The following is a 57,671-nucleotide window of genomic DNA, read 5'->3' on the forward strand; positions in this document are numbered from 1 at the left end:
CTGCGGCACCGCCCCGTACGAGCTCGAAGGCTATCCGCAGATCAGGCTGCTGGACCGCGAACGGATGCCGGTGGAGGCGGAGGTGAAGTACGGCTCGGCGGACATCACCGCCTCCAAGGTGCCGCGCACGGACGCACCGCCCCCGCGGGTGACGCTCCGGCCCGGGCAGGAGGCGTCCTTCAGGATGCTGTGGCCGGACCTCGGGCCCGACTCCGCCGCGCCCGCCGCCGAGGGCCGGGCGGTGGAGGTGGTGCCCAGGCCCGGCGCGCCCCGGGTGACCGTGGAGCTCACCGCCGCGGTGGCCCTCGGGGACCCGGGCAGGCTGGTCGTCAGCACCTGGAGGGTGGCGGCCCCGTGATCGTCTGGCTGAACGGGCCCTTCGGGGTCGGCAAGACGCAGACCGCGTACGAGCTGCACCGGCGGCTGCCCGGCAGCGCCGTGTGCGACCCCGAGCACGTCGGCTTCGGCCTGCACCGGATGCTCCCGGCGGGGCTGCGCGGGGACTTCCAGGACCTGCCGGCCTGGCGCCAGGGGGTGTTCGAGGTGCTGGACCTGGCTGCGCGGCGGCATCCGGGGCCGCTGCTCGTGCCGATGACGGTCACCGAGCCGCGGTACTTCGACGAGACGGTGGGCCGGCTGCGCGGAGCGGGCCACGACGTACGACACTTCGCGCTGCTGGCCGGGCGCGGCACCGTACTGCGGCGGCTGCACGGGCGCGGCCTGCTGCCCGGGCTGAAGCGGGACAGCTTCGCGGTGGCCCGGCTCGACGGGTGCCTGGCGGCGCTGCGCGCGCCGGAGTTCGCGGACCACCTGGCCACCGACCACCTGGACGTGGCGCAGGCCGCCGCCCGGGTCGCGGCCCTGTGCGGGCTGCGGATGGTGCCGGACAGCGGCGGGGCGCTGCGTGGGCGGCTGCGGCGCGCGCTGGTGGGCGTGCGGCACATCCGGTTCGACTGACGACGCCCCTGGCCGACGGCCCACACCGGGCGAGGGCCGGTCGTGAAACCGCGGGCCGGTGGGGGCTGGTCGCGCAGTTCCCCGCGCCCTTGAGGGGCGCGGCGGCGCGTCAGGCGGCGGCCCCCGTGTACGCCGGGGCGGTCAGCGTGGTCATGCGGGCGGCGATGGTGGCGGCGGAGCTGCGCGGCAGCCGGTCGGCGATGAGCCCGTCGGCGAGGAAGAGCACCTGGTCGGCGTGGGCGGCGGCGGCCGGGTCGTGGGTGACCATGACGACGGTGGCGCGCAGGGAGTCGACGGCCGCCCGGAGCAGTCCGAGGATCTCGGCGGCGGTGGTGGTGTCGAGGGCGCCGGTGGGCTCGTCGGCGAAGACCACGTCGGGGCGGGTGACCAGGGCCCGGGCGATGGCGACGCGCTGCTGCTGGCCGCCGGAGAGCTCGGCGGGGCGGCGGCGTCCCTTGCCTTCGAGGCCGACGCGGGCGAGCAGGTCGGCCGCGCGGGCGCGGTCCTGGCGGACGCCGGCGAGCCGCATCGGGAGCAGCACGTTCTGCTCGACGGTGAGGGAGGGCAGCAGGTTGAAGGCCTGGAAGACGAAGCCGAGGCGGCTGCGGCGGAGTTCGGTGAGCTCGTTCTCGTCCATGCCGGTGATCTCGGTGCCGCCGAGGCGGATGGATCCGGCGGTGGGCAGGTCGAGTCCGGCCGCGCACTGCAGGAAGGTGGACTTGCCGGAGCCGGACGGACCCATCACGGCGGTGAAGCTGCCGCGCGGCAGGCTGAGGTCGATGCCGCGCAGGGCGTGAACGGTGGCGGGTCCGCGCCCGTACTCCCGGCGTACGCCGCGCAGTTCGACGGCGGCCGCGACGGCCGTGCTGTCGTACGCGGTCTGCTCGTACGCGGTCTGCTCGTCCTCGCGCTGCCGCCTGCTGCGCCGGAACCCCATGGTGTCCCCCTCCGCTGTGGCCGGTGCTCCGGCCGTTTCTGTTGCCGTGGCCGTGGCCATTGCCGTTGCCGTTGCCGTGGTCGATGGTGTGCTCGACGCTACGGACGGCCGGGGGCGGCGGCCATGGCGCAGCCCGGCGGATCGCCGGTGGGGACAGCCCCACCACTGGCATGCGGTGGGGCGCCGGTACGCGGCGTACGGCGGTTCAGGGCGAGCGGCGGATGATCAGCAGGGCGCGGTCGTCGTTGACGTCCTTGGCGACCTTCTCGATCAGGTGCCAGGCGGCGCCCTCCCAGCCGGCCGCGACGTAGCGGTCGGCCTCGCCGGTGAGCCGGTCGATGCCCTCGCTGATGTCGCGGTCGGCGGTCTCCACCAGCCCGTCGGTGAACAGCATCAGGACGTCGCCGCGGCGGAGGTTGCCGCGGGCGGGCTCGAACTCGGCGCCGTCGTAGACGCCGAGCAGCGGGCCCTCGCCGGACTTCTCGTGCCAGCGGCCGGATCCCGCGGAGAGCTGGAGGGCGGGCAGGTGGCCGGCGGAGAGGAGTTCGTAGTCGCCGGTCTGGAGGTCGAGGACGAGGTGGACGGAGGTGGCGAAGCCCTCGTCCCAGTCCTGCCGGAGGAGGTAGCCGTTGGCGGCGGGCAGGAAGCCGTGCGGGGGCAGTGCGCCGAGCAGGCCGCCGAAGGCGCCGGAGAGCAGCAGGGCGCGGGATCCGGCCTCCATGCCCTTGCCGGAGACGTCGGTGAGGACGATCTCCAGGGTCCGGCCGCCGTGGGTCCGGGCGGCGACGACGAAGTCGCCGGAGAAGGACTGGCCGCCGGCGGGCCGCAGGGCCATCTCGCGGTGCCAGCCGCGGGGCAGGGCGGGCAGCTTGCTCTGGACCCGGATGCGTTCGCGCAGGTCGAAGAGCATGGTGCCGCCGCGCCGCCAGGGCACGCCGACGCGGCTGCGGAACTGGGCGATGACGAGTCCGAAGAATCCGCAGGCGGCGACGACCAGGACCGTGCCGGGGGTGACCCGGGCCGGTCCCTCGGTGTAGGGGCCGAGGACCAGGGCTTCGACGATCAGTGCGGCCGCGGAGGCCGCGTACAGGGCGAGGAGGCTGGCGGGGCGCAGCAGCAGGCCGCCCGCGACGATGGGCAGGACGAGGGCTGCGGGCGAGAACCACACCGGCAGCATGAGGGTGCCCCAGGCGAAGGCGGGGACGGTGGCGAGGAGTCCGGCGAAGGCGAGCCAGTCGGAGGCGTCTCCGCGGAAGTAGTCGACGGCGGATTTGCGCAGGGCGGTGCGGGCCCGGTGCCAGGTCAGGCGTGCCCGGGCCATGAGCGTCTCCACGCGTGCTCCGGCCATGTCTTTCGGGACCTTATCCATCCTGGCTGTGCGCGCGCAGGGGGACCCCCGGACCGGCGGGGTTCCGCCAGGCCCGAGGTCGTCCGAAATCCCGTCGACCGGGGTGGATTGCCCTGGTAAGGATTACCTTATGGCTCTTGAGATGCGTGTATTGCAGGCTGATGAGTGGGATGCCCTGTACGACCACCTGGAACTGGCGTTCGGTGGTGTGCCCGATTCCTCCGAGACGCGGGAGCTCTTCAGGTCGCTGACGGAGGTCGAGCGGTCGCTGGCCGTCTGGGACGGGCAGACGTGCGTCGGCTCTGCCTCGGCGTTCAGCTTCCGGCTGTCGGTGCCGGGGGGCGCGCCGGTGCCGGCCGCGGGGGTCACGATGGTGGGCGTCGCGCCGACCCACCGCCGCGGGGGGATCCTCTCCTCGCTGATGCGCCGCCAGCTGGACGACGTCCGCGCCGGGGGCGAGCCGCTGGCCGTGCTGACGGCGTCGGAGCCGGCGATCTACGGGCGCTTCGGCTACGGCATCGCGGCGCACGAGCTGTCGCTGGACATCGACACCGACCGGGCGGGCCTGTCCGTGCCGCCGGGCACGGACGCGCTGCGGCTGCGCATCGTGGATCCGGCCAAGGCGCTGGGAGACTGCGAGCGGGTGTACGCGGAGCTGGTCGCCCGGCGGCCCGGCATGCCGGCGCGGCAGCCCGGCTGGGAGCGGCTGCCGCTGCTGGACCCCGAGTCGGACCGCGAGGGCGCGTCCCGGCTGATGTGCGTGGTCGCGGAGCGGCCGGACGGGGAGGTGGCGGGGTACGCGCGCTACCGGGTCAAGCCGGACTGGGACGCTGCCGGAGCGCCGCGGGGCACGGTCATGGTGCGCAACCTCGACGCGCTGGATCCGGCGGCGGCGGCCGCGCTGTGGCGCTACCTGTTCGGCATCGACCTGACCTCGACGCTGCGGGTCGGCCGGCGGCCGGTGGACGATCCGGTGCTGCACCTGCTCGGTGACGCGCGCAGGGCGCGGCCGAGTACGGCCGACGCGCTGCACGTCCGCCTGGTGGACCTGCCGGCGGCGCTGCGGGCCCGCGGGTACGGGGCCGCGCTGGACGTGGTGCTGGAGGTCGAGGACGCGTTCTGCCCGTGGAACGCGGGGCGGTGGCGGCTGGTCTCCGCCGGCCCGGGCGGTGCCGTGTCCTGCGTGCGGACCGAGGATCCGGCGGACCTGGCGCTGTCGGCCCGGGAGCTGGGCGCGGCCTACCTGGGCGGGGTCGCGCTGACCTCGCTGGCGGGGGCCGGCCTGGTGCGCGAGCTGCGCCCGGGCGCGCTGGCGGCGGCGTCGCGGGCGTTCGCCGGCGATGTGGCCCCCTGGCTGCCGCACGGCTTCTGACGGGAGCCGGGGGCCGACGGCGGACTCGGCCGGCCCCGCGGTTCAGCGGGTCTGGCAGGCCGGGCACCAGAAGAGGTTGCGGGAGGCGAGGTCGGCGGTGCGGATCCCGCCCCCGCAGATGTGGCAGGGGAGGTGGGCGCGCCGGTAGACGTAGACCTCGCCGCCGTGGTCGTCCACGCGCGGCGGGCGTCCCATGGCCTCGGGCAGGTGCTCGTCGCGGACGGTGTCGATCCGGTTCTTCCGCACGCCCTCGCGCATCAGCACGGCCAGGTCCGCCCACATCGCGTCCCACTCGGCGCGGGTGATGTCCTTGCCCAGGCGGTAGGGGTCGATGCCGTGCCGGAAGAGGACCTCGGCGCGGTAGACGTTGCCGATGCCGGCGACGATCTTCTGGTCCATGAGCAGGGCGGCGATGGTGGTGCGGGAGCGGGAGATCCGCTTCCACGCGAGGTCGGGGTCGTCGTCCGGGCGCAGCGGGTCGGGGCCGAGCCGGTCGTGTATCGCCTTCTTGCCGCCCTCGTCGATCAGGGCGCAGGCGGTCGGGCCGCGCAGGTCGGCGTGGTGCTCGTCGTTCAGCAGCCGCAGGCGGACGGTGTCGGCGGCGGGCGGGGCCGGGGCGGGGCCGAAGCCGAGCTTGCCGAAGAGTCCGAGGTGGATGTGGATCCAGGCGTCGCCGAGCTCCAGGAAGAGGTGCTTGCCGTGGGCCTCGGCGCTCTCCAGATCGCGCCCGTCGAGCAGTGCGGCGCTTTCGGCGAACCGGCCCTGCGGGCTGCTCACCCGGACCGGGCGGGCGGCGAACCGCTCGGTGTGGTCCTGGGCGAGGCGGTGGATCGTATGCCCCTCGGGCACGGCTGCTCTCCTCCTGGTGTCGCCGGGCGGCTCCCGGTGCCGCCGGGCCGCCGGGCGCGGGAACTGCCGTGCCGCCGGACCCCGCGGGTCCGGCGGCACGGGGCGTCCTACTGGTCCTGCGGGTGGTGGGCCGGGATCGGGGGCAGCTCGCCGGTCTGCTCGTACGCGGAGAGCATGTCGATGCGGCGGGTGTGGCGCTCCTCGCCGGAGTACGGGGTCGCCAGGAAGGCCTTGATGAAGGAGGTGGCCTCGTCCTGGGTGTGCATGCGGCCGCCGACGGAGATCACGTTGGCGTTGTTGTGCTCGCGGCCGAGCTTCGCGGTCTCGACGCTCCAGGCCAGGATGGCGCGGACGCCCTTGACCTTGTTGGCGGCGATCTGCTCGCCGTTGCCGGAGCCGCCGATGACGATGCCCAGGCTGTCCTCGTCGGCGGCGGTCTTCTCCGCGGCGCGCAGGCAGAACGGCGGGTAGTCGTCGACGGCGTCGTAGATGTGGGGCCCGCAGTCGACGGGCTCGTGGCCGTTGTTCTTGAGCCAGTCCACGAGGTGGTTCTTGAGCTCAAAGCCGGCGTGGTCGGATCCGAGGTAGACGCGCATGGGACGAGTGTGTCACGGGAGACCCCGACAACCTGCCCCGGGGTGTCGCGTAAGTCACGTCTAAAGCTCAAGTAAACCCAAAGAACGCAGATGAGACACGGTGGGACCAAGGTCCGGGACCTTCGTCCTTCGTCACGATCCGGATGCGGGTCTTCCACCTGCGTTCATCTCGGGTTTGAATGCCGGGACTCGCAACCCGGGAACCTAAGGATTCGTCCATGAGCACCACGACGGCCCTTCAGAAGGCAGGCGACCCCACCGGTAACCCCGGTGGCGCCGAGCCCAACGACGGTCTCAAGGCCGGTCTCAAGAACCGCCACCTGTCCATGATCGCCATCGGCGGCGTCATCGGCGCCGGACTCTTCGTCGGCTCCGGCGGCGGCATCGCCAAGGCCGGTCCCGCCATCCTCCTCTCCTACATGCTCGTCGGCGCCATGGTCGTCTTCGTCATGCGGATGCTCGGCGAGATGGCCGCCGCCAGCCCGAACTCGGGCTCCTTCTCCGCCTACGCCGACCGCGCGCTGGGCCGCTGGGCCGGCTTCTCCATCGGCTGGCTGTACTGGTTCTTCTGGGTCGTCGTCCTGGCCGTCGAGGCCACCGCCGGCGCCGTGATCCTGGAGGGCTGGGTCCCGGCCGTCCCGCAGTGGGCCTGGGCCCTGATCGTGATGGCCGTCCTGACCGTCACCAACCTCGGCTCGGTCGCCTCCTACGGCGAGTTCGAGTTCTGGTTCGCCGGCATCAAGGTCGTCGCCATCGGCGCCTTCGTCGTGATCGGCCTGCTCGCCGTGTTCGGCGTCCTGCCGGGCTCCGACAACCCGGGTGCGGGCTTCGCACACCTCACCGACGCCGGCGGCTTCATGCCGAACGGCTGGGGCTCCGTCCTCACCGGTGTGCTGATGGTCGTCTTCTCCTTCATGGGCAGCGAGATCGTCACGCTGGCCGCCGGCGAGTCCGAGGACCCGCGCCGCGCCGTCACCAAGGCCACCAACTCGGTCATCTGGCGCATCGCCGTCTTCTACCTGGGCTCGATCTTCGTCGTCCTGACCCTGCTGAAGTGGAACGACCCGTCGATCGTCGAGAAGGGCTCGTACGTCGCCGCCCTCGACTCCATCGGCATCCCGGCCGCCGGCCAGATCATGAACGTGATCGTCCTGACCGCCGTGCTGTCCTGCCTGAACTCGGGCCTGTACACCGCCTCCCGCATGGCGTTCTCGCTGGGCGAGCGCGGCGACGCCCCCAAGTCCTTCGCCAAGGTCAACAAGCGGGGCGTGCCGATGGCGGCCATCCTCGGCTCCACGGTCTTCGGCTTCGTCGCCGTCGTCTTCAACTACACCAACCCGGAGACCGTCTTCAGCTTCCTGCTGAACTCGTCCGGCGCGATCGCGCTCTTCGTCTGGCTGGTCATCTGCCTGACCCAGCTGCGCATGCGCAAGATCCTGGTCGCCGAGGCCCCGGAGAAGCTGACGGTGAAGATGTGGCTCTTCCCGTATCTCACCTGGGCCACCGCCGCGATGATCGTCTTCGTCCTGGGCTACATGCTCTATGACGAGGGCAACCGCGAGACCGTGGTGCTGTCCGTGCTCGTCGCCGCGATCGTGATCGCGATCGGCGTGGTGCGCGACGTCCGCCGCCGCAAGGCCTCCCTCCAGGCCTGACCCGCAAGGGCCCCAGACGGCAGCAGCCCCGGACCGCGCATCGCGGTCCGGGGCTGCTCGTTTCGGGGCTGCTCGTTTCGGGGCTGCTCGTTTCGGGGAGCCGTTCTCCGCTACGCGCGGCCGGCCAGCTTCCAGGCGGCCGGCAGCAGGCCCATGGCCAGCAGCGCCTTGAGCGCGTCACCGATCAGGAACGGGGTCATGCCCGCCGCGACGGCCGCGCCGAAGGACATCCCGGTGGACAGCACCAGGTACGGCACGCCCACCGCGTAGATCAGGGCGGAGCCGAGCGCCATCGCGCCGGCCGTGTGCAGCACCGAGCGGTCGGCGCCGCGGCGGGCCAGGGCGCCGACGACGGTGGCGGCCAGCAGCATGCCGAGGACGTAGCCGAAGGAGGCGCCGCCCGCACCGGAGGTGCCGTTCGCGAACCACGGCAGGCCGGCCGCGCCGAGGAGCGCGTACAGGCCGAGCGAGAGGAAGCCGCGGCGGGCGCCGAGGGCGGTGCCGACGAGCAGCGCCGCGAAGGTCTGGCCGGTGACCGGGACCGGGGAGCCGGGGACGGGCACGGCGATCTGTGCGGCCAGGCCGGTCAGGGCGGCTCCGCCGACGACGAGCGCGATGTCGCGGGCGCGGCTCGCGGGCAGCAGGTCGGCCAGGACGGCGCCGGGGCGGAAGGAGACGGAAGCAGAGGCGGTGCTCATCGGGACTCCGCGGTATGAGGGGTGACGGGACGATCACCGACGCTAGTGCGCGGTCCCGCACCGCCCCACCGCCGCCCGGGACAAAGCACTGCTCCCCCCTTTGGTCGGAAGTGCACAAAGTCCTCGGTTCACACCTGGGGCGCCGTGATGCTCATCACGAGTCAGATCAGTCAATCAATCCTTTTTGCGCGGAAGGGCGCCCTCCGGTGAGACTGTAGGGTCCCGCCAACTACTGCGGAGCCCCACCGCCGCTGCCGAGCACGAGAGTACGAGCCTCCACTCATGCGCGACCCTCAGACCGACATTCCCCCGGGCGGCACCGAGCTGCCCGCCGAACCCCTGAGCCACAGCCTCAAGCAGCGCCACCTGACCATGCTGGGCCTCGGCGGCGTGATCGGCGCCGGCCTGTTCGTCGGCTCCGGCGCCGGCATCGGCATCGCCGGCCCCGCGATCATCTGCTCCTACCTGCTGGCCGGCACCCTGGCCATGCTGGTCATGCGGGCGCTGGGCGAGATGTCCGCCGCCCTGCCCGCCTCCGGTTCCTTCTCCGTGTACGCGGAGCGGGCGCTGGGCCGCTGGGCGGGCTTCTCGGCGGGCTGGCTGTACTGGTTCCTGCTGGTCGTGGTGCTGGCCGTGGAGGCCACCGGCGCGGCGAAGATCGCGCACGGCTGGGTGCCGGCCGTCGACCAGTGGCTCTGGGTGCTGCTGTTCATGGTGGTCTTCACCGTCAGCAACCTGGCCGCCGTGAAGAACTTCGGCGAGTTCGAGTTCTGGTTCGCCGCCCTCAAGGTCGGCGCGATCGTCCTGTTCCTGATCCTGGGCACCCTGGCGGTCTTCGGCGTCCTGCCCGACACCGAGCCCGTCGGCATGGCCAACCTGACCGGGAACGGCGGCTTCTTCCCCGCCGGCGCGGGCGGCGTGATCGCCGGCATGCTGGCCGTCATCTTCGCCTTCGGCGGCCTGGAGGTCGTCACCATCGCCGCCGCCGAGTCGGACGACCCGGCGCGCTCGGTGGCCCGCGCCGTGCGCAGCGCGGTGTGGCGCATCCTCTTCTTCTACGTCGGCTCCATGCTGGTCATCGTCACGCTGCTGCCGTGGGACTCGCTGAAGCCGGGCCAGAGCCCGTACGTGGCCGTCCTGGACTCCATCGGCATCCCGGCGGCCGGGCAGATCATGAACATCGTGGTGTTCGTGGCGCTGCTGTCGGCGCTCAACGCCAACCTGTACGGGTCCTCGCGCATGGTCTTCTCGCTGGCCGAGCGCGGCGAGGCGCCGGCGTCGCTGCTGAAGGTGTCGCAGGGCGGGGTGCCGCGCCGGGCCGTGTTCGCCTCGGTGGCCTTCGGGTTCGTGTCGGTGGTGCTGAACCTGCTGTGGCCGGACACGGTCTTCCTCTACATGCTCAACGCGGTCGGCGCGGTGCTGCTGTTCGTGTGGGCGCTGATCGCGGTGTCGCAGCTGCGGCTGCGCCGGGAGCTGGAGCGGGACATGCCGGAGCGGCTGACGCTGCGGATGTGGTGCTTCCCGTACCTGACGTGGGTGGCGCTGCTGGCGATGGCGGCGGTGCTGGTGCTGATGCTGTTCGACGACGGGGCGCGGCCGCAGCTGCTGTGGTCCTCGGGCGCGGCGGCCGCGGTGCTGCTGGTGGCGTGGATCCGGGAGGTGCGGGCGCGCCGCCCGGAGGGGGCGGCTTCCGCCTGATCGCCCGACGGTGGTGAGGGGAACGGGCCCGGGACGTCACGTCCCGGCCCGTTGTCCGTTTTCCGCGGGTGTGTGATCACGTGGAGTGAGGCGGGGGTCCGGATACCGGACGAAAAACGTCCGATAAACGGACGCTCGGCAGACTGGCGCGCATGAGCCAGAGCACCTTCACGTCCCCCGCGCGGCAGCAGCCGGCGGACCTCGGCCCCGGCGCGGGAGCGCCCCTCGGCGGCGGCCTCAAGCAGCGCCACCTCTCGATGATCGCCCTCGGCGGGGTCATCGGCGCCGGGCTCTTCGTGGGCTCCGGCGCCGGCGTCGCCGCCGCGGGCCCCTCGATCGTGCTCGCGTACGCCGTGTCCGGGCTGCTCGTGATGTGCGTGATGCGGATGCTCGGCGAGATGTCCGCCGCGAACCCCGCCTCCGGCTCCTTCTCGGTGCACGCGGAGCGGGCGATCGGGCCCTGGGCCGGGTTCACCGCCGGCTGGATGTTCTGGACGCTGCTGTGCGTGGGCGTGGCCATCGAGGCGATCGGCGCGGCGCACATCATGACCGGCTGGTTCCCGGGCACCCCGTCGTGGGTGTGGGTGCTCGCCTTCATGGCGCTGTTCTGCGGCACGAACCTGGCCGCGGTGAAGAACTTCGGCGAGTTCGAGTTCTGGTTCGCCGCCCTCAAGATCGGCGCGATCGCGCTCTTCCTCGGCCTCGGCGTGCTCGCGATCGCGGGGCTGCTGCCCGGCACCTCCTCCCCCGGCACCGCGAACCTGCTGCCCGACGGCGGTTTCCTGCCGAACGGCCTGGACGGCCTGCTCGTCGGCGTGCTGGCCTCGGTCGTCGCCTACGGCGGCCTGGAGACGGTGACCATCGCGGCCGCCGAGTCCGAGGACCCGGCCCGGGGCGTGGCCCGGGCCGTGCGGACCACCATGTGGCGGATCGCGGTCGTCTACGTCGGCTCGATGCTGGTCGTGGTCACGCTGCTGCCGTGGAACGACCCGGCGGTGACCGAGCAGGGCCCGTACGCGGCGGCCCTGGACCGGCTGGGCATCCCGGCCGCGGGCGAGGTCATGAACGCGGTCGTCCTGATCGCCCTGCTGTCCGCGATGAACGCCAACATCTACGGCTCCTCCCGCATGGCGTACTCGCTCGTCTCCCGCGGCCAGGGCCCGAAGGCCCTCGGCAAGGTCAGCGGCCGGGTGCCGCGCCGGGCGGTGCTCGCCTCCTGCGGCTTCGGCTTCGTCACCGTGCTGCTGTCGTACTGGTACCCGGACACCCTGTTCGCCTGGCTGCTGAACATGGTCGGCGGGGTCATCCTCGTCGTCTGGGGCTTCATCGCCGTCTCGCAGTTCGTGCTGCGCCGGCGGCTGGAGCGGGAGGCGCCCGGGGAGCTGGTCGTGCGGATGTGGGGCTTCCCGTACCTGACCTGGGCGGCGCTCGCCGGGGTGGCCGGGGTGCTGGCGCTGATGGCCTGGAACCCCGACACGCGGGTGCAGGTGGTCTTCACCGGCGGGCTGACCGCCTTCCTCGCCGCCACCGGGTTCCTGATGCAGCGTCGGGCCGCGGCCCGGGGCTGACGGCCGCAGCACACCGCCGGGGGCGGGTTCCGCGCGAGCGCGCGGGGCCCGCCCTCGCGCGTACCCGGGGGCACACCCGAGGACGCACCCGGGGGCGTACCCGAGGCGTACCCGAGGCGTACCAAGGTGAGCCTTACATGTAACGCGGAATAGATACTGCTAGCGTGCAGTTGCGCATTGATTGCAATAGCAGTTGGCACGCTGAGGGGACCGGATTACACGCATGGCCATCTACACGCTTCCCGAGCTTCCGTACGAGTACTCGGCTCTGGAGCCGGTGATCAACCCGCAGATCATCGAGCTGCACCACGACAAGCACCACGCTGCCTACGTCAAGGGCGCCAACGACACCCTGGAGCAGCTGGAAGAGGCACGGGACAAGGAGAACTGGGCCGCCCTGAACGGCCTGGAGAAGAACCTCGCCTTCCACCTCTCGGGCCACATCCTGCACAGCATCTACTGGCACAACATGGCCAGCCCGAAGACCGGCGAGGGCGGCGGCGAGCCGACCGCGGCGGACGGCCTGGGCGAGCTCGCCGACGCGATCACCGAGTCCTTCGGCTCCTTCGCGAAGTTCAAGAAGCAGCTGACCTTCGCCTCCTCCGCGACGCAGGGCTCCGGCTGGGGCGTCCTCGCGTACGAGCCGATCAGCGGCCGCCTGATCGTGGAGCAGATCTACGACCACCAGGGCAACGTCGGCCAGGCCTCGGTGCCGGTCCTGGTCTTCGACGCCTGGGAGCACGCCTTCTACCTGCAGTACAAGAACCAGAAGGTGGACTTCATCGAGGCGATGTGGAACGTCGTCAACTGGCAGGACGTGGCCAGGCGCTACGCCGACGCCAAGGCCAACACCCCGCTGCTGATCCCCGCCAAGGGCTGATCGCGGCCGGGGGGAGCGCCCCCGCCGGCCCGTCCGCCTCGTGATCGTCTTCTCAACCTTCACGTGCGGGCGTGTTCAGCAGAAGACCCCCGTGAGGACGTGACTCACGGGGGTCTTCTGTCGCCGGGACGGCATCAGTCGAAACGGGGTCCTTCGTTGCGCGTGCGCTTGATCTCGTAGAAGCCCGGGGTGGAGGCGACGAGCAGGGTGCCGTCCCACAGGCGGGCCGCGGCCTCGCCGCGCGGGGTCGGGGTGACGACCGGGCCGAAGAAGGCCACCTCGCCGCCGTCGGCGCCGGGCACGGAGATCACCGGCGTGCCCACCTCCTCGCCGACGCGCGAGATGCCGTTGCCGTGCGAGGCCCGCAGCACCTCGTCGTACTCGTCGGAGTCGGCGTAGGCGATCAGCTCGGCCGGCAGGCCGACCTCCTCCAGGGCGGCGGCGATGACCTCGCGGGTCGCGCCGAGGTCCTGGTTGTGGATCCGGGTGCCAAGGGCGGTGTAGAGCTTGCCGGTGACCTCGTCACCGTGCTTCTGCTGGGCGGCTATCACGACGCGCACCGGGGCGAAGCCCTTCGGGCCGAGGATCTCGCGGTAGCGCTCGGGCAGGTCTTCCAGCCTGTTCTCGTTCAGCACGGCGAGGCTCATCACGTGCCAGCGCACCTCGACGTCGCGGACCTTCTCGACCTCCAGCATCCACCGGGAGGTCATCCAGGCCCAGGGGCACAGCGGGTCGAACCAGAAGTCGACCTGGGTCTTCTCGCGCACCTGGGTGTCGGTCATGTCTCTCCTTGATCGGACTGTGCATCCGTGGTCATGTCCTTCCGACCAACCGGGCCGGGGCGGGCCGCATTCCCCGTGGGAGGATTCCGACACGCATCGCGATCTCGCACGAAGGAGTGCACGTGCCCGGAGAGAACCTGTCCCGTGACGAGGCCCGTGTCCGGGCGGAACTGCTGTCCGTCGACGGATACGAGGTCTCGCTCGACCTGCGGTCCGCCGTGGACGAGGCCGAACCCGCCGAGGGCCCGCGGACCTTCCGCTCGGTGACGACGATCCGCTTCCGGGCGGCCGCACCCGGCTCGTCCACCTTCGCGGACCTGATCGCGCCCTCCGTGAACTCCGTCACCCTCAACGGGCAGGAGCTCGACCCGGCCGCCGTCTTCGACGGGGCGCGCATCGCCCTGGACGGCCTGGCTTCCGAGAACGTCCTCGTGGTCGACGCGAACTGCGCCTACAGCCGCACGGGTGAGGGCATGCACCGCTTCGTCGACCCGGAGGACGGCGAGGTCTACCTCTACACCCAGTACGAGCCGGCCGACGCCCGCCGGGTGTTCGCGAACTTCGAGCAGCCCGACCTGAAGGCGCCGTACCGCTTCGAGGTGGCCGCCCCCGAGGGCTGGCAGGTGTGGAGCAACGGCGCGGAGGAGTCCCGCGAGGGCCTGACCCGCCGGTTCGCCGAGACCGCGCCGATCTCGACGTACATCACCTGCGTGGTGGCGGGCCCGTACCACTACGTCACGGACACCTACACGCGCGGGGACCTGACGATCCCGCTGGGCGCGATGTGCCGCAAGGGGCTGGCCAAGCACTTCGACGCGGACGACGTCTTCCTCGTCACCAAGCAGGGCTTCGACTTCTTCCACGAGCACTTCGACTACCCGTACCCGTTCGGGAAGTACGACCAGGCGTTCGTGCCCGAGTACAACCTCGGCGCGATGGAGAACCCGGGCATGGTGACCTTCCGCGAGGAGTACATCTTCCGCGGGAAGGTGACGCAGGCGGCGTACGAGCGGCGCTGCAACACGATCCTGCACGAGATGGCCCACATGTGGTTCGGCGACCTCGTCACCATGAAGTGGTGGGACGACCTGTGGCTGAAGGAGTCCTTCGCGGACTTCATGGGCTCCTTCTCCCAGGTGGAGGCGACCCGCTTCGACACGGCGTGGGTGACCTTCGCCAACAGCCGCAAGGCGTGGGCCTACCGGGCCGACCAGCTGCCCTCCACACACCCGATCACGGCGGACATCCGCGACCTGGAGGCCGCCAAGCTCAACTTCGACGGCATCACCTACTCCAAGGGCGCGGCCGTGCTCAAGCAGCTGGTCGCGTACGTGGGGCGGGACGCCTTCCTGGAGGGCGCGCGGCGCTACTTCAAGGCCAACGCGTACGGGAACACCACCCTGGACAACCTGCTGTCGGTGCTCGGCGAGGTCTCCGGGCGGGACATGGCCGAGTGGTCTCGGGCCTGGCTGCAGACGGCCGGCGTGAACGTGCTCACGCCGGTGGTGACGTACGACGCGGGCGACCGGGTGACCGAGCTGGCCGTCCTCCAGGAGGGCGACGAGCTCCGTCCCCACCGGGTCGCGGTCGGCCTGTACCGGCTTGAGGAGGGGCGGCTGGTCCGCTTCGCGCAGGCCGAGGCGGACGTGGCGGGGGCCCGGACGGTCGTGGCCGAGCTGGCCGGGCACCAGCGGCCCGACCTGGTACTCGTCAACGACGACGACCTCACCTACTGCAAGGTCCGCTTCGACGAGGGCTCGCTGGAGACGCTGCGGACCCGGCTGGGCGACATCACCGACCCGCTGGCGCGGGCACTGTGCTGGTCGGCGCTGTGGAACCTGACCCGCGACGGGCTGATGCCGGCGCGGGACTTCGTCTCCCTGGTCCTGACCCACGCGGGCCGTGAGAGCGATGTCGGCGTGCTGCAGATGGTGCACTCGCAGGCGCTGACCGCGCACGCCCACTACGCCGCCCCCGCATGGCGCGAGCAGGGCGGGCGGGTGCTGGCGGCAGGCGCCCTGCAGGAGCTGCGGCGTGCGGAGCCCGGCTCCGAGCACCAGCTGACCTGGGCCCGGTTCTTCGCGGCGAGCGCGGCGACGGAGGGTGACTTCCAGCTGCTGCTGGGCCTGCTGGACGGTTCGGCGCGGATCGACGGGCTGGAGGTGGACCAGGAACTGCGCTGGGACTTCCTGCTGCCGCTGGCCGCCCACGGCGCCGTGGACGAGGCCGCGCTGGCCGCGGAGCTGGCCCGGGACGACACGGCGTCGGGCAAGCGGCACCAGGTGCGCTGCCTGGCGGCGCGGCCGTCGGCGGCGGTCAAGGACCAGGCGTGGGCGGCGGTCGTCGAGTCGGACGCGCTGTCGAACGCGCTGGTGGAGGCGACGATCGCCGGCATGCAGCAGCCTTCGCAGCGGGCCCTGCTGGCCCCGTACACGGACCGCTACTTCGAGGTGATCGAGCGGATCTGGGCGGAGCGGTCGATCCAGATCGGCATGCACGTGGTGCGGGGCATGTTCCCCGCGCTCCAGGACAGCCGGGCGACGCTCGACGCGACGGACGCGTGGCTGGCCGCCCACGAGGACGCGGCGCCGGCGCTGCGGCGGCTGGTGCTGGAGGGTCGGGACGACCTGGCCCGGGCCCTGCGCGCGCAGGTCTGCGACGCCGCCGCCGCCGAGTAGCGGCCGCCGCCCGGCTTTCAGGGGGCTCCGCCCCCGAACCCCCGCGCCTCAAACGCCGGCGGGGCTGATTTTGCCCCCGCCGGCGCATCCCAGCCCGCCGGCGTTTGAGGCGTCTTCAGCCCGCCGGCGTTTGAGGCGTCTTCAGCCCGCCGGCGTTTGAGGCGCATCTCCAGCCCCGCCGGCGTTTGAGGCGGAAGCGGGGAAAGGGCGGGGCGGGGAGAGGCTGCGCGCCCCGCCCCACCCCGCCCCGCCCGCGGCGCGGCCCGGCAGGCTATCGGCAATCGAACGGCAGTACTTTAGTGCTGTCTTGTCCGGATTTGTCGACGAGACGGTAACAGCGGTTAGGGGGCGTCCCCCGGGCGGGAATCTCCGCGGCATGAACCACAACGCACCCCTCCCCCTCGCCCACCTCACCGACAGCCGCCCCCGCGTGCTGACCCTCGCCCAGCTCCGCGAGCACGGCGTCACCGCCTCCGACGCCGCCGACCGCTCCTGGCAGGAGATCCTGCCGGGCGTCTTCCTCCTGCACCCCGGGGCCGCCACGAGCGAGGAGCGGCTGCACGCCGCCCTGCTGTACGCGGGCCGGCGCGGCGGCGAGGCCATGGTCACCGGGCTGGCGGCACTGGCCCTGTACCGGTTCGCCTCCGCTCCCGCCCTGCTCTCCCTCCCCCGGATCGACGTGCTCGTCCCGCACACCCGCCGGCTCCGCTCCGTCGGCACCGTCCGCATCGTCCGGACGCACACGCCGCCCCGCCCGGCGGAGGTGACCGGGCTGCCCGTGGCCCCGGTGGCCCGGGCCGTGGCCGACGCCGTCGCCGGGCTCTCCGACGCCGGGACCGTACGCCGCCTGCTGAGCGAGGCCGTCCGCGCCGGGCACTGCGAACCGGCGGCCGTCGTACGGGAGCTGACGGTGGCGCGGCTGCTGAACCGGCCGCACGTGGTGGACGCCGTCGAGTCCCTCCTCGTGGAGGGCCGGGCCATTGCGGAGGACCGGCTGTACCGGCTGGTGCGCGGCTTCGAGCTCCCCGAGCCGGTCTGGAACGTGGATCTGCGCCTGCCCGGCGGCCCGTACCTGGGCGGGGTCGACGCGTACTGGCCCGAGCAGGCCGTGGCCGTGGAGATCGACACCCGTGTGCCCCGGCAGGGCGAGGGCGAGGACGAGGAGTGGTCGGAGACCGTGCGCAAGCGCGACGCCCTGGAGCGGCTCGGGGTGACCGTGGTCCATTTCACCCCGCGCAAGCTGCGGGACTGGCCCGAGCAGCAGGCCGCGGTCCTGCGGACCGCCCTGACGGCGGCCGAGGACCGCGAGCCCGCCGCCTACCTGGTGGTGCTCCCGCGGTGAGGGGGCAGCGCCGGGTTCGCCGGCGAGTACTCCGGGGTGCTCCACAGCAGTCGCCCGGGGTGCAGGCCCTCCACGGCCTCCTCGATGCGGAAGACCACGCTGCGGCCGCCGTCCGGCCCGAACTCCGTCCGTGCCCGGCCGCTGAGCTGGAGCACCGCCCCGGTCTCCCAGTCGGGGAACAGCAGCCCGGCCCGCGGGTCGGCGGCCAGGTTCCCCAGGGTGAGGAACATGGCGTTGCCCGGGTAGTCGGGCCAGGACAGCTCGGTCGGCGACAGCACCTCCACGAAGCCGGGCAGGCCGCCGCGGTGGCTGGCCTCCGTCCGGCCGCCGCCGGTGGTCGCGACGAAGAAGGTGTCCGCGGCGCGGACGGCCCGCTCCTGGCCCGGGGTGAGCGCTCCCCCGCGGTGCACGATCCCGGGCCCGTCGGCGATCCGCTCCAGCGGCTGCCGTTTCTGCAGGTACTTGGGGCAGTTGGCGAAGACCTGCTCGGCCTCGACGGCGAACCCGCCCGGGGCCGCCTCCAGGATTCCGTTGAGCCGCATCCGGCGGCGGGTGCGCGGGTCGAGGGCGATGGTCCCGACCCTGGTGCCGTCGGCGGCGAGCGCCCCGGTGAGCGGGTCGCCGGCCGGCAGTCCGCCGGCGACCGCCATGCGGCGTGCGCCCACGGCCCGGACGAAGCCGGGCGGGCCGGTGAGCAGCGAGGCCCACAGCCGTCCGGTGGTGTCGGCGGCGCCGACGACGAGGTGCGGCTGCCGCTCCAGGAAGGCCGCGGCGACGTCCTTGATGTCCGTGCCGATCGAGCGGCCGACGTGCTCGGCGAGCTCGCGTACGCCGACCCGTTCCTGCACGGCCAGCGAGCCCTGGTGGTACCGGTCCATGACGACCTCCTGCGAAGGTCCGCGGGCTTCTAGAAGAAGCCGCAGGTCGGGGCCCCTGTGGTGGGGGCGGGCGCGTCCTCGGCGCCCTTCGGGGCGGAGATCTCCAGGCGGGTGCCGTCCGGGTCGTGGAAGAAGATCCCGCCGGAGGCGGCGCCCTCGCCGTGGGCGACGACCCCGTCGTAGGCGAACGGGACGCCCAGGTCGCGCAGGCGCGCCTCGTACGCGCGGACCTCGTCGATGCCGTCGGTGCTGAACGCCAGGTGGTGCAGTCCGGCCGCCGCGGGGGCGTAGGCGCTGTCGGCCTGCTGCCAGAGGGTGAGGACGAGCTCGCCGTCGCGGCCGAGGAAGGCGAAGCGGCGGTCCTCCTCCGTGCCCTCGCCGAGGAGGTCGAAGCCGAGGGTGTCCCGGTAGAAGGCGAGCGAGCGGGTGAGGTCGGTGACGTTCAGGCCGATGTGTCCGGTGCGGAGCGTGCTGATGACAGCCGTCATGGCTGTCCCCCTTTCGACGGGCCCCGGCGGTGTCCCGGCCGAGGCGGTCTAACCATCTAAATTCAATTTAAGGGTTAGGCCGGAGGGTGTCAACCGGTCACGTACTCTTGAGGGGTTAGCAGGCGTGCGCGAAGGAGCGGCGAGATGGCCACGGAGGCGACGGCGGACCCCCGCCCCCTGACGGGTGAGCCGGTCGCCCTGGACCTGCTGAACACGCGGTGGGTACAGGACGGCGCGCCGGTCGACCTCTTCGCCGGCGCCTTCGGACTGACCCGCATGGAGGGGCTCGCCCTCTGGCTGCGCAGCGCCGGGCTGGCCGACCGCTTCCGCGCCGACCCCTCGACCCTCGTCCACCTGCTGACCGCCCGCGAGGCACTGGCCCGTGCCGTCGCCGACCCGGCCGACGAGAGCGCCCGGGCCCTGGTCGACGCCGTCCTGGAGCACGGCCGCATCCGCGCCACGCTGACCGCCGAAGGCCCCGGCGAGCGGGCCGAGTTCGACGACCGCTCGTGGGGTCCGGCCTGGACGGCCGCCCGCGACTACCTGGAGCTGCTGCGCTCGGCGCCCGACCGGATCCGCAAGTGCGCCTCGGAGACCTGCGTACTCCACTTCCACGACACCTCGCGCAACGGGACCCGGCGCTGGTGCTCGATGTCCGCCTGCGGAAACCGGGCGAAGGCCTCGCGCCACTACGCGCGCACGCGCGAGCGCTGAATCACCGGAAGTTGTCACACCCGGCCCGCGGCTGACCGCGCCCGCATCCCTGCCGCGAGGTCGGGAAGTCGATAAATCAACCTACCGACCCCGCTGGTTCGCCGGGGTATGCCCCGGTACGGCCCCGATGGCACACACGGCGCACTGGCGGGAGTCCGCCATGTCAGGTCTCGGTCAATGACAGACCTCCCCAAAGCCCTGTCGCGTGAGGAAAGCTGACCGGTCATCCGGCACCGAATTCCGGAGCGTTTCTTTCACTTAGCCAGGGATGCTGATGACCTTCGAATCCCCCAGTTCGATATCCGGGGCCCGGCGCGTCGCACGCGTCGCGGCCGCGGCCGGCCTGGTGGCCGCGCTCGCCGCGACGGGCGCCGTGCCCGTGTTCGCGGCGACCGGCACCGGCGCGGGCACCGGCACGCCGGGAACCGGTCCGGCCGTCAAGTCCGCCGATCAGAAGCTCGGTTCGGCCGACGCCGAACTCCTGCAGGAGGCCAAGGCCAAGGGTGACGCGACCGTCACCGTCATGGTGGCCACCGCCCCCGGGCAGACCAAGCAGGTCGCCGACCAGCTGGCGTCCGTCCAGGGCGCGTCGGTCGGCCAGGCCAACGACAAGCTCGGCTACGTGCGCGCCACCCTGCCGACCGGCAAGGCCGAGGCCGCGCTGAAGGCAGCCGCCAAGCTGTCCTCCGTGCACGCCATGGACCTCAAGCACGAGATCCAGCTCTCGGACCCGCGCCCCGACGCGGGCAAGGAGTCGGGCAAGGCGCAGAAGACCGCTTCCGAGAACTACGCGGCGCCGGACAAGAACACCCCGGCGAAGAACCCGTACAACCCGTCCTTCGAGACCGGTTCGGTGGACTTCGTCGCGAAGAACCCGCAGGCCGACGGCCGCGGCGTGACCATCGGCATCCTGGACTCCGGCGTCGACATCGCCCACCCGGCGCTGCAGCAGACCACCACCGGCGAGCGCAAGATCGTCGACTGGGTCACCGCGACCGACCCGATCGTCGACAACGACGGCACCTGGCGTCCGCAGGTCACCCCGGTCGCCCCCGCCGGCGGCAGCTTCACCGCGGGCGGCCAGAGCTGGAAGGCTCCGGAGGGCTCGTACCAGTGGAGCCGCTTCACCGAGTCGATCACCGCCAACGGTGACATGAAGGGCGACGTCAACCGCGACGGCGACACCAGCGACCGGTTCGGCATGCTGTACGACCCGGCCGCCGGCACCGTCCGCGTCGACACCGACCAGGACAACGACTTCACGAACAACGAGCCGATGAAGCCGTACAGGGACGGCTTCCAGATCGGCTACTTCGGAACGGACAACCCGGCGACCGAGGTCTCCGAGCGCATCCCGTTCACGATCCAGATCCGCAAGGACGTCCCGATGGACCCGCTGGGCGGGGACTGGGTCGGCAAGAAGGCCGACTTCGTCAACATCGGCATCATCGAGTCCGAGCACGGCACGCACGTCGCCGGCATCACCGCCGCCAACAGCCTCTTCGGCGGCAAGATGAACGGCCAGGCGCCCGGCGCGAAGCTCGTCTCGTCCCGCGCCTGCTCCTGGTCCGGCGGCTGCACCAACGTCGCGCTGACCGAGGGCATGATCGACCTCGTCGTCAACCGCGGCGTGGACATCGTCAACATGTCGATCGGCGGCCTGCCGGCGCTGAACGACGGCAACAACGCGCGCGCCGAGCTCTACAAGAACCTCATCGACACCTACGGCGTCCAGCTCGTCATCTCGGCGGGCAACGAGGGCCCGGGCGTCAACACCATCGGCGACCCCGGCCTGGCCGACAAGGTCATCTCCGTGGGTGCCGCGGTCTCCAAGGAGACCTGGGCCGCCAACTACGGCTCCGGCGTGGCCAAGAAGTACAGCATGTTCCCGTTCTCCTCGCGCGGTCCGCGTGAGGACGGCGGCTTCACGCCGACCATCACCGCCCCCGGCGCGTCCATCAACACCATCCAGACCTGGCTGCCCGGCGCGCCGGTGAAGGAGGCGGGCTACAACCTGCCGGCCGGCTACGGCATGCTCCAGGGCACCTCGATGTCCTCGCCGCAGGCGGCGGGCGCCGGCGCCCTGCTGCTCTCGGCCGCGAAGCAGCACAACATCAAGCTGACCCCGGCCGCGATGCGGGTGGCGCTCACCAGCACCGCCAAGAAGATCGAGGACGTGCCGGCGCACGCCCAGGGCTCGGGCCTGCTCGACGTCAACAAGGCCTGGGAGTCCGTCCAGCGCGACGCCAAGGCCAACGAGTTCACCGTCAAGGCGCCGGTCGACACCGCGATCGACCAGTTCCTGAAGACCCCGGGCTTCGGCACCGGCCTGTACGACCGCGAGGGCGGCCTGAAGGTCGGCCAGAAGAAGGTCTACGACGTCGTCGTGACCCGCATCACCGGCGTCAAGTACGGCACCCGCCACAACCTGAGCTGGCGGAACAACGACGGCACGTTCAAGGTCATCGGCGGCTACGACTACGTCACGCTGCCGCTGAACAAGCCCGTCACCATCAAGGTCGAGGCCAACGCCAAGACGGCCGGCGTGCACAGCGGCATCCTGCAGCTGGACGACGAGACCACCGAGGGCATCGACAAGCAGATCCTGACCACGGTCGTCGCCGCCGCCCCGCTGGCGAAGCCGTCGTTCACGCTGTCGGACACCTCCTCCGTGCAGCGCAACAGCCACAAGTCGTACTTCGTCACCGTGCCGCAGGGCGCGAAGACCCTTGAGGTCGCCCTCGGCGGTCTCGCGGCGGGCAGCCAGACGCGCTTCATCTCGATCCACCCGTACGGCGTGGGCGTCGAGGACAGCGCGACCACCCAGTGCTACCCGAACTACGACAACCCGGCCAACAAGTGCCGACCCGACCTGCGCTCCTACGAGAACCCGGTCCCGGGTGTCTGGGAGATCGAGGTCGAGTCCCGCCGTACGTCGCCGCTGCTGGACAACCCGTTCAAGCTGGACGTCAGCGTCCTCGGCGCGGGCTTCGACCCGGCGGTCAAGGTCCTGCCCGAGGTGAAGCAGGGCACCCCGGCCCCGGTCCAGTGGACCGTCAAGAACGAGGCCGCGGCCATCTCCGGCGGCAAGCTCCAGGGCGGCCCGCTCGGCTCCGCCAAGGTCGCCAAGCCGACCATCGCGGGCGGCGAGCAGCAGACCACCACGGTCACCGTCGGTGAGGGCGTCTCCCGCCTGGACGTGGCGATCGGCAAGACCTCCGACACCGGTGCCGACCTGGACCTCGACGTCCTCAAGGACGGCGTGAAGGTCGGCTCCTCCGCCGACGGCGACTCCGAGGAGTCGGTGACCCTGGTCAACCCGGCCGCCGGCACCTACACCATCGTGGTCACCGGCTACGCGGTTCCGTCCGGCTCCACCACGTACGACTACCGCGACGTGTACTTCTCCTCCGGCCTGGGCTCCGTCCAGGTGGACGAGGGCGCCGCGCTGAACCTCGCCAACGGTGCCTCGGCGGCCGTCTCGGCGAACGTCGTCGCGAACGCCCCGGCCCCCGAGGGCCGGCAGTTCTTCGGCGAGGTCAAGCTGCTGAACGCGCGCGGCACCGCCGCCGGCATCGGCAGCGTGCAGATCGAGAAGGTCCTCCCGTAACGACGGGGCCTTCCGGCCGCACGACCGCTTGACCCCTTGACCGCATGACCGCACGAAGGAGGGGCGGGCGCCCGTGGCGCCCGCCCCTTCCGCTTGCCCTCACCTGCCGGAAGAGGTGTTCCGGGGTGCCGCGACAGGGCCGTCACGCAATCGTCACCGGGGGTCACGACCGGAACATCGTCCGCTCCTCGGACAATGGATTGGACAAGCCTCGTGGGGTCGAACGCATGATGGCTTCACGCGCCCGCGTCGTACGCACCAAAAGGAGTCACCGTGAGGGTTGGAATCGTCGGAGCCACCGGCCAGGTCGGCGGAGTCATGCGCAGCATCCTCGCCGAGCGCAAGTTCCCGGTGGACGAGCTGCGCCTGTTCGCCTCGGCCCGCTCCGCGGGCTCCACCCTGGAGTGGGAGGGCCGCGAGATCACCATCGAGGACGCCGCCACGGCCGACTTCACGGGCCTGGACATCGTGCTGTTCTCCGCGGGCGGCGCCACCTCCAAGGCCCTCGCCGAGAAGGTCGCCTCGCAGGGCGCCGTGGTGATCGACAACTCCTCCGCCTGGCGCAAGGACCCCGAGGTCCCGCTGGTCGTGTCCGAGGTGAACCCGCACGCGATCAAGAATCGCCCCAAGGGCATCATCGCGAACCCGAACTGCACCACCATGGCCGCCATGCCCGTGCTGCGCCCGCTGCACGAGGAGGCCGGGCTGCTCTCCATGGTCGCCACCACCTACCAGGCCGTCTCCGGCTCCGGCGTGGCCGGTGTCGCCGAGCTGCGCACCCAGGCCTGTGCGGTCGCCGAGAAGGCCGACCGGCTCGCCTTCGACGGTGAGGCCGTGGAGTTCCCCGAGCCGGGCGTGTACAAGCGCCCGATCGCCTTCAACGTGCTGCCGCTGGCCGGCTCGATCGTGGACGACGGCTCTTTCGAGACCGACGAGGAGCAGAAGCTCCGCAACGAGTCCCGCAAGATCCTGGGGATCCCGGACCTGAAGGTCTCGGGCACCTGTGTGCGCGTCCCCGTCTTCTCGGGCCACTCGCTCCAGGTCAACGCCCGCTTCGACCGCCCGATCAGCGTGGAGCGCGCCTACGAGCTGCTGAAGGACGCCCCGGGCGTCGAGCTGTCGGAGATCCCGACCCCGCTCCAGGCCGCCGGCAAGGACGCCTCGTACGTGGGCCGCATCCGCGTGGACGAGACCGTCGAGCACGGCCTGGCGCTCTTCCTGTCGAACGACAACCTCCGCAAGGGCGCGGCCCTGAACGCGGTCCAGATCGCCGAGCTCGTCGCCGAGGAGCTCGCGCAGGCCTGACCCCGGCCCGGTCCGGGGTCGGGGCCCGCCCCCGCCCCCGGACCGGACCCGGACCGGCCCCGGCCCCGGTCACGGCCCCGGTCACGGCCTCGGTCACGGCCTCGACGTCGCGCCGGAGTCCGTCGGGCACGGTCACCGATCACACCTCCACCGTCGAAACCCTCCGCTGGCAGCGTAGCCACGGCCGATTCCGGCTGTGGCGTGGAAGGATGGCCGCGAACGTCACCATCGAAGGAGATGAACGCGTGCCTGGCACGAATCTGACGCGTGAAGAGGCCCGGCAGCGGGCGAAGCTGCTCAGCGTCGACTCGTACGAGATCGACCTCGACCTGAGCGGGGCGCAGGAGGGCGGTACGTACCCCTCCGTGACGACCGTGCGCTTCCGGTCCGCCGAGGCGGGCGCGGAGACCTTCATCGACCTGGTCGCGCCGGCCGTGCACGAGGTCGTCCTCAACGGCAAGGCCCTGGACGTGGCCGCCGTGTTCCGTGACTCGCGCATCACGCTGCCCGAACTGCTCGCCGGGGACAACGAGCTGAAGGTCGTCGCGGACTGCGCGTACACCAACACGGGCGAGGGCCTGCACCGCTTCGTCGACCCGGTCGACCAGCAGGCCTACCTGTACACCCAGTTCGAGGTCCCGGACGCCCGGCGGGTGTTCGCCAGCTTCGAGCAGCCCGACCTGAAGGCCACGTTCCGGTTCACCGTGAAGGCCCCCGAGGGCTGGACGGTCATCTCGAACTCCCCGACGCCGGCCCCCGCCGAGGTCGAGGACAACGTCTGGCGCTTCGCGCCGACGCCGCGCATCTCCACGTACGTCACCGCCCTGATCGTGGGCCCGTACCACTCGGTGCACAGCAGCTACGAGGGCAAGGACGGCCAGTCGGTGCCGCTCGGCATCTACTGCCGGCCGTCGCTGGCCGAGTTCCTGGACGCGGACGCGATCTTCGACGTCACGCGGCAGGGCTTCGACTGGTTCCAGGAGAAGTTCGCGTACGACTACCCGTTCGCCAAGTACGACCAGCTGTTCGTGCCGGAGTTCAACGCGGGCGCGATGGAGAACGCGGGCGCGGTCACCATCCGCGACCAGTACGTCTTCCGCTCGAAGGTGACGGACGCGGCGTACGAGGTCCGCGCCGAGACCATCCTCCACGAGCTCGCGCACATGTGGTTCGGCGACCTGGTCACCATGGAGTGGTGGAACGACCTGTGGCTGAACGAGTCGTTCGCGACGTACACCTCGATCGCCTGCCAGGCGTACGCCGAGGGCTCGAAGTGGCCCCACGCGTGGACCACGTTCGCCAACTCGATGAAGACCTGGGCGTACCGGCAGGACCAGCTGCCCTCCACGCACCCGATCATGGCGGACATCCGTGACCTGGACGACGTCCTGGTCAACTTCGACGGCATCACGTACGCCAAGGGCGCCTCGGTGCTCAAGCAGCTCGTCGCCTACGTCGGCATGGACGCCTTCTTCAAGGGCGTGCAGGCGTACTTCAAGGCGCACGCCTTCGGCAACACGCGCCTGGCGGACCTGCTGGACGCCCTGGAGGAGACCTCCGGCCGCGACCTGGCGGCCTGGTCGAAGGCATGGCTGGAGACCGCCGGCATCAACATCCTGCGCCCGCGGATCGAGACCGACGCGAACGGCGTCGTCACCGCCTTCGCGGTCGCCCAGGAGGCCCCGGCGCTCCCCGCCGGCGCCCAGGGCCAGCCGACGCTGCGCCCGCACCGGATCGCGATCGGCCTGTACGACCTCGACGGCGGCAAGCTGGTGCGCACCGACCGGATCGAGCTGGACGTCGACGGCGCGCTGACCGAGGTGCCGGAGCTGGTCGGCCGTACCCGCCCGGCGGTCGTGCTGCTGAACGACGACGACCTGAGCTACGCGAAGGTCCGCCTCGACGAGCAGTCGCTGGCCGCGGTCACCGCCCACCTGGGCGACTTCACCGAGTCGCTGCCGCGGGCGCTGTGCTGGGCCTCGGCCTGGGACATGACCCGGGACGGCGAGCTGGCCACCCGCGACTACCTGTCCCTCGTCCTGTCGGGCATCGGCAAGGAGTCGGACATCGGCGTCGTGCAGTCGCTGCACCGGCAGGTGAAGCTGGCGATCGACCTGTACGCCGACCCGGCGTGGCGGGAGCAGGGCCTCACGGCCTGGACCGAGGCCGCGCTGGAGCACCTGCGCGCCGCCAAGGCGGGCAGCGACCACCAGCTGGCGTGGGCCCGCGCGTTCGCGGCGACGGCCCGCACCGAGGGGCAGCTGACCTACCTGAAGGCGCTGCTGGACGGGGCGGCCGAGGTCGAGGGCCTGGTCGTGGACACCGAGCTGCGGTGGGCGTTCCTGGAGCGGCTGGCCGCGACCGGTGTCGTGGACGAGCCGGAGATCGCCGCGGAGCTGGAGCGCGACCGTACGGCGGCGGGCGAGCGCCACGCGGCGACGGCGCGGGCCGCGCGTCCGACGGCCGAGGCCAAGGCGGCGGCCTGGGCGTCGGTGGTGGAGTCCGCGGACCTGCCGAACGCGGTGCAGGAGGCGGTGATCGGCGGCTTCGTCCAGACCGACCAGCGCGAGCTGCTCGCCCCGTACACCGCGAAGTACTTCGCGATGGTCAAGGGCATCTGGGAGAGCCGCAGCCACGAGATCGCCCAGCAGATCGCGGTCGGCCTGTACCCGTCCCTCCAGGTCTCCGAGGCGACGCTGGCCGCGACGGACGCCTGGCTGGCCTCGGCCGAGCCGAACGCGGCCCTGCGCCGCCTGGTCTCGGAGTCCCGCGCGGGCATCGAGCGGGCCCTGAAGGCCCAGGCCGCCGACGCGGCCGCGGCCGGCGCCTGACGCCGTCCGGCGGTGAACCGACCGGTGCCCCGGTCCGCTTCGGCGGGCCGGGGCACCGGCGCGTTCTCAAGCGTGCGGGGAAGCCGTCCGCAGCGCGGCCACGTCCTGCAGGGCCCGTACCACCCGGGCCAGGGCCGGCGCGGACTCCGCTCCGCGCCGGGTGGCCGCGATGACGTGCCGGGTGGGGCGGTCGTGGGCCAGGACGCGGACCGCCACGCCCGCGGCCCGGCTCGACACCATCCGGGGGACGAGGGCCACGCCCATCCCCGCCTCCACCATCGACAGGATCGCGGTCCAGCCGGCGGCCGTGTGCGCCTGCTCGGGGACGAAGCCGGCCGCCTCGCAGGCGGTGCGGGCGATCTCCTGCCAGGGGCCGCTGCCCCCGTAGATCCACGGGTCGCCGGACAGGTCCGACAGCCTCAGGCCGGGTGCCCGCGCCAGCGGGTGGTCGGGGGGCAGGGCCACGTCGAGCGGGTCCTCCAGCAGGGTGATCCGGGTGAACCGGGTGTCGCGCGCAGTCGGGGCGTGCGCCGCGAGCGACAGGGCCAGGTCGACCAGGCCGGCGGAGAGCAGCTCGTACGATTCCGCGGCCTCGGTCTCCCGGACCCGTACCTCCACCCCGGGGTGGGCGGCGCGCAGGGCCGCGACCGCGGGGACGACGAGCACCGGGACGGCGGTGGAGAAGGCCCCGATCCGGACCTCCCCGGCGTCCCCGGCCAGGTAGCCGGCCAGCTCCGCGTCCGCCCGTTCCAGCTGGGCGAACACCGCGTCCGCGTGCCGCAGGACGAGCTGTGCGGCATCGGTGAGGCGGACCCGGCGGCCGTGGGCCTCCAGCAGCGGTACGCCCACCTGCCGGGCGAGGTTCGTCAGCTGCTGCGAGACGGCCGAGGGCGTCATGTGCAGCGCCTCGGCCGTCGCGGTCACGGTGCCCCGTTCGGCGAGGGTCCGCAGGATCCGCAGCTTCTTGATGTCCCACTCGGTCACGGGACGAACCTACCTCCGGGCCCCCAGGCTGACGCCGCCCAGGATCAGCGCCATGCACAGCAGTTCGGCCGGGCCGGTGCGCTCGCCGAGCAGCAGCAGGCCGAGTCCGGCGACGCACACCGGCTGGAGGTAGTAGACGACGCCCGCGCGGGCCGCGCCGATGAGGGAGACGGCCTTGTTCCAGGCGAAGAAGGCCACCGCGGAGGACATGACGCCGACGTAGAGCAGCATGCCGGCGGTGCCGGGGGTGGCCGTGAAGCCGCCCTGGAGGCGCAGCGAGACGGCGTACGCGGGCGCCAGCATCAGCGCGCCGAGGACGAAGGTGGTCAGGAGGAAGGCGAGTCCGCCGAGTTCGGCGGGCTTGCGCCGCAGCAGTGCGCTGTAGGTGGCGAACGACAGGGCGGCGGCGAGCATCCACAGGTCGCCGGCGCCGAAGTCGAAGCTCAGGGAGCCGTCCCCGACGAGGAGCAGGACGCCGAGGACGGCGAGGAGCAGGCCGGCGGTGCGCCGGAGGCCGAGCCGTTCGCCGCCGAGGCGGGCGTACAGGGCCATGACGACCGGCGAGGCCGCCATGATCATGCCCATGTTGGAGGCGGAGGTGGTCAGTCCGGCCTGGTGGACGAGGGTGTTGTACAGGGCGACGCCGAACAGCGAGGCGAGGGCGGTGAAGCCGAGGTGCCTGCGGATCAGCGCCCGCTGCCGCCAGGCCTGTCGGGCGGCGAAGGGGGCCACGGCGACGGCGGCGATGATCCAGCGCCAGAAGACGGCCTGGACGGGCGGGACGCTGTCGGCCATGCCGCGGGTGGCGACGAAGCTGCCGGACCAGACGACCGTGGCGGTCAGGGCGAGGAGCACACCGAGCCCGGCGGGCCCGGCGGCCCCGGTGGTCCTGGTAGTCCCGGTGGTCCCGGTTCCCCTGCTCGCTGCCCGGCCTGCGGGTGCGGTCGGGCGGGTGGTGCGGACCCGGTCCATGACGGCCACGGTGTGTCTCCCCCTCGGGGTCTGGTCTTCGGCTGCTGCGGGACCTACCGTCGCACCCGCCCACCGGTCAGGTCCATCGAAACGTTTCGATCGTTCTTTTCAGCAGAACTGAAAGATCGGGGAGTCGAAGCCGGAGTCGAAGCCGGAGCCGGAGCCGGAGTCGAAGCCGGAGCCGGAGTCGAAGCCGGAGCTGGAGCCGGGGCCGCGGCTGCCCGGGCCGCGAACAGCTGTCCCGCGACGGTGGCTCCGAAGGCGATGGCCATGCCCAGCAGCTGTACGGGCGTCAGCGCCTGCCCGAGGGCGGCCCAGCCGATGACGGCCGCCGTGAGCGGGGAGAGCGGTCCGAGGAGGGTGACCGAGGTGGCGGTGAGCTGCCCGATGCCGCGGAACCAGAGCCAGTACGCGATCCCGGTGTTGATCAGCGCCATGTAGCCGTAGCCGAGGAGGGCGTTGCCGTCGAGGGCGGGCGGCGCCCCCTCGACGAGGGCTGCGACGGGGATCATGAGCAGCCCGCCGGCGGTGAGCTGCCAGCCGGCCATGGCCAGCGGGCCGACGCCCTCGGGGCGGCCCCAGCGCTTGGTCATGACGGTGCCGGCTGCCATGGAGGCGGAGGAGACGAGGCCGGCGATGATGCCGACCGCGTCGAGCCGGGCCCCGGCGGTGAGGACGACCATGCTGACGCCGAACGCGGCCGTGACGGCGGTGAGTACGGTCCGCAGCCGCGCCCGCTCCCCGAGGAGCAGGGCGGCGAGGCCGACGACGAACAGCGGGCCGACCGAGCCGAGTACGGCGGCGACACCGCCGGGCAGCCGGTACGCGGAGAGGAACAGCAGCGGGAAGAAGGCGCCGATGTTCAGGGTGCCCAGTACGGCGGCCCGCCCCCACCAGCGGCCGGTGGGCAGGGTCCGGGCCAGGGCGGTGAGCAGGAGCCCGGCGGGCAGGGCCCGCATGACACCGGTGAACAGCGGCCGGTCGGGCGGCAGCAGTTCGGTGGTCACGGCGTAGGTGGAGCCCCAGGAGATGGGGGCGAGGGCGGTGAGGGCGACGGTGGCGAGGCGCTTCATGACGGGTGACTCCTCGATGCGGTGCGGTGAGGAACGCGGGTGAGAGGCGGCGGGGTGGGGGCTGGGCGGGGGCGGCGTGCCGGTCAGGCGGCGGCCGGCGAGGCCGGGGCGGGCGCGGCGCCGTCCGCGCCCCGGGCCGGCCCCCGGTCGACGGGAGCGGCCGGCGGCTCGGCGTACACGGCCTCGGCCGGCAGGTGCCGCTCCAGGCGGATCAGGGCGAAGGCGGCGCCGAGTGCGGCGACGGCGAGGAAGGCCCAGGGCAGCCGGCCGTCGACGGCCAGCAGGAAGGTGAACAGGGACGGGGCGAGCGCGGTGGCCAGCGAGTAGGACAGCTGGTAGGTGGCGAGGTAGCGGCCGCGCACGGCCTCCGGGGCGGCGGAGACCGACAGGGCCCCGCCCGAGGGGCTGTGGATCAGCTCGCCCAGGGTGTAGACGACGACGATGGCCAGCAGGGCGACCACGGTCACGGTCTGCCCGGGGCGCAGTGTGCCGAGCACGATCTGCCCGGTGAAGGCGGCGGCGAAGAGCAGGCCGCCGAGGGCGGCCGAGCGGGTGCGGCGGGCGCCCGAGCGGCGGACCCGGCTCGCGACCAGGACGCCGATCCCGGCGCACAGCGCGGTGTTGACGGTGAAGGCGGCTCCGGTGAGGGAGTCGGGGCCGTGCAGCCAGGTGGCGATGTAGAGCGGGAAGAGCACGGACAGGGCGGCGTAGCCCAGCGCGGCCAGGAAGTTGGCGGCGGTGAGCCCGAGGAAGGGCCGGTCGCGCAGGACCATCCGGTACCCGGCGGGCACCCGCCGGGCGCTGCCGGCCGGGGCGCCGGCCGCGGGGCGGACCCGGGCGACGAGCAGTCCGGCGAGGGCGAAGGCGGCGGCGTTGCCCCAGGCGGTGTGGGCGAAGGCGGAGGTCCCCCAGAGGGCGAGCACGCCGGAGACGATCAGGGCGCCCGCGCCCATGCCGGCGTTCTGCAGGGCCCGGAGGGAGGCCTGGAGCCGGTCGCGGGCGGAGCCGAGCGCCACCTCCCCGATCAGGGACTGCTGGGCGACGGGGAAGGATCGGTCGGCCACGGCGGTGACGAGGGCGACGGCGGCGAAGGCGGGCAGCGAGTCGGCGAAGGGGTAGAGCGCGAAGCCGATCGCGCGGAGCGCGTAGAGCGCCAGGTTGGCCCGCTTGGCGCCGAACCGGTCGACGGCCGCCCCGGCCAGCGGCATGAACGCGAGCCCGGCGAGTCCGGTGGCGGTCAGGACGAGGCCGACGAGGGCGAAGGAGAGCCCGGTGACGTGGTGGAAGAAGACCAGCGAGAACGGGATGTACATGCCGATGCCGACGGCGCTGATGCCGACGCCGACGAGCAGCGGCCGCTCCCCCGCGACGCGCTCCGTCCGCGTCCCCGCCTGTGTCCTTGCCCCTGCCCTTGCCATGGATTCCCCCCGAGTAGGTCGATAGCAAGTAGCTTACTCCTAAGCTACTTCCCGTCAAGCAACTTTCTTGCGAACGATCAGGGGAAGGCTGGATACTGCCGACATGACCACCGAGGCCAACAAGGACGCCGTCGACGCGATCATCGACCAGTGGGCCGCGGTGCGGCCGGACCTGGAAACCGCTCCCATGGAGCTCTTCGGGCGCATCTACCGGATCGCCCGGGCCATGGGGGACGCGATGGAGCAGGCCTACGGCCGGCACGGGCTCTCACGCGGCGAGTTCGACGTCGTGGGTACGCTGCGCCGCTCCGGCGCGCCCTACACCCTCTCGCCGCGGCAGCTGTCGGCCACGCTGATGCTCACGACGGGCGGCATGACGGGCCGCCTGGACAAACTGGAGAAGGCCGGGCTGCTGTGCCGCAAGCCCGACCCGCACGACCGTCGGGGACTGCAGGTCGTGATCACCGACCGCGGGCTCGCCCTCGTCGACGAGGCCGTCACCGCCGGCGTGGAGGTGCAGCGCGCCGCGCTGACCGGGCTGACCGAGGAAGAGGTCGGCGTGCTCAGCGGCCTGCTGCGCAAGCTGCTCGCCGGCCTCTAGCCGTACGCCGCCCCGGCCCGCCCCGGCCGCCGACGGCGGGCCCCAACCTGCCGACGCCGGGCCCAACCCGCTGACGCCGGGGCCCAACCCGCCGACGCCGGGGCCCGCCCGCACCGGGGCACGGCAAGGCGCCGGAGGGCCGCACGGGAGCCGATGCGCATCGCATCGGCCCGCGGCCCTCCGGCGCCCCGGAAGTCCTGGAATGTGTGCCGTGCCGGTCCCGTCCGGGACCGGCGCCGCTCAGGCCTGCTTCTTCTGCGGCCGGTCGGTGGACTTGTCGAGGACCATCACGAGACCCGCGATGCCCAGGAACAGCGCGATCGGCAGGAACACGAACAGGCCCAGGGTCGCGGCCATGCTCATGCTCTGGCCCGGGTCGTCGCCGTCGTCGCGGGTCAGCGCGAGCGCGGGAGACGTCATCAGCAGCATCATCAGCGCCGATCCGGCCGTGACGGCACCGGCGCGCAGGGCGTTCTTGTTGTCCACGGTGCAAACGTAGCGAACACCTAAACGAGGCGCGCGCCCGGGGGTGCCGTACGGGCGCGCGCGCCCTCCCGCACCGCGCTCAGCAGGGCGTTCGTGCGGGGCGAGGCGGTCAGCTCCTCCAGCGTCAGCGGCCGTCCCGCCGCGTCCGCGAGCGGCAGCCGCCAGTTGGGGTACTGGTCCCAGGTCCCGGGCAGGTTCTGCGGCCGCCGGTCGCCCACCGCGTCCGGCAGCCATACGCCGACCAGCCGCGCCGGGGTCCGCAGCAGGAACCCGTACAGGGCCGCGACGGCGGCCTCCTCGCCCTTGGTGTCGAAGCCGAGTTCCGCGAGCGCGTCCAGCCGGCGGGCGGTGTCGGCCGCGTCCTCGGCCCGCTCCTGCACGACCGGGCGGGTCAGCAGGCCGAGCCGGTCGCGCAGTTCGACGTGGCTGCCCGCCAGCTTGGCCGCGGAGGGCGGCAGGTCGTGGGTGGTGGCGGTGGCCAGGCAGTCGGCCCGCCAGGCCCCGGGCGGCAGCGGCTCACCGTCGCCCGCCCAGTCCCGTTCGAACCACAGCACGGAGGTGCCCAGCACCCCGCGCCGCGCCAGCTCCCGGCGCACGCCCGGCTCCACCGTCCCGAGGTCCTCGCCGATGACCAGGGCGCCCGCCCGGTGCGCCTCCAGCACGAGGAGGGCCAGCATCACCTCCCCGTCGTACGACACGTACGCGCCCTCGGCGGGCGGGACGCCCTCCGGGATCCACCACAGCCGGAACAGGCCCATCACGTGGTCGATGCGCAGTGCTCCGGCGTGGCGGAACACCCCGCGCAGCAGCTCCCGGAACGGCGCGTACCGGGCCGCCGCCAGCCGGTCGGGCCGCCACGGCGGCAGGCCCCAGTCCTGGCCGCGCGCGTTGAAGGCGTCGGGCGGCGCGCCGACGCCGATGTGCTTGGCGTACAGGCGCGAGCCGAAGACGTCCGAGCCGTTCGGGTGCACCCCGACGGGCAGGTCGTGCACGATGCCGACCGCCATGCCTGCCTCGCGGGCGGCCTCCTGGGCGGCGGCCAGCTGGCCGTCCGTCAGCCAGACCAGCCAGCGGTGGAAGTCGGCCCGCCCCTTCGGGTCCTCGCCGGCGCGCCCGGCGCACCAGGTCGCGTGGACGTCCAGGGCCGGCCCCTGCCGGGCGCAGAACGCGCGGTAGGCGGCCTCCCGTTCGGGGGTGCGCGGGACGGCGTACAGCAGCTCCAGGGCGGCCCGCTTGAGCTCCCAGACGGCGTCCCGGTCGATCAGGGCCCCCTGCTCCAGTACCCCGCGGCGCAGGGCGGCGCCGCGGGCGGCGAGCGCGGCGAGGGCCTCGCGGTCGGGGCAGGCGGCCCACTCGGGGACGTCCTCGACCCGCAGGTGCACGGGGTCGGGGAAGCGGCGCGAGGACGGCCGGTACGGGGACGGGTCGGTCGGCGTCCCCGGCACGGCCGCGTACAGCGGGTTGACCTGGATGAACCCGGCCCCGTGGGTGCGGCCGGCCCAGCGGGCCAGGTCCGCGAGGTCGCCGAGGTCGCCCATGCCCCAGGAGCGCTCCGAGAGCAGGGAGTACAGCTGGACGAGCAGCCCGTGGGCCCGCTCGGGCGCGGCCGGGGCCCGCTCCGGGGCGACGATCAGCGTGGCCGTGCCGGTGCGGCCGTCGGGGGTCTCGGCGTGGAGCCGGTGCACGCCGAACGGGGGGACGGCCCCGGAACCGGGCCGCCACTCGTCCGCGGCACCCGATCCGCCGACTGCGTCGGCCGCGCCGTCGTCCTCCGGCTCCGGCTCCAGTCGGAAGCGCGTGCCCGGCGGCAGTGCGGCCGGCTCGGCGGGCGGCGCGGATCCCGCCCACCACACCAGTACGCGCGGCAGCAGCCGCTCCGCCGCGGCCCGTTCCGCCCCGATGCGCTCGGCCCGGACGGCATCCGGGGTGTCGGTGCACACCCCCAGCAAGCCGAGCACCGCGACGACCGTGGCGTCCGGGACCCGGACGGTGACGCCCTCGGAGGGCTGGTAGGTGGTGGCGACGCCGTGCAGCGCCGCGAGCCGGGCGAGGTCGTCCATGTGTGTCCCTGGGTCGGTGGAGGGATCCGGCGGGCCAAGCGCTCCGCGGGAGGTACCGCGATGTGCCGACGATCTTCTGCGGCCCGGTTTGTGGCTGATCGCGCGGTTCCCCCCGCCCCTTCGGGGCGCTGCCGAACCTCCGTCGACTTCGCCACGGCCGCTCAGCCGTCGGCGGCGGGGGTGGTCGGCTCGCTCGTCAGCGGCGCCCCGGCGGCGAGCGGGGGCTCGCTGGTCAGCGGTGCGGGCGCGGCGCCGGCGAGCGGGGGCTCACTGGTGAGGGGCCCCTCGGCGGGCCCGGCCTGGGCCGGCAGATGGGCCAGGAGCGGGACCGGGCGCGCCGCTCGGCCGGCGTGTCCGGTGCGGGTGGCGGCGGTTGCGGGAGCGGGCGGGATGGCGGCGGTTGCGGGAGCGGGCGGGATGGCGGCGGTGTCCACAGGGCATGCCTTCCTTTGTCCGTACAGCCGGTGAGGGCGGGTCAGCATCAGGGAACAACGCCGTTCGACATCGCAGCCATACCCAGCGAACGGCCCGGCATTCCTGGCGGTTCCGGGGCAGAACGCCCGCCCGCATTGACACTCCGCCCGCGCGGGTGGTGGGCTCGGGCTCGTTCGTAGGGGCGGGGAAAGCAGGCGGGACAAGGAGGCTTCGTGCAGCTCAGAGGCAGGAAGCGGACCATGGCGGCGGCCATCGCCGTCATCGGGGCACTGGTGGGCGGTGCGGTGGTCGCCGGGCCGCTGGGGTCCCTGGTGGCGTCCAGCGCGCCGGACGCGGCAGGCGGCCCCGGCCCGGGCGTGGGCGCCGGCAACGGCGCGGCCGCCGCCCCCGGAGGCGCGCCGTCCGGTGCGGCCGCCGGCCCGCTGCTCGACCCGGGCGCGGCCGTGCAGCGCACCGCCGCCGAAGGGCCCGCCGTGTGGCCGCGGCCGCAGTCGATGACCGCCGAGGCGGCGCGCGAGGTCCCGCTGGACGGCCAGGCCGTCCTGGTCGCGGCGCCCGACGCCGACCCGTACGCGGTCGACGCGGTCCGCACCGCCCTGCGCGAGGCGGGCGTGCGCATCCTGCACGAGCCGGGCCCGGGGGCGCCGCTGCCCGAACGGGGCACCGTCGTACGGCTGGACGGCCCCGGCGCCGACGAGGCGCTGCGCGCGCTGGGCTCCGCCGACGCCGGGGACCTGCCCCGCGGCGGCTACCGGCTGGCCGTCGGCAAGGTCGCGGGCCGGGACACGGTCGCGCTGGCCGGCTTCGGCGAGGACGGGCTGTTCCACGGGGTGCAGACGCTGCGCCAGCTGCTCGCCGCGGGCAAGGCGGCGGGCGGGGCGAAGGTGCCCGGCGTACGGGTGCGGGACTGGCCGGCCGCGCCGGTCCGCGGGATCACCGAGGGCTTCTACGGGCAGCCGTGGACGCAGGAGCAGCGGCTCGCGCAGCTGGACTTCATGGGCCGCACCAAGCAGAACCGGATGCTGCTCGCGCCCGGTGACGACCCGTACCGCACCACGGACTGGCGCTCGGAGTACCCGCGCGCGCAGCAGGACGAGTTCCGGGAGCTGGCCGAGCGGGCCCGCGCCAACCGGGTCGTGCTGGGCTGGGCCGTGTCGCCCGGGCAGTCGATGTGCCTGTCCTCGGCCGCCGACCGGGCGGCGCTGGCGCGCAAGCTGGACGCCATGTGGGACCTGGGCTTCCGCGCGTTCCAGGTGCAGTTCCAGGACGTCAGCTACTCGGAGTGGGGCTGCCGGGCGGACCGGGTCCGGTACGGGACGGGCCCGGCGGCGGCTGCGAAGGCGCACGCCGAGGTCGCGGGGGAGCTCGCCGCGCACCTGGCCGCACGGCATCCGGGCGCGGCCCCGCTGTCGCTGCTGCCGACGGAGTACCACCAGAACGGCGCGACGAAGTACCGCACCGCCCTGGCCGACCGGCTCGACGAGCGGGTGGAGGTCGCCTGGACGGGCGTGGGCGTCGTGCCGCGCACGATCACCGGCAAGGAACTGTCCGGGGCGCGCAGCGCCTTCGGCCAGCACCCGCTGATCACCATGGACAACTACCCGGTCAACGACTGGGACCCGGGCCGGATCTTCCTCGGCCCGTACACGGGACGCGAGCCGGCGGTCGCGGGCGGCTCGGCGGGGCTGCTGGCCAACGCGATGCAGCAGGCCTCGCTGTCGCGGATCCCGCTGTTCACGGCCGCGGACTTCGCCTGGAACCCCGGCGGCTACCGGGCCGGCGACTCCTGGGCGGCGGCCGTCAACGAACTGGCGGGCCCCGACCCGCGGACCCGCAAGGCCCTGGCCGCGCTGGCCGGCAACACGGCCTCGTCGGCCCTGGCCCTGCCCGAGTCGGCGTACCTGCGCCCGCTGATGGACGAGTTCTGGCAGGCCCGCGGCACGGGCGACGCCGCGGCCGGGGAGCGGCTGCGGGCGGCGTTCACCGCCATGCGGGAGGCCCCCGACCGGCTGCCCGGCCTGTCCGGCGAGGCCGGTCCGTGGCTGGCGCGGCTGTCGGCGTACGGGACGGCGGGCGAGCTGGCGGTGGACCTGCTGCGCGCCCAGACCCGCGGGGACGGTGCGGCGGCCTGGCGGACCTCGCAGGCGCTGGCGGAGGCCCGCCGGAAGCTGGCCGAGCCGGACGCCGCCGGGCGCGTCGACAAGTCCGTGCTGGACGCCTTCCTGGCGAAGGCGGTGACGGAGGCGGACGCCTGGACGGGTGCGGCCCGGCAGACGGGCACCGTGTCCCGGGAGCCGGGTGCGTGGACGGTTCGGCTGGACGCGGCGCGGCCGGTGTCGGCGGTGACGGTCATGACGAACCCGCTGTCGGAGGGCACGCGGGGCGCGGCCGTGGAGGTGCACGTGCCGGGCGAGGGCTGGCGCAAGGTGGCCCAGGCGGCGGTGTCGGGCTGGACCCAGGCGGACGCCGGCGGGGTCGCCGCGGACGCGGTCCGGCTGTCGTGGGCCGGGGAGGACCCGGTGGTGCACCGGGTCGTGCCGTGGCTGGCGGACGGGCCGGAGGCGGCGTTCGAGCTGCCGGAGTCGGTGGACGCGGAGATCGGCGGGGCGGCGAAGACGGTCACCGCGGAGGTGTCGGCGCTGCGGCCCGGCGAGGTGCGGGGGCCGCTGACGGCGACGGCGCCGCAGGGCGTCACCGTGAAGCTGCCGGCCGAGGCGAAGGCGCCGCGCGGCACCCGGGTCCAGGTGCCGGTGTCGGTGACGGTCCCGGCGGACACGCCCGCGGGCAGCTACCGGGTGCCGGTGGCGTTCGCCGGGCAGACCCGGGTGCTGACGGTCCGCGCCGTCCCGAAGACCGGCGGACCGGACCTGTTCCGCTCGGCGAAGGCCTCGTCGTCGGGGGACGAGACCCCGGCGTTCCCGGCCTCGGCGGTGGTGGACGGCAACGCCGCGACGCGGTGGTCCTCCCCGGCGGCGGACGGCGTGTGGTGGCAGGCGGAGCTCGCGGCCCCGGCCCGGGTCGGGCTGCTGGTGCTGCACTGGCAGGACGCGTACCCGTCGGCGTACCGCGTGGAGACCTCGACGGACGGGTCGACCTGGCGGCGGGCGGCGACCGTGACCGGCTCCCGGGGCGGGCAGGAATCTGTCCGCCTGGATCCGGCGGACGCCCGGTTCGTCCGGGTCACCTGCGAGAAGCGGGCGACGAAGTACGGCTGCAGCCTGTTCTCGGCGGAGGCCTACGCCGTCGTCCGCTGACCGGCCGACCCGTCGGCGCGCCGGTCTGTCGGCGCGCCGACCCGCCGGGGTGTCGGCCCGTCGGTGTGTCGGCCCGTCGGTGTGTCGGCCCGATGCCACGGCCGGATCCGGGCGTTTCGGCCGGAACCTGTCTGGTCCGGGCGCCGGCCGGCGGGCCAGACTGGGGATCATGGCAACCATGGTGTCCGTCGGCAACGGCGAGATCTGGGCGGAGGACTCGGGCGAGGGCGCGGGCGCGGGAGGGGAGGCCGGCGGGCTGCCGCTGGTCCTGCTCCATCCCGGGGTCGGCGACTCGGCGGTCTGGGACCTGCTGCTCCCGGCGCTCACGGCGCGGCACCGGGTGATCCGCTACGACGCCCGCGGCTTCGGCCGCTCGCCCGCGCCCACCGCCCCGTACTCCCAGGTGGAGGACCTCACCGCGGTCCTCGACCACTTCGGGCTGGACCGTGCCGTGCTGGCCGGCTCCAGCATGGGCGGCGCCACCTCGATCAGTCTGGCCCTGGCCGCCCCGGAGCGGGTGGCGGGCCTCGCCCTGTTCGTGCCCGGGGTCACCGGCTACGACGGGCTGATGGCGCCCGGGTTCTTCGAGCAGGTGGGCGAGCTGGCCGCCGCCGGCGACATGGAGGGCATCGTCCGGCTCGGCCTCGGCCTGTGGGGGGCGGCCGGCGGCGGCACGCCCGAGGCGGATCCCGTCGCGGCAGACTGGCTCAGGGCGGTGCTGCCCGCCTGGTTCGGCAGTGCCGGGCTCCAGCGGGAGGACGCCCCCGCCTTCGACCGGCTCGCGGAGATCACCGCTCCGGCGCTGCTGGCGCTGGGCGAGCAGGACCGGGCCGAGGTCGTGAAGTGCAACGAGGAGATGGCGGCCCGGATCCCCGGCTGCCGCCTGGTCCGCCTCGCCGGCTCCGACCACTACCCGACGCTGCGCGAGCCGGAGGCCGTCGCCCGCCTGATCGAGGAGCTGCACGCCGAAGCGGCCCGCTGACCGGCGCGGCCACGGGCTGCGGGTCCGGCCGCGACGCGAGGGCCCCGGCGGCCGGCCGGGGCCCTCGCGCGTGACGGGGCCGCCGCGCTACGAGGCGGCGGCTCCGATGCGGTCCAGGGCGTCGTCCGCACCGTACGGCTGGAGGTACGGCATCCAGCGGGGATCACGGTGCCCGGTCCCGATGATCCGCCATGCGAGCCCCGACGGCGGGGCCGGCTGGTGGCGCAGCCGCCAGCCCAGGTCGACCAGGTGCCGGTCGGCCTTGACGTGGTTGCACCGCCGGCACGCGGCGACCACGTTGTCCCACACGTGCTGCCCGCCCCGGCTGCGCGGGATGACGTGGTCGACGCTCGTGGCGACGCCGCCGCAGTACATGCAGCGGCCGCCGTCGCGGGCGAACAGCGCGCGGCGGGTGAGTGGAACGGGCCCCCGGTAGGGGACCCGCACGAAGCGCTTGAGCCGTACCACGCTGGGAGCGGGGACGGCCCGGGTCGCACTGTGCAGGAAGGCGCCGGATTCCTCCAGGGAGACTGCCTTGTTCTCCAGGACGAGGACGAGCGCGCGGCGGAGCGGTACGACGCCGAGCGGCTCGTACGACGCATTGAGGACCAGGACGTGCGGCACGGACTGCCTCCTTGTACGCCGGCGGCGCGTGGCTCGCGCCGGGACGATCTGCTCTCCAGTCTCTCCTTACGGCTGGTCGAAGCGCCACCACGCGCCCGTAACGGGTCGGAGGTGTTTTCAACCACACTTCCTTCATCCCCAGGTGAGCCTGGTCTCTCCCTCGAACAACGCAACAGGGTCACGGGAATGCCCCGTTAGTGTGGATGGCCTGTCCGGCACACCCCTTTCACGGGCAGACCGCTACACCTGGAGGTTCCCGCCGTGCCCTGGCCCGCCGCCCTGTTGCCCCTGGCAGCCGCCACACCGGACCCCGCCGCGTCGGTGAAGGAGGCCCACGAGAGCGTCACGAACGCCGCCAGTTTCATCGAGGAGAACTGGGCCGGGTGGCTGTACCTGGGCCTGAAGATCCTCCTGATCCTGGTGATCGCGGCCGCGCTCCGCTCGCTGGTCCGCAAGTCGCTGACCAAGCTGATAACCAGGATGAACCGGGGCGCCGAGGCCGTCGAGGGCATGGCGCTCGGCGGGCTGCTCGTCAACGCGGAACGCCGGCGGCAGCGGTCCGAGGCGATCGGGTCGGTCCTGCGTTCGGTGGCTTCGTTCCTGATCCTGGGCACGGCGAGCCTGATGGTGCTCGGCGCCCTGGGCATCAACCTGGGCCCGCTCCTCGCGAGTGCGGGTGTGGCCGGTGTGGCGATCGGTTTCGGCGCCCGGAACCTGGTGACGGACTTCCTGTCCGGCGTGTTCATGATCCTTGAGGACCAGTACGGCGTCGGCGACAAGATCGACGCGGGGGTGGCCTCGGGCGAGGTCGTCGAGGTCGGCCTGCGCGTCACCAAGCTGCGCGGCGACAACGGCGAGATCTGGTACGTCCGCAACGGCGAGATCAAGCGGATCGGCAACCTCAGCCAGGGCTGGGCGACCGCGGGCGTGGACATCCAGGTCAAGCCGACGGAGAGCCTGCCCCGGATCCGCGAGGTGGTCGATGCCATCTCCGCCCGGATGGCCAAGGAGACCCCGTGGGACGAGCGGCTGTGGGGTCCGGTCGAGGTGCTGGGCCTGGTGGAGGTGCTGCTGGCCTCCATGACGGTGCGGGTGTCGGCGAAGACGATGCCGGGCCAGCAGTTCGCCGTCGAGCGCGAGCTGCGCTGGCGGATCAAGGAGGCCTTCGACGAGGCGGGCATCGGGATCGTCGGCGGGCTGCCGCCCGCGGACGAGGAGGAGGAGCCGGCGGACCCGTCGGCGTCCGTGGCCGCCCCGTCCGCCCTGGCCAACCCGGCGTCCCCGCAGGCCCTGGCTGCGGCCCCGATCCCGGCACCGGCCGCGTTCGGCTCCCCGCGGATCACGAAGTAACCACCGCCGAAGCACACGCTGACACTGCCCCCGCAGGCCACCGCCTGCGGGGGCAGTCCCGTTGACAGGCTTCAAAAACCGATAGGAAACTTAACTGACAGTTCCCGGATGAGCCCGTTTCCGGACGAGAGCGAGCGCCCATGACCGGCACGACCTCCCGCACGTCCCCCGGCCGGCCGCCCGGCCCGGGCTCCGGCCCGCCCGCTCCCGGAACTTCGGCTCCCGGGACGTCGGCTCCCGGGACGTCGACTCCCGGAACAGGAACGCCCGCTCCCGGAACGCCTGCGCCCGGAACGCCCGGCCTGCTGCGCGCCATGAACGACCGCGCCGCCCTCGACCTGCTGCTGGCCCACGGCCCCCTGTCCCGCACCCGGATCGGCGACCTCACCGGCCTCTCCAAGCCCACCGCCTCGCAGCTGCTGGCCCGGCTGGAGGCCGCCGGGCTCGTCGTGGCCACCGGTACCACCACCGGCCGCCCCGGGCCCGGCGCCCGGCTGTACGGGGTCAACCCGCGCGCCGCCCGCGTCGCCGGGGTGGACGTCACCCCGGGCCGGATCACCGCCGCCGTCGCCGACCTGACCGGCGCGGTGATCGGCAGCCACGAGCTCCCGTACGCCGAGGGCGCGGGGGCCGCCGGGGCCGCGAGCGCCGCCGGCCGGGTCGCCCGGGCCCTGGACGGGGCCCTCAAGGCCGCCGGACTGCACCGCTCCGACCTCCACCGCGCCGTCATCGCCACCCCTGGCTCCTTCGACCCGCGCTCCGGAGTCCTGCGCTACGCCGGCCACCTCCCGCCCGGCTGGCACTCCCCCGCCCTCCTCCAGGAGCTGGCGGCGGCGCTGCCGATGCCGGTCGCGTACGAGAACGACGTCAACCTCGTCGCGATCGCCGAGCAGCGGCTCGGTGCGGCCCGCGGGCACCGGGACTTCGTCCTGCTGTGGAACGAGGAGGGCCTCGGCGCCGCCCTGGTGCTCGGCGGCCGGCTGCACCGCGGGTTCACCGGCGGCGCGGGCGAGGTCGGGTTCCTGCCCGTGCCCGGGCACCCGCTGGTCCGGCAGGTCGCCCGGGTCAACTCCGGCGGCTACCAGGCGCTGGCCGGGGCGCAGGCGGTGCCCGGGCTGGCGGCCGAGCTGGGCATGGCCCTGCCGTCCGCCGCCCCGGGGCGCGCAGCCGGGTCCGCGGCGGCGGTCGGGCCGGCCGTGGCCCTGCTCCGGCGGGCCGCCGCGCACCCCGAGGGTGCGCGGCTGCGGCTGCTGCGGCGGTACGCGACCGCGCTGGCGACCGGTCTCGCGTCGCTGGTGGCCGTACTGGACCCGGAGATCGTGGTCCTCTCCGGCGCGGTGAACGACGCCGGCGGGGACGTCCTGCGCAGACTGGTCGCCGCCGAGCTCGCCGACCTCTCCCCCTCCCTGCCCCGCCTCATACCCGGGGCGGTACGCGAACGGCCGGTGCTGCGCGGTGCGCTGGAGAGCGCCCTCGCCGCCACCCGCGACGAGGTCTTCGACACCTCCCGCCGCTGACCCCGTCCCCTCCGCCCCCCGGGGCATCCGACGAAGCGTCACCCGGACCCGTCTCGAACCGACTGAAAGGCCGGCGCACGTGACCATGAAACTCGCAGTGGTGGGCGGCGGTTCCACCTACACCCCCGAACTGATCGACGGCTTCGCCCGGCTGCGCGACACCCTGCCGCTCGGCGAGCTGGTGCTGATCGACCCCGCCGCCGAGCGCCTCGGCCTCGTCGGCGCGCTGGCCCGGCGGATCCTCGCCCGGCAGGGCCACCCGGCCACCGTCACCACCACCGCCGACCTCGACGCGGGCGTCGAGGGCGCCGACGCGGTCCTGCTCCAGCTGCGCGTCGGCGGACAGGCGGCGCGGCTGCGCGACGAGACCTGGCCGCTGGAGTGCGGCTGCATCGGGCAGGAGACCACAGGCGCCGGCGGGCTCGCCAAGGCGCTGCGCACGGTCCCGGTGGTGCTGGACATCGCCGAGCGGGTGCGGCGGACCAACCCCGACGCATGGATCATCGACTTCACCAACCCCGTCGGGATCGTCACCCGGGCGCTGCTGCGGGCCGGGCACAAGGCGGTCGGGCTGTGCAACGTGGCCATCGGGCTGCAGCGGAAGTTCGCGGCGCTGCTGGGCCTGGCGCCGGCCGACCTCCACCTGGACCACGTCGGCCTCAACCACCTCACGTGGGAGCTGGGGGTGCGCCGGGGCGGCCCGGCCGGGAAGGACCTGCTGCCGGGACTGCTCGCCGCCCACGGGGAGGCCGTCGCCGCCGAGCTGCGGCTGCCGCACGCGGTGCTGGACCGGCTCGGCGCGGTGCCCTCGTACTACCTGCGGTACTTCTACGCGCACGACGAGGTGGTCCGGGAGCTCGGCGAGAAGCCGTCACGGGCCGCCGAGGTGGCCGCCATGGAGCGGGAGCTGCTCGCCCTGTACGCCGATCCGGCACTGGACGAGAAGCCGGCCCTGCTGGCCCGGCGGGGCGGGGCCTTCTACTCGGAGGCGGCCGTGGACCTGGCGGCGGCGCTGCTCGGCAACGGCGCCGCCGGGAGCGGCGGCGGTGCGGCGGCGGGCTCCGTGCAGGTGGTCAACACGCTCAACAACGGGACGCTGCCGTTCCTGCCGGACGACGCGGTCGTCGAGGTGCAGGCCCGTGTCGACCGGTCCGGGCCGGTGCCGCTGGGCGTGCCTCGGCTGGACCCGCTGTACGCCGGGCTGATCGGGCACGTGACGGCGTACGAGGACCTGGCGCTGGACGCGGCCCTACGCGGGGGCCGGGAGCGGGTGTTCCGGGCGCTGCTCGCGCACCCGCTGGTCGGCCAGTTCGACCGGGCCGAGGGGCTGACGGACCGGCTCCTCGCGCACAACAAGGAGTACCTGGCGTGGGCGTGAGGCGGCCGTCCGCCGGGGTGCGGGCCGCGGTCCTCGCCCTCGACGCGGGCAACAGCAAGACGGACGCGGCCCTGGTCGGGGCGGACGGCAGGGTGCTGGGCACCGGGCGGGCCGGCGGCTTCCAGCCTCAGCTGACCGGGACCGGCGCGGCCGTGGACGTACTGGAGCAGGCCGTCACGCAGGCTGCACGGGCGGCCGGTCTGCCCGGGCCCGCCGCGGCAGCCGGGGCATCCGGTGCAGCCGGGGCGGCCGGGGCGGCTCCGGCCGGCCTCCCGTACGCCGACACGGTCTCGGCCTGCCTGGCCGGAGCCGACTTCCCGGTGGAGGAGCAGCAGCTCGCCGACGCGATCGCGGCCCGCGGCTGGGGCGCGGCCACGCAGGTCCGCAACGACACCTTCGCGATCCTGCGGGCCGGGCTCCCGGCGGGCCGGCCGCCCCGCGGGGTGGCGGTGGTGTGCGGGGCCGGCATCAACTGCGCGGGCATGCTGCCCGACGGGCGCACCGCCCGGTTCCCGTCCGTCGGCCGGATCTCCGGCGACTGGGGCGGCGGGGGCGGACTGGCCCGGGAGGCCCTGTGGTCGGCGGCGCGCGCCGAGGACGGCCGGGGCGGGCCCACCGGGCTGGCGGCGGCGCTGCCGGGCCACTTCGGGCTGGGCTCCATGGCCGCCCTGATCGAGGCGCTGCACCTGGGGCACCTGGCGTGGCGGCGGGTCCACGAGCTGGTGCCGGTGCTGTTCGAGGTGGCCGCGGCCGGCGACCGGGTGGCCGCCGCGCTCGTGGAGCGGCAGGCGAAGGAGGTGGTGGCCATGGCGTCGGTGGCGCTGGCCCGGCTGGACCTGCTCGCGCAGGAGGCTCCGGTGCTGCTGGGCGGGGGTGTCCTCACCGCCGGGCATCCGCAGCTCGACGGGCCGATCAGGGCGGGGCTGGCCGAACGGGCGCCGCTGGCCCGGGTGTCGGTGGTGGCGGCCCCGCCGGTGCTGGGGGCCGCGCTGCTGGGGCTGGACGCGGTGGGGGCGCCGCCCGCCGCCCACGCGGAACTGCGTGCCCATTTCGGGTGAACCTGCTTGGGGCGGCCCCGCGTCTGGAACCGTGGCGGGCGGGCGGACGTATGGACGGTGAAGGGGTGGTGGAGAGGGGCGGGGGGCGCGCCGGGGGGCGCGCGCACGGGGCGGTTCACGCAGGATCCGGCACCGGGTGCTGTGATCGACCGCCCTTCCGGCCATACTTCAGCGAAGCATTTCAGGCGAGGGCAGCACCGAGGGGGAGGTCAGGGTGGCCATCACATCACGCGCGCACGCGCCCGGCGGCGCCGCCGGGCCGGTCGCGGGTCCGCCCGCGGCACCCCCGGACGGGCGGGCCCGGCCCGGTACGGCCTGGGCCGAGGGCGTGGAGCGGCTGCGCGCCGCCGCCACGACCGAGCCCGGCCGGCTGCGCATCATCGGTGCCGTACTGGCCGCGCTGGTGCTCCTGTTCGGCGTGGTGACCGTGTGGGAGGTGTCCGACCGGGTCGCCGCCGCGGACGACGTGGTGGGCCGCAGCCAGCCGCTGAGCGCGGACGCGGCGAGCATCTACCGTTCCCTCGCGGACGCCGACACGGCCTCCTCCAGCGGCTTCCTGGCCGGGGCGGACGAGCCGCGCGAGGTCCGCAAGCGGTACGAGGAGGACATCGCGGGCGCCTCCCGGCTGCTGGTGAGCGCGGCCGCCAACACCGCGGCGGACGAGGACTCCCGCAAGCAGATCGCCCTGCTGGGCGAGCAGCTGCCCCGCTACACCGGGCTCATAGAACAGGCGCGGGCCGCCAACAAGCAGGGGCTGCCGCTCGGCGGCGCCTACCTGCGCCACGCCAACGAGCAGATGAGCACCCAGCTCCTGCCGGCCGCGCAGCGGCTGTACGAGGCGGAGACGGGCCGGCTCCACCGGGACCACGACAGCGCCCGCGCGCTGCCGCTGGCCTCGCTGGGCACCGGGCTGCTCGCGCTGGCCGCGCTGGTGTGGGCGCAGCGCCGCAACTACCGGCACACGAACCGGGTCTTCAACCACGGCCTCGTCGCGGCGACCGCCGCCTCGCTGGTGGTGCTGCTGTGGCTGGCGGTGGGGCACGGGCTGGCGCGGTCGGCGCTGGCCGAGGCGCGCACGGACGGCCAGGAGTCCCTGAAGGTCCTCAACGACGCGCGGATCGCCGCGCTCCAGGCCCGCGCGAACGAGAACCTGACGCTGATCGCGCGGGGCGCCGTCCTGGCCGAGGACAAGAAGTCCGACAAGTACGACGTGGACTTCGCGGCCGACATGAAGGACCTGGACGCGGGCCTGGCGAAGGCCGGGCGCCTCGCCGACGACGCCCTCGGCAGGGATCCGGTCGCCCGCGCGGCGGACGCCGTCCGGCAGTGGAAGCAGCGGCACGCGGCGGCCCGGGAGACGGACCTGCGGGGCGACTACGAGGACGCGCTGCCCCAGGTCATCGGGGACAAGGACCACAAGGACAGCAGCGGGGCCTCGTTCGACCGGGTGGACGCCTCCCTGGAGCAGGCCCTCGCCCACGAACAGCAGGAGTTCACCCTGGCCGCCCGGGACGGGCTCGGCGCGCTGGGCGGTCTGATGACGGGTTCGGCGGCCCTGGCCGTCGTCGGCGCCGGCGCGGCCCTGCTCGGCATAGGGCGCCGGCTTTCGGAGTACAGGTGACAGCGATGCGGATACGCGTGGGCGAGGACGGCAGCGGGGACGGGCGGGGCGCCGGAGCCGGCGGCGGTCCGGCCGCCGGGCGTGCCCGCCCGTCCGGGGTGCGCCGTCTGGCGCGCCGGCTGCGCGGCTGGGGCGGGGTCAGCGCGATGGCCGCCGCCTGCGCGGTGACGGCGGCGACGGTGCTGCTGCCGCTGGCCCAGGCGTCCCCGGACGGCGGCCGCCCGGCCGTGGTCGGCGCGCCGGACGCGGTGCCGGCCGCCCCGCAGACGCCCTGGACGCTCACCGACACCTGCCCGGACCCGGAGGCCAGCCTGCGCCCGTCCGGCGTGGACGGGCCCACGATCGAGCGGATCCGCAAGGCGGGCAAGCTCGTCGCGGGCGTCGACCAGAACAGCTTCAAGTGGGGGTACCGCAACCCGGTCGACGGCCGCCTCGACGGCTTCGACATTGCCCTGGTCAAGGCCATCGCCAAGGACATCCTGGGCGACGAGAACGCCGTCATCTACCGGGCCATCCCCACCAGCCAGCGCGTCCCCGCGCTGCAGGACGGCCGCGTCGACGTCGTGGTCCGCACCATGACGATCAACTGCAAGCGGCTGGAGGACGTCGCCTTCTCGACCGCCTACTTCGAGGCCGGGCAGCAAGTGCTGGCCCCCAAGGGCTCGCCGATCACCGGCTACAACACCTCGCTGAAGGGCCGCAGGATCTGCACGGCCGCCGGCTCCACCGCCGAGGCGGCCCTGAAGGGCCAGTCGTACGGTGCGGTGCCGGTCCTCGTGCCCAACCAGCTGGACTGCCTGGTCCGGCTGCAGCTGGGCGAGGTGGACGGCATCATCACGGACAACGCGCTGGCGGCCGGCCAGGCCGCGCAGGACCCGTCGGTGCGGCTCGTCGGCTCCCCGTTCACCAAGGAGTTCTACGGGGTGGCCATGAACAAGGAGGCCACCGACCTGGTGCGGCGGGTCAACAAGGTGCTGGAGGGCTACCGCGCCGGCGGTGACGGCAGCCCCTGGATGCAGGCCTACACCGCGCACCTCAAGCCGGTGCTGCCCGGTGTGGCCGGGCCGCCCGCGCCCAAGTACCGGGACTGAGACCGGTGGCGCAAGGGAATCCCGACGGCAGGAAGGCGGGGGCAGGTCAGGTGGAGGCTGGTTCGGCCGTGATGAGCCGGGACGACGTCGACCGTGCCCTGGCCCGGCTCGGCGCGGAGCACGAGGCCGTGGAGACCTCGCTGCTCGCCCTCCAGGACCACGCCGGACGCCGGCTCCTGGAGGGCGCCGGCCTGGCGGGGGTCACCCGGGAGCGGTGGGCGGCGGCCGACGCCGCGATCACCCGGCTGTGGACGTACTTCGACGCCTACAGCGGCGCGCTGAACGCCGCCCGGGAGATACGGGAGCGGCGCCGCTGGCCCGCCCGCGAGGAGCTGGTCGAGCTGACCGAGCGGCTGCGCGGGCCCGGCGTGCTGATCGCCGGGGCCGGGGCGGAGGGCGCGGCCATGGCGGAGCGGCTCTCGCTCGCCGAGCTGGTGGCCCGGATGAACGAGCTGTACGCGAGCTCGCTGGACGTGGTGGTGGCCGCCGACGCGGTGTGGTCGGCGCTGCCCGCCCGGATCGACCTGCTCTCCGCGGAGCTGCGCCGCACCCGCTCACTCGCCCACTCGGTGGGGGTCCGCCCGGGCGAACACCCCTCGGGCGACGACCTGGAGGCCATCACCGCCGAGCTGACCGGGCTCCGCGCCCGGGTCATCGCCGACCCCCTGGCGTTCTGGCAGCCCGCTGCGGGCAGCTCGGCGCCCGGGGGCGGCCGCCCGGACACCGCCCGCTACGACCGGGCCGCGCTCGCGCTGGAGGACGTACGCCGGGAGATCGAGGCGGTGCTGGCGGTCCGGCAGGACGCCGAGCAGCGGCTGATCAGCCTGCGGGACGTGCTCTCGCGGGCCGACCGCACCCTCGCGGAGGCGCGCACCGCCCGGACGGAGGTGCTCGCGAAGATCGCGGCATCGGAGGTTCCGGTGGTGAGCGGGCCGCCGACCGCGCTGCAGGAGCAGCTGGCGCTCGCGTCCGACCACCGGCGCCACTCCCGCTGGCACCGGCTCTCGCCGCTGCTGGAGGCGCTGGAGGAGCGGGCCGAGGAGGAACTGCGCCGGGCCCGCGACTCGTTGACCGCAGTGACGGCACCGCTCGCGGTACGGGCCGAGCTGCGCGGGCGGCTGGACGCGTACCGGGCGAAGGTGGCGCGGCACGGTCTGGCGGAGGACCCGCTGCTGGCGGAGCGGTACGACACGGCCCGGCGGATGCTGTGGAGCGCCCCGTGCGACCTGCGGGCCGCCGAACAGGCCGTGCTGCGCTACCAGCAGGCGGCCGCCGAGTCACTGGCACCGCAGCAGGACCGGCCCGCGGGGCCGGGGAAGGAGGACGGCGCATGAGCCTGGCCGGAACCGCGTGCGGGCGCCCCGGCTGCCCGGGGGCGTACGAGGACATGGGCGGCGGGGTGCTGTACTGCGACACGTGCGGGCTGGCGCCCGTCGGCTCCGTCGCGGCGGGCGCGGAGGAGCTGGTGTCGCCGCCGACCGGGATGACGAGTCCGGCGCGCCATGCCGATCCGCGGGGTTCGCAGGGCTCGGGCCGGCCGGGGTCCTCGTCGAACTCGTCCTCGGCGCGCTCCTCCCGCTCCTCCGGCTCCTCGCGTTCCTCGCGGTCGTCGCGGTCGTCGCGGTCCTCGTCCTCGCGGCGCTCGGTGTCGGGCCGGCTGCCGGGGGTCGTGTCCACCCGCTCGGTGTCGGTGCGCAGTTCGGGTTCGTCGTCCGGCTCCTCGGGCCGCAGCAGGCTCGGGGCCGGGCTGGTCAACGTGCCGGAGGTGCCGCGTCCGGACCCGTCGACGGCGGTGCTGCGGAACCCGGAGGTGCCGGAGCGCAAGCGGTTCTGCTCGCGGTCGGACTGCGGGGCCCCCGTGGGCCGGGCCCGCGGGGACCGGCCCGGCCGGACCGAGGGGTTCTGCACCAAGTGCGGGCACCCGTACTCCTTCGTTCCCAAGCTGCGGCCGGGGGACGTCGTGCACGGCCAGTACGAGGTGGCGGGCTGCCTCGCGCACGGCGGCCTCGGCTGGGTGTACCTGGCGGTGGACCGGGCGGTCGCCGACCGGTGGGTGGTGCTCAAGGGCCTGCTGGACACCGGGGACCAGGACGCGATGGCCGCCGCCATATCGGAGCGGCGCTTCCTCGCCGAGATCGAGCACTCGAACATCGTGCGGATCTACAACTTCGTGGAGCACCTGGACCAGCGGACCGGCTCGCTGGACGGGTACATCGTCATGGAGTACGTCGGCGGCAAGTCGCTGAAGGAGATCGCGAACGACCGGCGCCGGCCCGACGGCCGCCGCGACCCGCTGCCCGTCGAGCAGGCCTGCGCGTACGGGATCGAGGCGCTGGAGGCCCTCGGGCACCTGCACAGCCGCAACCTGCTGTACTGCGACTTCAAGGTCGACAACGCGATCCAGCAGCAGGACCAGCTGAAGCTGATCGACATGGGCGCGGTGCGCCGGATGGACGACGACCAGTCGGCCATCTACGGCACGGTCGGCTACCAGGCGCCGGAGGTGGCCGAGCTCGGCCCGTCCGTCGCCTCCGACCTGTACACGGTGGCGCGCACCCTGGCCGTCCTCACCTTCGACTTCCAGGGGTACACGAACGTCTTCGCGGACTCCCTGCCGGATCCCGAGCACATCGAGGTGTTCCAGCGGTACGAGTCCTTCTACCGGCTGCTGGTACGGGCCACCGACCCGGATCCGGACCGGCGGTTTTCGTCCGCGCAGGAGATGGCGGACCAGCTGACGGGCGTGCTGCGCGAGGTCGTCGCCCTCCAGACGGGCACACCGCGGCCGCAGCTGTCCACGCTGTTCGGGCCGGAGACCCGGGTCCCGGACACACGGCTGTTCGCGGACCTGGCCGGCGCGGAGGTGTCCCGGCTGGGCGTCCGCGAGGTGACGGGGCGCGGGGCCGGCGGAGGCGGCTGGTCCGCCCGGCTCGGCAGCGTGGGCCGGGGCGGCCGGCGGGGGCGGGCCCGCGGGTCCGGCGCCGCTCCGGCGGTGACGGCGGCGGCCGCCGCGGCGGTGCCCGCGGGGACTCCCGCGCCGGGATCCGGCGGCGCGGCGGCACCGCTGGGATCCGAGGCGACCCGCCGGAGCGGCGGCCCCGCCGCGTTCGTGTCCCTGCCGGCGCCGAGGCCGGCTCCGACCCCTGCCGCCGCCCCGGCCCCGGCTCCTGCGCTGCCTGCGCTCACCCGGCCGGCCCCGCTCGACGCCCGGGACGTGGCCCTGGCGCTGCCCGTGCCGCTGGTCGACGCGGGTGACCCCAATGCCGGGTTCCTGGCCGGGCTGCTCGCGTCCGCGCCGGCCGACCTGCGGGCCGCCCTGGGCGCGGCGCCCGCCGACTCGGCCGAACTGCGGCTGCGGGAGCTCCGGGCGCACCTGGAGCTGGGTGAACCGGACGCCGCAGGGGCCGTCCTGGCGGGCCTGGAGGCCCGCCACCCGGACGACTGGCGGGTCGTCTGGGCGCGCGGCATCGCCTCGCTGGCCTCCGGCGACGACGCCACAGCGGCCCTGTCCTTCGACGCGATCTACGACGCCTTCCCCGGCGAGCCCGCGCCGAAGCTGGCGCTCGGCCTGTGCGCCGAGGTCCTGGGACAGCTGGACAACGCCGCCGAGTACTACCGGCTCGTCTGGATCACCGACCCGGGGTTCGTGAGCGCGGCCTTCGGGCTGGCCCGGGTCCAACTGGCCGCCGGCGACCGGGAGGCGGCGGTGCGCACGCTGGAGTCCGTGCCGGAGTCGTCCATCCACTACACGGCCGCACGGGTGGCAGCGGTACGGGCACGTCTGCGCGACCGGTCTCCCGAACAGGCCCTGCTGCCTGACCTGACGGCAGCTGCCGTGCAGGTGGGGGCACTTGAGCGGCTCGGTCTCGACGCGGTGCGCCACGAAAGGCTGTCGACCGAGGTTCTGGGCTTGGCCCTGGACTGGGTACTGTCGGGTAGCCGGGGCAGTGACCCCGGTCGCACCACGCTGCTCGGCAGTCAACTGGACGAGCAGGGCCTGCGCTTCGGTCTGGAGCGCTCGTACCGCGTTCTCGCGCGGCTGGCGCAGCGGGGCGAGGACAGGATCGAACTGGTGGAGCGGGCCAACCGTTTCCGCCCCCGGACGTGGGTGTGATTGATGTCGATGCATCGGCTGTCTGGCTGCCCCAGCTGCGCGGAGCCCCTTGAGGAAGGGGACCGTTTCTGCGGTGTCTGCGGCTCCCCCGTCAGCGCGTTCCCTCCCCCCCTCCCCCCTGACCAGCCCACCCTCACCCTCCCGGCCCCGGCGCCGGCCCCGCCCGGGGCCTCCGGGGGCCGGTGGCACCCGGCCCCGCCGCCCGCGGGCGGGCCTGCCGCGGCGCCCGCGGCGATGCCGGTTCAGGCCGCCACCCGGGAGCCGTCGGCCGCACCGGCGGCACCGGCCGCGGACGGGTATCCCCTCGCGGGCCCCGAGCCCGGGTGGGGCGCGGCCGCAGCCGCGGCCCCCCGGTCCGCTCCTGCGGGACCGGCGCCGCAGGGCGCGGTGTTCGCCGGCGGCGAGACCCGCCACGACCGCCCGGGCGGCGGCACGCACTGGGGCGCGGACGAAGCCCCGTACGGCAGCGCGGCCGCCGGCCGGGAGGACCCGTACGGCACCCCGGGCGCGGCCGGACACGAACCCCGGCACACCGGCGCCCCCGCAGGGCACGAGGACCCGTACGCGGCTGCCCCGCCCGCGCCGGAGTCCGCGTACGCCGGCACCCCGCAGGGCCAGGAGAGCCCGTACGGTGCCCCCGCAGCGGGCGGCGAGCCCCCGCAGGGCAGCGCCCCCGTCGTGTACGACGCCCCGTACGGCGGAGCACCCGCCGACCGGGAGAACCCGTACGGCACGAGCGCCCCGCAGGGGGCCGGCGGGAAGACGTGCGTCGCCTGCCGGGCCGGACGGGTGGACACCGACGGGTACTGCGAGCACTGCGGGCACGCCCAGCCCCGGGAGCGGGACCACGTCGAGGAGGCGCTCGGCAGTGTGGCCGCCGTCAGCGACCGCGGGCTGCGCCACCACCGCAACGAGGACTCGTTCGCGGTGGCGGCCACCGCACTGCCGGACGGCTCCACCGCCACCGTGGCCATCGTCTGCGACGGCGTGTCCTCCGCCAGCCGCCCCGACGACGCGTCGGCCGCCGCGGCCGCCGCGGCCAACGAGGCCCTGCTGGACGCCCTCCCCCGCGGCACCCACCTCCAGGAGGCCATGCACGGGGCCATCCTCGCCGCGGCGGCCGCGGTGACCGCCCTGGCCCCGGAGGTCCCGGGCGCCCAGAACGCCCCGGCCTGCACGCTGGTCGGCGCGGTCGTCTGCGGCGGCCTGCTGACCATCGGCTGGGTCGGCGACAGCCGCGCCTACTGGGTGCCGGACGACCGCGGTGCGCTCCCCCGCCGGCTGACCGAGGACGACTCCTGGGCCGCCCAGATGGTCGCGGCGGGCCTGATGGGCGAGGCCGAGGCGTACGCCGACGTCCGCGCGCACGCCATCACCGGCTGGCTGGGGGCCGACGCGTACGACCTGGAGCCGCACACGGCCACCTTCAAGCCGGACCACGGGGGCGTCGTGGTTGTCTGCACGGACGGCCTGTGGAACTACGCCGAGTCCGCGCCGGAGATGGCCCGGGTCCTGCCCGCGGACGCCGCGTTCCGGCCGCTGCACAGTGCGCAGGTCCTGGTGGGGCACGCCCTCGACGGGGGCGGCCACGACAACATCACCGTGGCCGTGCTGCCGTTCGCGGCGCCGCCCGGCGGGGAGCCGGAGGCAGGCCCGGCGGACACCGCACGCACGGACTCGGACACGACCACGGGCACGACCACGGACGCACGTACCGACGCGGAACCCGAAGCGGAAGCGGAAGCGGCACGCCCCCAGGCCTGACAGGACCCGACCGACCTGCCGGACCCGCCGGACCCGACGGGCCGGATCCGAACGGTCCGGAGCCGATCGGGCCGGTTCCGACCGAGTCGGTTCCGACCGGGCCGGAGCCGGCCAGCTCCCCCCGACCCCCTGCTCTAGGAGTGCCCCCGATGGCGAACTTCGCCAAGCCGAGCGCCCCGCGCTTCAGCGTGGAGGTGTACCAGAACGAGTTCCTTCCCGAGGGCGGGAGCGAGGTCCACGCCATCGTCACGGTGACCTCCACGGGCGGAGCCACCGCCACCCGCGCGGCGGTCGGCCGCGGCCCGGCAGCCGTCGTGATCATGGTCGACTGCTCGGGGTCCATGGAGTACCCGCCGGAGAAGATGCGCGGTGCCCGCGAGGCCACCGCCGCCGCCATCGACACCCTGCGCGACGGCACCTCGTTCGCCGTCGTCGCCGGGAACCACGCGGCCAAGGAGGTCTACCCCGGCCGGGGCCGCCTCGCCGTCGCCGGCCCGGCCACCCGCGCGGAGGCCAAGGAGGCCCTGCGCGGCCTCGAAGCGGGCGGCGGCACCGCCATCGGCACCTGGCTCCGCCTCACCGACGGCCTGCTGCGCGGGGCCACGGCCCCCATCCGGCACGGCATCCTGCTGACCGACGGCCGCAACGAGCACGAGGACCCCGCCGTGCTGCGGGCCACCCTGGACGCCTGCGCGGGCCGCTTCACCTGCGATGCCCGCGGGGTGGGCACCGACTGGGAGGTGCAGGAGGTCAGGGGCATCGCGAGTGCGCTGCTCGGGTCCGCCGACATCGTGGCCGATCCGGCGCACCTCACCGAGGACTTCACGCGCATGATGGAGAAGGTCATGGGCAAGGAGGTCGCGGACGTCGCGCTGCGGCTGTGGACGCCGGTCGGCGCGGAGATCCAGTACGTCAAGCAGGTGGCCCCCGCCGTCCAGGACCTGACCGGCCGCCGCACCGGGGCCGGCCCGCGCGCCGGGGACTACCCGACGGGCTCCTGGGGCGACGAGTGCCGCGAGTACCACGTGTGCGTGCGCGTGCCTCCCGCGGCGGTGGGGCAGGAGATGCTGGCGGCCCGGGCCTCGATGGTCCTGCCGGGCCCGCCGGGCGGGCAGCCGACCGTGCTCGGCCAGGGGCTGGTCCGGGCGGTATGGACCACCGATGCGGCCGCCTCCACCGCCATCCACCCGCAGGTCGCCCACTACACGGGACAGGCGGAGCTCGCGCAGGCTATCCAACAGGGCCTCCAGGCACGCAAACTGGGCGATGTCGGCGGTGCCACGGCCAAGCTGGGGCGAGCGGTGCAGCTGGCGAGCGTTTCCGGGAACGCGGACACGGCCAGACTGCTGGCAAAGGTGGTGGATGTGGTCGACGCCGCGGCGGGTACTGTGCGGCTGAAGGCGAAGGTCGCGGATGCCGATGAGATGACCCTTGAAACACGTTCGATCCGGACCGTCCGAGTGAAGAAAATCTGAGAAGACCTGAGCAGGCCTGACGCGACGACGCAGGCTGAAGGGGGAAGAGCCGCCATGCCGACCTGCCCGAACGGGCACCAGTCCGCCTCCGACGACTGGTGCGAGGTCTGCGGCCACCGCATGGCTGCCGCCCAGGGCGCGTCCGCCGCGTCCGCCGCGCCCTCCTATGGCTACGGCTACCCTCCCACCACGGGCGAGCCGACCGCCCAGGCCGAGCTCTGCCCGCAGTGCCGGACCCCGCGCGAGGCCATGGCGCCCTTCTGCGAGGAGTGCCGATACAACTTCCTGACGCGGTCGGCGACCTCGTACTCCCCGCTCGGGCAGGAGGCGGGGGCCGCCGTGCCGCCGCCCCCGCCGCCGGCTCCCGCGCCGTCGCCGTTCCCGCAGGACCCCTTCGACTACCAGGGCTCGCGGCCGTCCCGGGTGAACCGGCCGGCCGAGCCGCTGCAGCGGGAGGACGACTGGATGCTGCCGCCGCCGTCGCACGAGCCGCAGCAGGCTCCGCAGCAGCAGTACCGGCAGCCGGAGTACCAGCAGCACCACGGGTACCAGCAGCCCCACCAGCCGCAGCAGCACACGCCGCCCCAGCAGCACCAGGCACAGCACCAGCACCAGTCCCAGCCGCAGCCGCACCCGTCGCAGCCCTTCCCCTCGCAGGGCGGCAGCTCCTGGACCGCGACGATCGGCCCCGACCGCTCGTACTTCCTCGCGATGATGCAGCGCAGCGGCCCCGAGGCGGCCGCCCTCAGCCTGCCCGCCTACTCCCCGGAGCAGCACCTTCCGCTCACCGGCGGCACGATCACCATCGGCCGCCGCCGCGCCTCCACGGGCGAGTCCCCCGACATCGACCTGTCCGTGCCGCCGGAGGATCCGGGCGTCTCCCACCAGCACGCGGTGCTCGTCCAGCAGCCCGACCTGAGCTGGGCGTTGGTGGACCAGAACTCCACCAACGGCACCACCATCAACGGCGGCGAGGACCCGATCCAGCCGTACGTGCCGATCCCGCTCTCCGACGGCGACCGCGTCCACGTCGGCGCCTGGACCACGATCACCATCCGCCGGGGCTGACCCCGGCCGCATCGGTTCCGTCCGTCTCCCCCAGCGGCCACACGTAGGGGCCCTGGGGGTCGTCGAGCCAGGACCACTGCCCCTCGGCGCTGACCGTCACCCCGAACCGCTCCCGGGCCGGCCGGCCCTCGCCGCGCCACAGGTCCAGGGCCTCCCGGGGGTGCAGGGCGCCCGCGGTCAGCATCAGCATGAACTGGAATCGCTCGTTCTGCACCAGTTCGTACGGGAGCCCGTGCGCGGTCCACGCCCCCGCTCCGGCTGCGGCTCCGGATCCGGGCCCGGCTCCCGGGGCGGGTGCCGCCGCGGCGGCCGTGGCCCCGCGCAGCGGGACGAAGTACGCCGCGGTGTGCAGGAAGCGGCCCTCCGCGAAGTCGGCGTCCCGTACGCGCAGCGCGATCAGGCCGGTCGACAGCGGGGCCAGGATCCGCGCCCCCTGACGGCACTGGCCCAGCCAGGCGAGCGGGATCGTCGGCAGCGTGCAGGTCACCAGGATCCGGTCGAACGGCGCCCGGGCGGGGCAGCCGCGCGCCCCGTCCCCGGTGACCGCCGTCGGCCGGTAGCCGAGCCGGGCCAGGTGGGACCGGGCGGACTCGGTGATCTCCTCGTCCAGGTCGACGGTGGTGACGTGGTCGTCGCCGAGGCGGTGGCAGAGCAGGGCCGCGTTGTAGCCGGTGCCCGTGCCGATCTCCAGCACGTTGTCCCCGTCGCGCACGTCCAGCGCGTCGAGCATCTTCGCCATCAGGGACGGCTGGCTGCTGGAGGACACCAGCTCGCCGTCGCGCACCCGGGTCGCGAGCGGCGCGTCCGTGTAGACCCCGCGCAGCCAGCGGGCCCGGTGGGCCGGGTCCGGGTCCTCGCCCCACAGACGCTCGTGCCCGGCCCCCCGGCCGGTGAAGAACCAGGGGACGAAGACGTGCCGGGGCACCGCCGCGAACGCCGCCCGCCAAGCGGGGTCCTCCAGCACCCCGGCCGCGGTCAGCTCGCGCACCTGGGCGGCGTGCGCGGTGGCCGACAGGTCCCGCGCCCCGGTGTGCGCGGCCTGCGCGGACCGCGCGGACCTCGGGGAATGTGCGCCCATGGCTCCACTGTCCTGCGGCGGCCCCCGGGAAGCGAACCGTGGTCCGCCGTCGGTCCGCCGGGGGGTCCTAAGACCTCCGTCC

Annotated in this window: 44 protein-coding genes and 1 pseudogene (1 of these 45 cut by a window edge); 28 read left to right on the forward strand and 17 right to left on the reverse strand. The window is 74.1% G+C overall.

Annotated elements, in window-relative coordinates:
• Positions 1 to 358, forward strand: partial view of a DUF4232 domain-containing protein gene (locus tag ACIQUT_RS07770; protein ID WP_403560479.1) — the 3' portion only. 221 nt of this gene lie to the left of the window's left edge; 358 of the gene's 579 nt are visible here — the last part of the coding sequence; the start codon falls outside the window, past its left edge; its stop codon occupies positions 356 to 358.
• Positions 355 to 957 carry an AAA family ATPase gene (locus tag ACIQUT_RS07775; RefSeq protein ID WP_403560481.1) on the forward strand — a complete coding sequence of 201 codons (603 nt, stop codon included), beginning with the start codon at positions 355 to 357 and terminating at the stop codon, positions 955 to 957. Before ACIQUT_RS07770 ends, ACIQUT_RS07775 begins: the two co-directional genes overlap by 4 nt.
• A 109-nt stretch (positions 958 to 1,066) precedes the next feature.
• On the opposite strand, the gene ACIQUT_RS07780 is transcribed toward ACIQUT_RS07775, so the two are convergent.
• Positions 1,067 to 1,894 carry an ABC transporter ATP-binding protein gene (locus ACIQUT_RS07780; RefSeq protein ID WP_403560483.1) on the reverse strand — a complete coding sequence of 276 codons (828 nt, stop codon included), beginning with the start codon at positions 1,892 to 1,894 and terminating at the stop codon, positions 1,067 to 1,069.
• 205 nt (positions 1,895 to 2,099) lie between these two features.
• Positions 2,100 to 3,242 carry a PP2C family protein-serine/threonine phosphatase gene (locus ACIQUT_RS07785; RefSeq protein WP_403560485.1) on the reverse strand — a complete coding sequence of 381 codons (1,143 nt, stop codon included), beginning with the start codon at positions 3,240 to 3,242 and terminating at the stop codon, positions 2,100 to 2,102.
• 130 nt (positions 3,243 to 3,372) lie between these two features.
• On the opposite strand from ACIQUT_RS07785, the gene ACIQUT_RS07790 reads away from it, so the two are divergent.
• Positions 3,373 to 4,614 carry a GNAT family N-acetyltransferase gene (locus ACIQUT_RS07790; protein ID WP_403560487.1) on the forward strand — a complete coding sequence of 414 codons (1,242 nt, stop codon included), beginning with the start codon at positions 3,373 to 3,375 and terminating at the stop codon, positions 4,612 to 4,614.
• Positions 4,615 to 4,656: 42 nt separating this feature from the next.
• On the opposite strand, the gene ACIQUT_RS07795 is transcribed toward ACIQUT_RS07790, so the two are convergent.
• Together ACIQUT_RS07795 and ACIQUT_RS07800 are read right to left on the reverse strand one after the other, a co-directional pair.
• Complete coding sequence (locus ACIQUT_RS07795) at positions 4,657 to 5,463, reverse strand: Fpg/Nei family DNA glycosylase (protein ID WP_403560489.1); 807 nt, start codon at positions 5,461 to 5,463, stop codon at positions 4,657 to 4,659.
• A 107-nt stretch (positions 5,464 to 5,570) separates the two neighbouring features.
• Complete coding sequence (locus tag ACIQUT_RS07800; protein WP_403560491.1) at positions 5,571 to 6,059, reverse strand: ribose-5-phosphate isomerase; 489 nt, start codon at positions 6,057 to 6,059, stop codon at positions 5,571 to 5,573.
• A 218-nt stretch (positions 6,060 to 6,277) separates the two neighbouring features.
• Here ACIQUT_RS07800 and ACIQUT_RS07805 point away from each other — a divergent pair, with 218 nt between their 5' ends.
• Both ACIQUT_RS07805 and ACIQUT_RS07810 read left to right on the forward strand, forming a co-directional pair.
• The gene (locus tag ACIQUT_RS07805) at positions 6,278 to 7,714 is read left to right on the forward strand and encodes an amino acid permease (protein WP_403560493.1); all 1,437 of its coding nucleotides are present in this window, start codon (positions 6,278 to 6,280) and stop codon (positions 7,712 to 7,714) included.
• 39 nt (positions 7,715 to 7,753) lie between these two features.
• Positions 7,754 to 7,801 (forward strand): annotated as a pseudogene (locus ACIQUT_RS07810) (hypothetical protein); the annotation flags it as partial.
• Between the two features lie 23 nt (positions 7,802 to 7,824).
• Here ACIQUT_RS07810 and ACIQUT_RS07815 read toward each other — a convergent pair.
• Positions 7,825 to 8,412 carry a biotin transporter BioY gene (locus ACIQUT_RS07815; RefSeq protein WP_403560495.1) on the reverse strand — a complete coding sequence of 196 codons (588 nt, stop codon included), beginning with the start codon at positions 8,410 to 8,412 and terminating at the stop codon, positions 7,825 to 7,827.
• A gap of 282 nt (positions 8,413 to 8,694) precedes the next feature.
• On the opposite strand from ACIQUT_RS07815, the gene ACIQUT_RS07820 reads away from it, so the two are divergent.
• The 3 genes from ACIQUT_RS07820 to ACIQUT_RS07830 all read left to right on the forward strand — a co-directional run bounded on the left by ACIQUT_RS07820 (position 8,695) and on the right by ACIQUT_RS07830 (position 12,558).
• The gene (locus ACIQUT_RS07820) at positions 8,695 to 10,110 is read left to right on the forward strand and encodes an amino acid permease (protein WP_403560497.1); all 1,416 of its coding nucleotides are present in this window, start codon (positions 8,695 to 8,697) and stop codon (positions 10,108 to 10,110) included.
• Positions 10,111 to 10,262: 152 nt separating this feature from the next.
• Positions 10,263 to 11,678 carry an amino acid permease gene (locus tag ACIQUT_RS07825; protein ID WP_403560499.1) on the forward strand — a complete coding sequence of 472 codons (1,416 nt, stop codon included), beginning with the start codon at positions 10,263 to 10,265 and terminating at the stop codon, positions 11,676 to 11,678.
• A 223-nt stretch (positions 11,679 to 11,901) separates the two neighbouring features.
• Complete coding sequence (locus ACIQUT_RS07830; protein ID WP_403560501.1) at positions 11,902 to 12,558, forward strand: superoxide dismutase; 657 nt, start codon at positions 11,902 to 11,904, stop codon at positions 12,556 to 12,558.
• Positions 12,559 to 12,692: 134 nt separating this feature from the next.
• Here ACIQUT_RS07830 and ACIQUT_RS07835 read toward each other — a convergent pair whose 3' ends face one another.
• Positions 12,693 to 13,340 carry a DsbA family protein gene (locus ACIQUT_RS07835; RefSeq protein ID WP_403560503.1) on the reverse strand — a complete coding sequence of 216 codons (648 nt, stop codon included), beginning with the start codon at positions 13,338 to 13,340 and terminating at the stop codon, positions 12,693 to 12,695.
• A 122-nt stretch (positions 13,341 to 13,462) separates the two neighbouring features.
• On the opposite strand from ACIQUT_RS07835, the gene pepN (ACIQUT_RS07840) reads away from it, so the two are divergent.
• Positions 13,463 to 16,018: an aminopeptidase N gene (gene pepN / locus ACIQUT_RS07840; RefSeq protein ID WP_403560505.1), complete on the forward strand. Its 2,556-nt coding sequence runs from the start codon at positions 13,463 to 13,465 to the stop codon at positions 16,016 to 16,018.
• Between the two features lie 376 nt (positions 16,019 to 16,394).
• Positions 16,395 to 17,360, forward strand: a complete 966-nt coding sequence (locus ACIQUT_RS07845) for a hypothetical protein (RefSeq protein WP_403560506.1) — start codon at positions 16,395 to 16,397, stop codon at positions 17,358 to 17,360.
• On the opposite strand, the gene ACIQUT_RS07850 is transcribed toward ACIQUT_RS07845, so the two are convergent.
• Positions 17,336 to 18,238, reverse strand: a complete 903-nt coding sequence (locus tag ACIQUT_RS07850; RefSeq protein ID WP_403560508.1) for a pyridoxamine 5'-phosphate oxidase family protein — start codon at positions 18,236 to 18,238, stop codon at positions 17,336 to 17,338. The genes ACIQUT_RS07845 and ACIQUT_RS07850 overlap by 25 nt on opposite strands.
• Positions 18,239 to 18,267: 29 nt before the next feature.
• Positions 18,268 to 18,726, reverse strand: a complete 459-nt coding sequence (locus tag ACIQUT_RS07855; protein WP_403560510.1) for a VOC family protein — start codon at positions 18,724 to 18,726, stop codon at positions 18,268 to 18,270.
• A 144-nt stretch (positions 18,727 to 18,870) separates the two neighbouring features.
• Between ACIQUT_RS07855 and ACIQUT_RS07860 the strand changes: the two genes are divergently transcribed.
• From ACIQUT_RS07860 to pepN (ACIQUT_RS07875), 4 genes are all read left to right on the forward strand, one after another.
• Entirely contained in the window at positions 18,871 to 19,440 is a 570-nt protein-coding gene (locus tag ACIQUT_RS07860; protein WP_403560512.1) for a CGNR zinc finger domain-containing protein, read from the forward strand.
• Positions 19,441 to 19,714: 274 nt separating this feature from the next.
• A complete protein-coding gene (locus tag ACIQUT_RS07865; RefSeq protein ID WP_403560514.1) occupies positions 19,715 to 23,050 on the forward strand; it encodes a S8 family serine peptidase in 3,336 nt (1,111 codons plus the stop codon).
• Between the two features lie 273 nt (positions 23,051 to 23,323).
• Positions 23,324 to 24,355, forward strand: coding sequence for an aspartate-semialdehyde dehydrogenase (locus tag ACIQUT_RS07870; protein WP_403560516.1), 1,032 nt, complete (start codon positions 23,324 to 23,326; stop codon positions 24,353 to 24,355).
• A gap of 245 nt (positions 24,356 to 24,600) precedes the next feature.
• Positions 24,601 to 27,186, forward strand: a complete 2,586-nt coding sequence (gene pepN, locus ACIQUT_RS07875; protein ID WP_403560518.1) for an aminopeptidase N — start codon at positions 24,601 to 24,603, stop codon at positions 27,184 to 27,186.
• Positions 27,187 to 27,252: 66 nt separating this feature from the next.
• Here pepN (ACIQUT_RS07875) and ACIQUT_RS07880 read toward each other — a convergent pair whose 3' ends face one another.
• The 4 genes from ACIQUT_RS07880 to ACIQUT_RS07895 form a co-directional block, all read right to left on the reverse strand.
• A complete protein-coding gene (locus tag ACIQUT_RS07880) occupies positions 27,253 to 28,170 on the reverse strand; it encodes a LysR family transcriptional regulator (RefSeq protein ID WP_403560520.1) in 918 nt (305 codons plus the stop codon).
• Between the two features lie 9 nt (positions 28,171 to 28,179).
• Positions 28,180 to 29,142: a DMT family transporter gene (locus ACIQUT_RS07885; protein ID WP_403560642.1), complete on the reverse strand. Its 963-nt coding sequence runs from the start codon at positions 29,140 to 29,142 to the stop codon at positions 28,180 to 28,182.
• A gap of 53 nt (positions 29,143 to 29,195) precedes the next feature.
• Positions 29,196 to 30,215 (reverse strand): EamA family transporter, encoded by a 1,020-nt coding sequence (locus ACIQUT_RS07890; protein ID WP_403560522.1) that lies wholly within the window; start codon positions 30,213 to 30,215, stop codon positions 29,196 to 29,198.
• Positions 30,216 to 30,298: 83 nt separating this feature from the next.
• The gene (locus ACIQUT_RS07895) at positions 30,299 to 31,633 is read right to left on the reverse strand and encodes an MFS transporter (protein ID WP_403560524.1); all 1,335 of its coding nucleotides are present in this window, start codon (positions 31,631 to 31,633) and stop codon (positions 30,299 to 30,301) included.
• Between the two features lie 103 nt (positions 31,634 to 31,736).
• Between ACIQUT_RS07895 and ACIQUT_RS07900 the strand changes: the two genes are divergently transcribed.
• Entirely contained in the window at positions 31,737 to 32,234 is a 498-nt protein-coding gene (locus ACIQUT_RS07900; protein ID WP_403560526.1) for a MarR family winged helix-turn-helix transcriptional regulator, read from the forward strand.
• Between the two features lie 240 nt (positions 32,235 to 32,474).
• Here ACIQUT_RS07900 and ACIQUT_RS07905 read toward each other — a convergent pair whose 3' ends face one another.
• The 3 genes from ACIQUT_RS07905 to ACIQUT_RS07915 form a co-directional block, all read right to left on the reverse strand.
• Positions 32,475 to 32,720 carry a hypothetical protein gene (locus tag ACIQUT_RS07905; RefSeq protein WP_403560528.1) on the reverse strand — a complete coding sequence of 82 codons (246 nt, stop codon included), beginning with the start codon at positions 32,718 to 32,720 and terminating at the stop codon, positions 32,475 to 32,477.
• A 20-nt stretch (positions 32,721 to 32,740) separates the two neighbouring features.
• Positions 32,741 to 34,780, reverse strand: coding sequence for a 4-alpha-glucanotransferase (locus ACIQUT_RS07910; protein WP_403560530.1), 2,040 nt, complete (start codon positions 34,778 to 34,780; stop codon positions 32,741 to 32,743).
• Positions 34,781 to 34,941: 161 nt separating this feature from the next.
• Positions 34,942 to 35,214, reverse strand: coding sequence for a hypothetical protein (locus tag ACIQUT_RS07915; RefSeq protein ID WP_403560532.1), 273 nt, complete (start codon positions 35,212 to 35,214; stop codon positions 34,942 to 34,944).
• A gap of 213 nt (positions 35,215 to 35,427) precedes the next feature.
• Between ACIQUT_RS07915 and ACIQUT_RS07920 the strand changes: the two genes are divergently transcribed.
• The gene (locus tag ACIQUT_RS07920) at positions 35,428 to 38,469 is read left to right on the forward strand and encodes a beta-N-acetylglucosaminidase domain-containing protein (protein WP_403560534.1); all 3,042 of its coding nucleotides are present in this window, start codon (positions 35,428 to 35,430) and stop codon (positions 38,467 to 38,469) included.
• A gap of 169 nt (positions 38,470 to 38,638) precedes the next feature.
• Positions 38,639 to 39,451: an alpha/beta fold hydrolase gene (locus ACIQUT_RS07925; RefSeq protein ID WP_403560536.1), complete on the forward strand. Its 813-nt coding sequence runs from the start codon at positions 38,639 to 38,641 to the stop codon at positions 39,449 to 39,451.
• Positions 39,452 to 39,538: 87 nt separating this feature from the next.
• Here ACIQUT_RS07925 and ACIQUT_RS07930 read toward each other — a convergent pair whose 3' ends face one another.
• Entirely contained in the window at positions 39,539 to 40,075 is a 537-nt protein-coding gene (locus ACIQUT_RS07930) for an HNH endonuclease (RefSeq protein ID WP_366479938.1), read from the reverse strand.
• Between the two features lie 261 nt (positions 40,076 to 40,336).
• Between ACIQUT_RS07930 and ACIQUT_RS07935 the strand changes: the two genes are divergently transcribed.
• The 11 genes from ACIQUT_RS07935 to ACIQUT_RS07985 all read left to right on the forward strand — a co-directional run bounded on the left by ACIQUT_RS07935 (position 40,337) and on the right by ACIQUT_RS07985 (position 56,511).
• Complete coding sequence (locus ACIQUT_RS07935; protein WP_403560538.1) at positions 40,337 to 41,425, forward strand: mechanosensitive ion channel family protein; 1,089 nt, start codon at positions 40,337 to 40,339, stop codon at positions 41,423 to 41,425.
• 314 nt (positions 41,426 to 41,739) lie between these two features.
• Positions 41,740 to 42,942, forward strand: a complete 1,203-nt coding sequence (locus tag ACIQUT_RS07940) for an ROK family protein (protein WP_403560540.1) — start codon at positions 41,740 to 41,742, stop codon at positions 42,940 to 42,942.
• An 85-nt stretch (positions 42,943 to 43,027) separates the two neighbouring features.
• Positions 43,028 to 44,320 carry a 6-phospho-beta-glucosidase gene (locus ACIQUT_RS07945; protein WP_403560644.1) on the forward strand — a complete coding sequence of 431 codons (1,293 nt, stop codon included), beginning with the start codon at positions 43,028 to 43,030 and terminating at the stop codon, positions 44,318 to 44,320.
• The gene (locus tag ACIQUT_RS07950; protein WP_403560542.1) at positions 44,311 to 45,378 is read left to right on the forward strand and encodes an N-acetylglucosamine kinase; all 1,068 of its coding nucleotides are present in this window, start codon (positions 44,311 to 44,313) and stop codon (positions 45,376 to 45,378) included. Before ACIQUT_RS07945 ends, ACIQUT_RS07950 begins: the two co-directional genes overlap by 10 nt.
• Positions 45,379 to 45,598: 220 nt before the next feature.
• Positions 45,599 to 46,999, forward strand: a complete 1,401-nt coding sequence (locus tag ACIQUT_RS07955; RefSeq protein WP_403560646.1) for a hypothetical protein — start codon at positions 45,599 to 45,601, stop codon at positions 46,997 to 46,999.
• 146 nt (positions 47,000 to 47,145) lie between these two features.
• Positions 47,146 to 48,090 (forward strand): glutamate ABC transporter substrate-binding protein, encoded by a 945-nt coding sequence (locus ACIQUT_RS07960; protein ID WP_403560648.1) that lies wholly within the window; start codon positions 47,146 to 47,148, stop codon positions 48,088 to 48,090.
• A gap of 71 nt (positions 48,091 to 48,161) precedes the next feature.
• Positions 48,162 to 49,424, forward strand: a complete 1,263-nt coding sequence (locus ACIQUT_RS07965; RefSeq protein WP_403560544.1) for a hypothetical protein — start codon at positions 48,162 to 48,164, stop codon at positions 49,422 to 49,424.
• The gene (locus ACIQUT_RS07970) at positions 49,421 to 52,204 is read left to right on the forward strand and encodes a tetratricopeptide repeat protein (RefSeq protein WP_403560545.1); all 2,784 of its coding nucleotides are present in this window, start codon (positions 49,421 to 49,423) and stop codon (positions 52,202 to 52,204) included. Before ACIQUT_RS07965 ends, ACIQUT_RS07970 begins: the two co-directional genes overlap by 4 nt.
• Before the next feature lie 234 nt (positions 52,205 to 52,438).
• Positions 52,439 to 53,968, forward strand: a complete 1,530-nt coding sequence (locus ACIQUT_RS07975; RefSeq protein WP_403560547.1) for a PP2C family protein-serine/threonine phosphatase — start codon at positions 52,439 to 52,441, stop codon at positions 53,966 to 53,968.
• Positions 53,969 to 54,117: 149 nt separating this feature from the next.
• On the forward strand, positions 54,118 to 55,443 hold the full coding sequence (locus ACIQUT_RS07980) for a VWA domain-containing protein (protein WP_403560548.1): 1,326 nt from the start codon (positions 54,118 to 54,120) through the stop codon (positions 55,441 to 55,443).
• A gap of 54 nt (positions 55,444 to 55,497) precedes the next feature.
• Positions 55,498 to 56,511 carry an FHA domain-containing protein gene (locus ACIQUT_RS07985; protein WP_403560550.1) on the forward strand — a complete coding sequence of 338 codons (1,014 nt, stop codon included), beginning with the start codon at positions 55,498 to 55,500 and terminating at the stop codon, positions 56,509 to 56,511.
• On the opposite strand, the gene ACIQUT_RS07990 is transcribed toward ACIQUT_RS07985, so the two are convergent.
• Positions 56,492 to 57,589 carry a methyltransferase domain-containing protein gene (locus tag ACIQUT_RS07990; RefSeq protein WP_403560552.1) on the reverse strand — a complete coding sequence of 366 codons (1,098 nt, stop codon included), beginning with the start codon at positions 57,587 to 57,589 and terminating at the stop codon, positions 56,492 to 56,494. The two genes, ACIQUT_RS07985 and ACIQUT_RS07990, sit on opposite strands and share 20 nt — an antisense overlap.
• Between the last annotated feature and the right edge of the window lie 82 nt (positions 57,590 to 57,671).

This window comes from Streptomyces sp. NPDC090445 (assembly GCF_044769385.1).
Lineage (GTDB): Bacteria > Actinomycetota > Actinomycetes > Streptomycetales > Streptomycetaceae > Streptomyces.

Coding starts and splice junctions, on each gene's coding strand:
- ACIQUT_RS07800 (WP_403560491.1), bottom strand. CDS start 6,059: ATGCGCGTCTACCTCGGATCCGACCACGCCGGCTTTGAGCTCAAGAAC.
- ACIQUT_RS07850 (WP_403560508.1), bottom strand. CDS start 18,238: ATGGACCGGTACCACCAGGGCTCGCTGGCCGTGCAGGAACGGGTCGGC.
- ACIQUT_RS07960 (WP_403560648.1), top strand. CDS start 47,146: ATGGCCGCCGCCTGCGCGGTGACGGCGGCGACGGTGCTGCTGCCGCTG.
- ACIQUT_RS07815 (WP_403560495.1), bottom strand. CDS start 8,412: ATGAGCACCGCCTCTGCTTCCGTCTCCTTCCGCCCCGGCGCCGTCCTG.
- ACIQUT_RS07945 (WP_403560644.1), top strand. CDS start 43,028: ATGAAACTCGCAGTGGTGGGCGGCGGTTCCACCTACACCCCCGAACTG.
- ACIQUT_RS07790 (WP_403560487.1), top strand. CDS start 3,373: ATGGCTCTTGAGATGCGTGTATTGCAGGCTGATGAGTGGGATGCCCTG.
- ACIQUT_RS07860 (WP_403560512.1), top strand. CDS start 18,871: ATGGCCACGGAGGCGACGGCGGACCCCCGCCCCCTGACGGGTGAGCCG.
- ACIQUT_RS07780 (WP_403560483.1), bottom strand. CDS start 1,894: ATGGGGTTCCGGCGCAGCAGGCGGCAGCGCGAGGACGAGCAGACCGCG.
- ACIQUT_RS07900 (WP_403560526.1), top strand. CDS start 31,737: ATGACCACCGAGGCCAACAAGGACGCCGTCGACGCGATCATCGACCAG.
- ACIQUT_RS07805 (WP_403560493.1), top strand. CDS start 6,278: ATGAGCACCACGACGGCCCTTCAGAAGGCAGGCGACCCCACCGGTAAC.
- ACIQUT_RS07825 (WP_403560499.1), top strand. CDS start 10,263: ATGAGCCAGAGCACCTTCACGTCCCCCGCGCGGCAGCAGCCGGCGGAC.
- ACIQUT_RS07970 (WP_403560545.1), top strand. CDS start 49,421: ATGAGCCTGGCCGGAACCGCGTGCGGGCGCCCCGGCTGCCCGGGGGCG.
- ACIQUT_RS07835 (WP_403560503.1), bottom strand. CDS start 13,340: ATGACCGACACCCAGGTGCGCGAGAAGACCCAGGTCGACTTCTGGTTC.
- ACIQUT_RS07985 (WP_403560550.1), top strand. CDS start 55,498: ATGCCGACCTGCCCGAACGGGCACCAGTCCGCCTCCGACGACTGGTGC.
- ACIQUT_RS07910 (WP_403560530.1), bottom strand. CDS start 34,780: ATGGACGACCTCGCCCGGCTCGCGGCGCTGCACGGCGTCGCCACCACC.
- ACIQUT_RS07885 (WP_403560642.1), bottom strand. CDS start 29,142: ATGGACCGGGTCCGCACCACCCGCCCGACCGCACCCGCAGGCCGGGCA.
- ACIQUT_RS07925 (WP_403560536.1), top strand. CDS start 38,639: ATGGCAACCATGGTGTCCGTCGGCAACGGCGAGATCTGGGCGGAGGAC.
- ACIQUT_RS07965 (WP_403560544.1), top strand. CDS start 48,162: ATGAGCCGGGACGACGTCGACCGTGCCCTGGCCCGGCTCGGCGCGGAG.
- ACIQUT_RS07895 (WP_403560524.1), bottom strand. CDS start 31,633: ATGGCAAGGGCAGGGGCAAGGACACAGGCGGGGACGCGGACGGAGCGC.
- ACIQUT_RS07865 (WP_403560514.1), top strand. CDS start 19,715: ATGACCTTCGAATCCCCCAGTTCGATATCCGGGGCCCGGCGCGTCGCA.
- ACIQUT_RS07980 (WP_403560548.1), top strand. CDS start 54,118: ATGGCGAACTTCGCCAAGCCGAGCGCCCCGCGCTTCAGCGTGGAGGTG.
- ACIQUT_RS07845 (WP_403560506.1), top strand. CDS start 16,395: ATGAACCACAACGCACCCCTCCCCCTCGCCCACCTCACCGACAGCCGC.
- ACIQUT_RS07855 (WP_403560510.1), bottom strand. CDS start 18,726: ATGACGGCTGTCATCAGCACGCTCCGCACCGGACACATCGGCCTGAAC.
- ACIQUT_RS07890 (WP_403560522.1), bottom strand. CDS start 30,215: ATGAAGCGCCTCGCCACCGTCGCCCTCACCGCCCTCGCCCCCATCTCC.
- ACIQUT_RS07990 (WP_403560552.1), bottom strand. CDS start 57,589: ATGGGCGCACATTCCCCGAGGTCCGCGCGGTCCGCGCAGGCCGCGCAC.
- ACIQUT_RS07820 (WP_403560497.1), top strand. CDS start 8,695: ATGCGCGACCCTCAGACCGACATTCCCCCGGGCGGCACCGAGCTGCCC.
- ACIQUT_RS07940 (WP_403560540.1), top strand. CDS start 41,740: ATGAACGACCGCGCCGCCCTCGACCTGCTGCTGGCCCACGGCCCCCTG.
- ACIQUT_RS07975 (WP_403560547.1), top strand. CDS start 52,439: ATGCCGGTTCAGGCCGCCACCCGGGAGCCGTCGGCCGCACCGGCGGCA.
- ACIQUT_RS07785 (WP_403560485.1), bottom strand. CDS start 3,242: ATGGCCGGAGCACGCGTGGAGACGCTCATGGCCCGGGCACGCCTGACC.
- ACIQUT_RS07830 (WP_403560501.1), top strand. CDS start 11,902: ATGGCCATCTACACGCTTCCCGAGCTTCCGTACGAGTACTCGGCTCTG.